Consider the following 55997-nt stretch of genomic DNA (forward strand, 5'->3'; position numbering starts at 1 on the left):
AGGCGGCTGAGCGGGAGTTCAACGCGCTGTTCATCGGCGTCGTCCAGGGCGAGCTGGTCCCCTATGCCTCCTACTACCGCACCGGCTTCCTGACCGACCGGCCGCTGTCGGCCCTGCGCGCCGACCTCCAGGCCCTGGGGCTGGAGCGGGCACCCGACGTGTCGGAGCCGGAGGACCACATCGCCGCGCTCTGCGACGTAATGGCCGTGCTGATCCGCGAGGGGGCCGACCCGGCGGTGCAGCGCCACATGCTGGACAGCCACCTGACGCCCTGGGCCGGGCGCTTCTTCCAGGATCTGGAGGCGGCGGAGGCGGCCGGCCTCTACCGCCCGGTCGGCACCATCGGCCGCCTGTTCCTGGAAATCGAGCAGGAGGCCCTGAGCAGACAGATCGACGAATTGGAAGGGGCCGACGCATGAAGACGCCGCAAGATCCGTCGTGCAATTCCGCCGCACGCAATCCCCTGCAACGCCGCGACATCCTGAAGACGCTGGGCCTGGGGGCCGCCGGCGCCGCAGCGGCTGCCGTGCTGCCGGTCGGCGACGAGGCGCAGGCAATGGAATCGCCGCAGGAGCAGGTGAAGTCCCGCTACCGCGAAACCGAACACGTCAAGCGCTTCTACGCGCTGAACCGCCTCTAAGGGCGATCCGGAGGGTGTCCATGCTGGTCAAACGCAGCTCGGCGAAAGCGGCAGGCGCAAAGCGGTCCGGTCTGGTCGCGGCCTTGGCCGACAGTCTGGAATCGGGCGTCAGCCGCCGTGGCTTCCTGCGCCGGTCCGGCCTTGCCGCGGGCGGCATCGCCGCCGTCGGCGCGCTGCCGGGTGCCATGATCCGCAAGGCGGAGGCGGGCCCCATCCTGCCGAATGTCGAGGTGGTGACGCGCAAGAATGTCTGCACCCACTGCTCGGTCGGCTGCACGGTGATCGCCGAGGTGCAGAACGGCGTCTGGGTCGGTCAGGAGCCGGGCTGGGAAAGCCCGATCAACCAGGGCACCCACTGTGCCAAGGGCGCTTCGGTGCGCGAGCTGACCAAGGGCACCCGCCGCGTCAAATACCCGCTCAAGCTGGTCGACGGCGTCTGGCAGCGCATCGGCTGGGACCAGGCGATCGAGGAGATCGGCAACCAGCTGATGGACATCCGCAAGGCATCCGGGCCGGACGCGGTGTTCTGGCTGGGCTCGGCCAAATTCTCCAACGAGGGCGCCTATCTCTACCGCAAGCTGGCGGCCTTCTGGGGCACCAACAACGTCGATCACCAGGCGCGCATCTGCCACTCCACCACGGTCGCCGGCGTGGCGAACACGTGGGGCTACGGCGCCATGACCAACAGCTACAACGACATCCAGAACTCCAAGGCGCTGCTGATCGTCGGCGGCAACCCGGCCGAGGCGCACCCAGTGTCGATGCAGCACATGCTGCGCGGCAAGGAGCACAACCGCGCCCCCTTCATCGTCATCGACCCGCGTTTCACCCGCACCGCCGCCCATGCCACCGAGTATGTGCGCATTCGTCCCGGCACCGACATCCCGGTCGCCTGGGGCCTGCTGTGGCACATCTTCGAGAATGGCTGGGAGGACAAGGAGTACATCCGCCAGCGCGTTTACGGCATGGACGAGATCCGCGCCGAGGTGAAGAAGTGGACTCCGGAAGAGGTGGAGCGGGTGACCGGCGCCCCCGGGTCGCAGCTTCGCCGGGTGGCGGAGGCGCTGGCCAAGAACAAGCCCAGCACGGTGATCTGGTGCATGGGCGTCACCCAGCACACGGTCGGCACCGCCAACGTCCGCGCCCTGTCGATTTTGCAGCTGGCGCTGGGCAACATCGGCGTGGCCGGCGGCGGCGCCAACATCTACCGCGGCCACTGCAACGTGCAGGGCGCCACCGACTTCGGCCTCGATGTCAGCACGCTGCCCGCCTATTACGGGCTGGCGGAAGGGGCGTGGAAGCATTTCGCCCGCGCCTGGGACGTCGAGTACGACTATCTGAAGGGTCGCTTCGCCACCAAGGACCTGATGGAGGCCAAGGGCATCCCGACCACCCGCTGGTTCGATGCCGTGCTGGCGAAGCCCGGCGAGATCGACCAGCCGAGCCCGCTCCGCGCCATGATGTGCTTCGGCCATGGCGGCAACACCGTCACCCGCATGCCGGAGATGGTGAAGGGGCTGGAGAAGCTGAGCCTGTTGGTCATCGCCGACCCGCACCCGACCACCTTCGCCGCCATCAAAGAGCGGCGCAACGGCACCTACATCCTGCCGGCCTGCACCCAGTTCGAGACCGACGGTTCGCGCACCTGCTCCAACCGCTCGATGCAGTGGGGCGAGAAGGTGGTGGAGCCGATCTTCGAGTCGAAGGACGACTACGCCATCATCTATCTGCTGGCGCGCAAGCTCGGCTTCGCCGACGAGATGTTCAAGCACATCACGGTGGAGAAGGACCGGCCGGTGCCGGAGGACATCCTGCGCGAGATGAACCGAAGCTGCCTGTCCATCGGCGCCACCGGCCAGTCGCCGGAACGGTTGAAGATGCACATGAAGCATCAGGCCGACTTCGACAAGATCACCATGCGGGCCGCCTCCGGCCCCTGCGCCGGCGATTACTACGGCCTGCCCTGGCCGAGCTGGGGCCATCCGGAGATCAGGCATCCGGGATCGGCCGTGCTCTACGACACCTCCAAGCATGTGATGGACGGCGGCGGCGTCTTCCGCGCCCGCTTCGGGGTGGAGCGCAACGGCGTCTCGCTGCTGGCCGACGGCTCCTATTCCAAGGGGTCGGAGATCGAGGACGGCTATCCCGAATTCACCATGGCCGTGCTGAAGAAGCTGGGCTGGGACAAGGACCTGACGCCCGACGAGATGCGCGTCATCCAGGCCATCGGCGGCGGCGGGGCCGAGGTGGACAATGTCAGCTGGCAGACCGACCTGTCGATGGGCATCATCCGCGTCGCGCTGAAGCATGGCTGCGTGCCGCACGGCAACGCCAAGGCGCGCGCCGTCGCCTGGAACCTGCCCGACCCGGTGCCGGTCCACCGCGAGCCGATCTATTCCCCGCGCCCCGATCTGGTGAAGGCTTTCCCGGCCATCGAGGACCGGCGCGACTTCCGTCTGGTCCAGCTTGCCCGCTCGTTGCAGTTCAAGGTGGCGGACAGCGACCTGCGCCAGCGCTTCCCCATGGTGCTGACCTCCGGCCGGCTGGTCGAATATGAGGGCGGCGGCGAGGAGACCCGGTCCAACCCGTGGCTGGCCGAGTTGCAGCAGTCGATGTTCGCGGAGATCAACACCAAGGACGCCGAGCGGCTGGGCATCAGGGACGGCGCCTGGGTCTGGGTCTATGGGCCGGAGGACGGCAGCAAGGCCAAGGTCAAGGCGCTGGTGACCGACCGCGTCGGCGGCGGCACGGTGTTCATGCCCTTCCACTTCTCCGGCTACTGGCAGGGCGACAGCTTGCGCGGCAACTACCCGCCCGACACCGACCCCATCGTGCTGGGCGAGCCGGTGAACGGGGTGACGACCTACGGCTACGACCCCGTCACCTTCATGCAGGAAACCAAGGTCACCCTCTGCCGGGTCGAGCCGGCGTGACGTACGGGAGCTGAACAGAACAATGGCCCGGATGAAGTTCCTGTGCGACGCCGAACGCTGCATCGAATGCAACGCCTGCGTCACCGCCTGCAAGAACGAGCATGAGGTGCCGTGGGGCATCAACCGCCGCCGGCTGGTCACGCTGAACGACGGCAAGCCGGGCGAGCGGTCGATCTCCATGGCCTGCATGCACTGCAACGACCCGCCCTGCGCCGCGGTCTGTCCGGTCGACTGCTTCCTGCAAACCGCCGACGGGGTGGTGCTGCACAGCAAGGATCTCTGCATCGGCTGCGGCTACTGCTTCTACGCCTGCCCGTTCGGCGCCCCGCAATACCCGCGCACCACCGATTTCGGCAGCCGCGGCAAGATGGACAAGTGCACCTTCTGCGCCGGCGGCCCCGAACCGGACGGCAGCGTCGAGGAATACCAGAAATACGGCGCCAACCGGCTGGCCGAGGGCAAGCTGCCGCTCTGCGCCGAGATGTGCTCCACCCGCGCGCTGATGGGCGGCGACGGGGCGGTGCTGGCCGACATCTATCAGGAGCGCTCGCTGCGCCGCGGCTACGGCTCGGGCGCGCCGGGCTGGTCGACCGCCTATGGCCGCAACGACCGCGGCTCTCCCTTCGCACCGGGCGGGCCTGGCACGGGAGGGGCGTGAGCGCCTCCGCAAGTAAAGTCCATTCCGGGAGACCATCATGCGCCCCACCAGACTCCCCCTGCACGCCCTGCTGCTGATCGCCCTGCTGGCCGTTCAGAGTCTGGCCGCTTCGACTTTCGCACAAGCGCAGCTCACCCAGGTGCCCGGCCAGAACTCGCCGACCACCAAGGAGCAGGTGCCGCTCTACGTCCCGCAGGACGACAAGCTGATCGGCCGCGTCAGCATCCCGGACGAAAAGCTGGCGGTGCTGGTCCAGCCGGAAGGGCGGGAATGGCGGGAGTGGCGCACCCACACGCTGCGGCTGGCGATCGCCGGGCTCGCCATCGGCATGACGGCGGTCCTGGCGATCTTCTTCCTCTATCGCGGCACCATCCGCATCCATGGCGGCAAGTCGGGGCGGCTGGTCCTGCGCTTCAACGGGTTGGACCGCTTCGCCCATTGGACGACGGCGGTCAGCTTTCTGCTCATGGCGTTGACCGGGGTGATCCTGACCTTCGGCCGGCCGCTGCTGATCCCACTGATCGGCCATCAGGCCTTCACGCCGCTGGCGGAATACGCCAAGTCGATCCACAACTTCGTCAGCGTGCCCTTCGTCGTCGGGCTGCTGATGATCATGGGCCTGTGGCTGCGCGACAACATTCCGGAAAAGGCCGACTGGACCTGGATCAGGACGGCAGGCGGGCTCTTCTCCAAGGCCGGTGGGCAGCATCCGGAGGCCGGGCGCTTCAACGCCGGACAGAAGCTGGTGTTCTGGAGCATCGTGCTGGGCGGCATCGGCATGGCGGCCACCGGCTATCTGATGATGGTGCCCTTCGCCGTTTCCGGGATCGGCGGCATGCAGATCATGCACGTCATCCACGGCCTGCTGGCGGCGGGCCTGATCGCCGCGGTGATCGGCCACATCTACATCGGCACCATCGGCATGGAGGGCGCCTTCGACGCCATGGGCTGCGGCGAGGTGGACGAGAACTGGGCGATGGAGCACCACCGCCGCTGGTATCAGGAGCAGTTGCGCAAGGGCTATGTCGAGGGGCGCCAGCCGGCGGAGTGAAGCGACACACCGATGCGTTCATAGGGTGGGACACGAACAATCCCACCCGCCGACCGTCTCCTTCCATAGTACAATTTACCCCCTCCCTCTCAGAGTGGCTGAATGGCCCTCGACAAACGCGCTGGACCGGAGACCTGACCGGTTCACCACACTGAGAGGAACGGCCCAAATGCTCCACCAGGCTCTCGACACGCTCCAGAAGCAGATCGCGCTCCGCCCCCGCTACGACAACTATATCGGTGGTCAGTGGGTTGCGCCGGTGGATGGCCAATACTTCACCAATCTCACCCCGATCACCGGCAAGCCGCTGTGCGAGATCGCCCGTTCCCAGGCCGCCGATGTGGAGCTGGCGCTCGACGCCGCCCACGCCGCCAAGGATGCCTGGGGCCGCACCTCGCCGACCGAGCGCTCGAACATCCTGCTGAAGATCGCCGACCGCATGGAAGAGCGGCTGGAGGTCATCGCGCTGGCCGAGACGCTGGACAACGGCAAGCCGATCCGCGAGACCCGCGCTGCCGACGTTCCGCTGGCCATCGACCATTTCCGCTACTACGCCGGCTGCATCCGCGCCCAGGAAGGTTCGATCGCCGAGATCGACCACACCACCTACGCCTACCATTTCCATGAGCCGCTGGGCGTCGTCGGCCAGATCATTCCCTGGAACTTCCCGCTGCTGATGGCCGCCTGGAAGCTGGCCCCGGCGTTGGCCGCCGGCAACTGCATCGTGCTGAAGCCGGCCGAGCAGACCCCGATGGCGATCATGGTGCTGGCCGAGATCATCGGCGACCTGCTGCCGCCCGGCGTGCTGAACATCGTCAACGGCTTCGGCATCGAGGCCGGCAAGCCGCTCGCCACCAACAAGCGCATCTCGAAGATCGCCTTCACCGGCGAGACCTCGACCGGCCGCCTGATCCTGCAATACGCGTCGGAGAACATCATCCCGTCGACCGTCGAGCTGGGCGGCAAGTCGCCGAACATCTTCTTCGAAGACGTGATGGCCGCCGACGACGAGTTCCTCGACAAGGCGCTGGAAGGCTTCGCGATGTTCGCGCTGAACCAGGGCGAGGTCTGCACCTGCCCCAGCCGCGTCCTGATCCAGAAGTCGATCTACGACCGTTTCATCAAGCTGGCGGTCGAGCGCGTCGCCAAGATCGCCCAAGGCCACCCGCTGGACGGCGGCACCATGATCGGCGCCCAGGCGTCGCAGGAGCAGCTTGAGAAGATCCTCTCCTACATCGAGATCGGCAAGGCCGAGGGCGCCAAGGTCCTGATCGGCGGCGAGCGCGCCCATCTGGGCGGCGAGCTGGAGGGCGGCTACTACGTGCAGCCGACCATCCTCGAAGGCCACAACAAGATGCGCATCTTCCAGGAGGAGATCTTCGGCCCGGTCGTCGCCGTGACGACCTTCGAGACCGAGGAAGAGGCACTGGCCATCGCCAACGACAGCGAGTTCGGCCTGGGCGCCGGCGTGTGGAGCCGTGACGGCAACCGCGCCTTCCGCATGGGCCGCGGCATCCAGGCCGGCCGCGTCTGGACCAACTGCTACCACCTGTACCCGGCGCACGCCGCCTTCGGTGGCTACAAGAAGTCCGGCATCGGCCGCGAGACGCACAAGATGATGCTCGACCACTACCAGCAGACCAAGAACCTGCTGGTCAGCTACAGCCCGAAAGCGCTCGGCTTCTTCTGAGCCCTGCTCCTCCCTATCGGGCAAACCTGGGCCGGGGGCGTGTCCCCCGGCCTTTTTTCTTTCTCCGTGTGGTTTCGTGATAAAGGACCACCATGACCGCCCCAACCCCGACTGACCGCGTGACCGCCACGCCCGAGGCCGTCGCCCTGCTGGACCGGCTTGCCGCGAAGCACGGGCCGCTGATGCTGCACCTGTCGGGCGGCTGCTGCGACGGTACGGCGCCGCTCTGCCTGCCGAAGGGGGAGTTCAGGATGGGCGGTCGCGACCTGTGCCTCGGCACGGTCGCCGGTGCGCCCTTCTGCATGTCCGACGACACCTTCCAATGGTGGCGCAACACCCAGGTCATCCTGGACGTTATCCAGGCACGCGGCGGCGGCTTCTCGATCGAGGCTCCGGACGGCGTCCGCTTCATCGCCAGGGCCCGCCTGTTCACCGACGGGGAGCTGGCCGGCCTGCCCGATCCGCAACCGGCCGAGACTGTTTAGGAGCCGCCCCGCATCATGTCCTCCTTCACCGGTCCGCGGATTGGTCTTGCCCGCCGCCATCCCTGGAGTACCCTTGCCGGATCGCATCCGCGGACGGAGCGAGGGGTGCAGGGGGAAGCCATGTCCGCAGGAGAGACTTCCGTGACGGGGCCGGTACGGCCGACCTCCGGCGACGGCATGCCGCGCGCCGTCACCCATGCCGAACGCCCGGACGAGGCGGCGCGGGAACTGCGCGCCGGGCTGGGCGAGGTGGCTTTGGAACTGGTGGTCGTCTTCTGCGCCCCAAGCTATGACCGCGAGGCGCTGGCAGACGCGCTGGCGGGGCAGTTCGGCATGGTGCCGGTGATCGGCTGCACCACGGCGGGGGAGATCGGCCCCGGCGGCTACACCACCAACGCCCTGGTGGCGGTGGGCTTCCCGACCGAGGATTTCTGCATCGTCACCGCGCTGGTCGACCATGTCGACCGCTTCGAGATCGCCGACAGCACCGCCATCGCGCGGTCGCTGCTGTCGCGCCGCGACCGCGCGATGGGGACCCGCCCGGTGCCGCTGGGCGAGGAGGCCCGCAGCTTCGCCATGCTGCTGATCGACGGGCTGTCGATGAGCGAGGAGACGGTGGTCAGCGCACTGCACAACGCGCTGATCGACATCCCGCTGTTCGGCGCCTCGGCCGGCGACGACCTGCATTTCGAACGCACTTTCGTCCTGCATGAGGGCGCCTTCCACGCAGACGCCGCGGTGGTGGCGCTGTTCACCACGACGCGGCCCTTCACCGTCTTCCGCACCCAGCATTTCGTCAGCTCCGACCGCAAGATGGTGGTCACCGGCGCCGATCCGCAGCACCGCATCGTCCATGAGATCAATGCCGAGCCGGCAGGCCGCGAATATGCCCGTCTGGTCGGGCTGGAGGGGGAGCCGCTGACCCCGATGATCTTCGCCTCCCACCCGGTCGTGGTGCGGGTCGGCGGCCAGTATCATGTCCGCTCGATCCAGAAGGTGAACGACGACGAGAGCCTGACCTTCTTCTGCGCCATCGACGAGGGCATCGTCCTGACGGTGGCGGAGGGGGTCGATCCGGTCGCCAATTTCGACGGGCTGATCGAGGGCATCGAGGCGGAGGTCGGCGCCCCCGACCTGATCCTCGGCTGCGACTGCATCCTGCGCCGGCTGGAGATGGAGCAGCGGCAGCTGAACGCCGTGATGTCCGACCGGCTGGCCCGTCACCGCGTCGTCGGGTTCTGCGCCTATGGCGAGCAGGTCAACGGCATGCACGTCAACCAGACCTTCACGGGCGTCGCCATCGGAGGGCGCTAAGCCATGGCCGGCATGCAGACCCGCAACTGGACACTCGACCCCGCCGACCGCATCGCCGAGCTGGAGCGGGAGAATGCCAAGCTCCAGCGCATCAACAAGGTGCTGATGGACCGCGTCGAGCGGTCGATGGATTTCCAGGGCGGCGCCTTCTCGCTGTTCCAGACCGCCATCGTGCTGGAACAGAAGATCCGCGAGCGCACGCTGGAGCTGGAACGCGCCCTGCACAAGCTGGAGGACAGCAACCGCGACCTCGCCCGCGCCAAGGAGCTGGCGGACACCATGCGCACCCGCCTGTTCGAGGCGATCGAGTCGGTGAACGAGGGGTTCGCCCTGTTCGATTCCGCTGACCGGCTGGTGCTGTGCAATCGCAAATACCTGTCCTACTGGCCGTCGGTGGCGGGCCGCATCCAGGCCGGCATCCGCTTCAACGATCTGGTGGCGATGGTCGCCGCCGCCGGTGCCGTCGCCGAGCCGCCGCCCGACGTCTGGCTGCGCGAACGGATGGAGCACCGCCACGACCTGAAGGGCGTCTTCCTGAACCGGCTGTCCGACGGCCGCTGGATCCAGGTGAACGAGCGGCGCACACGGGACGGCGGCATCGTCGGCGTCTACACCGACATCACCGTCATCAAGCGCGAGGAGGAGCGGCGGCGCGAATCCGAACAGGCGGAGAAGTCCGCGCTGATGATGCTGAACGACCAGTTGCAGCAGGCCAAGTCCCAGGCCGATCAGGCCAATTTGTCCAAGACACGCTTCATCGCCGCCGCCAGCCACGACCTGTTGCAGCCGCTGAACGCCGCCCGCCTGTTCGTCTCGGCGCTCGCCGACCTGGAACAGCCCGACGCCAATGCGGAGCTGGTGGAGAACGTCGACGCGGCGCTGACGTCGGTGGAGGATCTGCTGTCGGCTTTGCTCGACATCTCCAAGCTCGATGCCGGGGCGGTGACGCCGGAGGTGACCGACTTTCCGCTGCGCGGCATCCTGGCGCCGCTCGCCACCGAATATGCCGCGGTGGCGGCGGAGCGCGGCATCGATTTGAAGGTGGTGGGGTCGGGGGCGGTGGTGCGCAGCGACATGCGGCTGTTGCGCCGGATCGTGCAGAATTTCCTGTCCAACGCGCTGCGCTACGTCCAGGGAGGCCGGGTGGTGGTCGGTTGCCGCCGCACCGGTGACGGCGGCATCCGCATCGAGGTGTGGGACAACGGCCCCGGCATCCCGCGCGACAAGATCACCGAGATTTTCCAGGAATTCCGCCGTCTCGACACCCCCGTCACCAAGGGGCGCGACCGCGGCATGGGGCTGGGGCTCGCCATCGTCGACCGCGTCGCCCGCATGCTGGACCACCCGATCACCGTGCGGTCTGAGCCGGGCCGGGGCTCCGTCTTCGCCGTCACCGTGCCGCGCGGGACCGAGCGCCGCGCCGTCCGCCCGGCCAGCATCGCCGCCCGGCCGATGACCAACCGGCTGGCCGGCACCTCGGTGCTGGTGCTGGACAACGAACCGGCGGTGGTGGCGGGGATGGAGGCGCTGCTGCGCGGCTGGGCCTGCGACGTGGTGTCGGCCACCAACGGCGACGAGGCTCTGGCGCTGCTGTCCGGCATGCCGCAGCCGCCTGATCTGCTGATCGCCGACTATCACCTCGACGACGGCGTGCTGGGGGTGGACGAGGTGGCGCGGCTGCGCGCCGCCTGCGGCCGCATCCTGCCTGCCGTGATCGTCACCGCCAACCGCACGCCGGAACTGGCGGACGAGGCCAAGGCGGCCGGCTGCCTGGTGCTGAACAAGCCGGTGAAGCCGGCGCAGCTGCGCGCGGTGATGTCGGGGCTGGTGGGGTAGGGGCGGGCGGCGAAGAGAGCCTGATGATTTACCGGTAACGCCTTGCCGGTTCGGCTGTTGTCGGTTTTCATGACCGACCCCGCTGCGTTGCGCGACAAGGCGCTCGAAATCCACCGGCTGCTGTGCACCGTCTACGGCTGCCCGGTCGCCTATTTCCACAGCCTCGACCCGCTCAGCGAGCTGGTGTCGTCGCTGCTGTCGCACCGCACCCGCAATGCGGCCTCGGGCGCCGCCTTCAAGGCGCTGCGGCGGCGCTGGCCGGATTGGCAGTCGGTGCGCGACGCGCCGGTTGCCGAAGTGGAGGCGACCATCGCCGGCGTCACCTGGCCGGAGCAGAAGGCGCCGCGCATCCAGGCCATCCTGCGCCGCATCACCGAGCGGGTCGGCAGCCTGTCGCTCGACCTGTTGTCCGGCATGCCGGTGCCCGAGGCCCGGGCGTGGCTGGAGGAGTTGCCAGGTGTCGGGCCGAAGACCAGTGCGGCGGTGCTCAGCTTCTCCACCCTGCGGCAGGCGGCGCTGCCGGTGGACAGCCACCATCACCGCGTTGCCGTGCGCACCGGCCTGATCCCCGCCACTCTCGCCGTCGGCCCGTCCCACGCCGTGCTGTCGGCGCAACTGCCGGAGGGGTGGGACGCCCAGCAGGTCTATGACAACCATGAGGTCATGATGCTGCACGGCCAGCGCTGCTGCTACCATCAGGCACCGGCCTGCGACCGCTGTGTGCTGCTGCGGCTCTGCCCGACCGGTCAGGCTCTGCGGCCATCGGAGGATGAGCGGGAGAGGGCGTGAAGCCATTCGTTTTGTGCATTGCAACACGCAGCCATTCCCAGAATGCAGGGCCGTTCGCCGGATGCAGAGCGCATATAGGATCGTGAGGGCGACGAAGACGCCGCTCGGATCTCCATAAGACGAGGCCTGAGGTGATTCACAAGATTTTGGACGCGATCGATGCCATCGTCGCGGAAAAACGGCAGAACGGCCAGCTTGAGGACTGGATCAAGAGTGGAGCCGCCCGCCGTTTCTGCGAGAAGATTTCGTCCGAACGCAAGCACTACTATCCCGCCCTGCTCCTCTACTTGGAGCGCCGCGGCGGGCAGCACGTCTGACAGCATGCCTGTAACGGGAACGGGCCGCGGCATTCCGCGGCCCGCCCGTTTTTGAGGGAGCCTATTCGGCCGCCAGCGGCGCCGGGATCATGCTGCCGGTCTGCTGGAAGCGGCTGTGCCAGGCGAAGGCTTCCTCCAGCAGGTGCGGGGTGTGGCCACCGCGCTGAAGCGCCCGGCGGTGATAGTCGGCCGCCAGTTCTCGGTAGCTGGGATGGACGCAGTTGCGGATGATGGTCTCCGCCCGCTCGCGCGGCGCCAGACCGCGCAGGTCGGCCAGCCCGACCTCCGTCACCAGCACATCGACGTCATGCTCATTGTGGTCGACATGGGTGACCATCGGCACGATGCTGGAGATGGCGCCGCCCTTGGCCAGCGACTTGGTGACGAAGATGGCGAGGTGGCTGTTGCGGGCGAAGTCGCCGGAGCCGCCGATGCCGTTCATCATCTGCGTGCCGTTGACGTGTGTCGAGTTGACGTTGCCGTAGATGTCGCACTCCAGCGCCGTGTTGATGCCGATGACGCCCAGGCGGCGGATCACCTCGGGATGGTTGGAGATCTCCTGCGGGCGCAGCAGCAGTCGGCCCTTGTAGGAACTAATTCTCGGCAGCACCTCGGCATATTTGCCGGCGCTGAGCGTGATCGATGAGCCGGACGCGAAATTCAACTTGCCGGCGTCGAACAGCTCGAAGGTGCTGTCTTGCAGCACTTCGCTGTACATGGTCAGATCGTGGAACGGCCCGTCGATCAGCCCGTGCAGCACCGCGTTGGCGATGGTGCCGATGCCGGCCTGGAGCGGCGCCAGCGACCGGCCGAGCCGGCCCTGCTTCACCTCGCGGCCGAAGAACTCGATGAGGTGGCCGGCGATGGCGTTGGTCTCGTCATCGGGCGGCAGGATGCTGGCCGAGCTGTCCTGCTTGCGCGTCACCACGATGGCGGCGATCTTCGACGGATCGATGGGTATGTAGGGCAGGCCGGCCCGGCTTTCCGCCGTCACCACCGGGATCGGTTCGCGGAAGGGGCGGCGCGTCGGGATATAGACGTCGTGCATCCCCTCCAGATCCAGCGGCTGGGTCAGGTTCAGCTCGATGATGATCTTTTTGGCCAGGATGGCAAAGGTCGCCGAATTGCCGATGGAGGTGGTCGGCACGATCCCGCCGGTGTCGGTGATGGCACAGGCCTCGATCACCGCGACATCGACCGGCCCCATCTGGCGCGAGCGCAGCAGTTCCACCGTTTCCGACAGATGCTGGTCGACGAACATCACCTCGCCGCGGTTGATCGCCTTGCGCAGCACCGGGTCGGCCTGGAAGGGCAGGCGGCGCGACAGCACCCCCGCCTCCGTCAGGATCCGGTCCACGTCGTTGCCCAGCGAGGCGCCGGTCATCAGCGTGATCTTCAGCTTCTCCGACGCGGCGCGCTCGGCCAGCGCCAGCGGCACCGCCTTGGCGTCGCCGGCACGGGTGAAGCCGCTCATGCCCACGGTCATGCCGTCCTTGATAAGGAAAGCGGCTTCCTCCGCCGGCACCACCTTGCCCCACAAGGATTTCAGGCGGATGCGATCTCGGTACATCGGGCGTTCCTTTTATGAGTGTTTTTTGTCGAATGACGAACGATCCGTGCCTTGGTGTTCGTTTTTCTTATTTGAAAATACTCATAAGGACGGGCTGTCCGATACCGCAACCGTTCGTCCGGAATATCAGGTCACGGAGAAGTGAATGGGTGGGCGAATATCGCCATATCCGTTCGGAATGCGACCAGAGACTTCGTTCGATTGTATGGATATTTGCCGAAACACAGTTTCGCAAATCGGTATTTGGCAAGCATCGTCCGGCAACGGGGCGGTTGCCGGCGGAATGGTCGAGGGCGTACCATCGGTCTCTCGAACCGATTCCAGGAGTCCGCCGGCGTGGCGTCCCCGCATCGGCCGACCGTCAGCACCCGCAGTTACGACGGGCATGAACGGCGGCACGCGCATGACCATCACCAGATCGTGCTGCCCATCGCCGGCACCCTCGACATGGAAGTCGGCGGCGCCTGCGGCCGGGTGGGAGACGGGCGCGGGGTGCTGGTGGCCGACGGCGTGCCGCACAGCTTCCGCAGCGGCGGTGCCAACCGCTTTGTCGTGCTGGATGTACCGGCCGCTGGGCTGGTGCCGGAGGCGGCGGTGCGCGCCTGCAATGCCTTCTTCGCCATCGACGGGGCGCTGGATGGGCTCGTGCGCTATCTCGCGGCGGAGGCGGCCGACCGGCCGCTCGACCCGGTGCTGGCCCATCACTCGGCGGGACTGCTGCTGCGCGCCCTGGAGGCGCGCCAACCGCCACCCGTATCGCCCGCCGTATCAACAAAGGATCCCATCGACCGCGCCCTGGCCCTGATGGCGGAGCGCTGCGGCGAAGCGCTGACGGTGGCGGAGCTGGCCGAGGCGGCCGGTCTGGCGCCCAGCCGGTTCCATGAACGCTTCCGCGCCCGCACCGGCAGCACACCGGCCCGCCTGCTGGCCGAATTGCGGCTGGACCGGGCGGAGGCGCTGCTGCGGGACGGTCGCCTGCCGCTGGCGGAGGTGGCGTTGGCGGTGGGATTCTCCGACCAGAGCGCCCTGACCCGCAGCCTGCGGCGGCGGCGCGGCACCACGCCAGGGGCGGTGCGACGGTCTAGATAGCGCGGGCCGCTTCGACGATCACCGCGGCCACCGCATCGGGACGCGACAGGTGGGGGGCATGGCCGCTTTCGATTTCGACCGTCCGGGCGCCGATGCGCGAGGCGGTGGCGCGCAGGAAGTCCGGCGGCAGCATGCGGTCCTGGCTGGCGACGACATACCAGGCGGGTTTGGTCTTCCAGGCGGCGGCGCTGACCTTGCTGGCGAAGCAGGCCGCCGCGACCGGCCCCTGGGTGGCGGCCAGCAGGGCGACCTCCTCCGCCGGCAGGTCCTGGGCGAAATTGCGGGCCATGCCCTCCGGCGTCAGGGTCAGGAAGCGGCCCTTGTCCACCGACACGCCCGACAGGCCGGCCGACGGCGGGAAGGGCTTCAGCGTGTCGTTCGGCGATTGCCCGACGTCGGGAGCGAAGGCGGCGACATAGACGAGGGACTTCACCCGCTCCTGCTCGCCGATCTGGGTGATGACCGCCCCGCCCCAGGAATGGCCGACCAGCACCACCGGCCCCCTGGTCCGGTCGATGGCGCGCTGGACATGGGCGACATCGTCGTCGAGCGAAACCAGCGGGTTCTGCACCGCGACCGCCGCGAAGCCTTCCGCTTGCAAGCGGGCGATCACCCGGCCCCAGGAGGAACCGTCGGCGAAGGCGCCATGGACGAGGATGATGGTCGGATTGGAACTCATGGAAAGGCTCCCACAGGCGGTCGGACCCGCCAGTCAGAGCATGGCGGAAGCCGGGCCGTCCAGAGCGGGCGAGGCGCTTTTCCTCAATGCGGAAAAGGGCTTGGCCGTTATTCCGCCGGCTGGCGGGCCGACCGCCGGCCGAAGGTGGCGACGCGGTAGACGTACCAGAGGGCGATCCCGGCGGCGACGATGTTGGACACCGGGTTCACCCAGTTGGCTATCTGCTGGTAGCGGTCCTCCAGCAGATAGCCGGCGCTTGCCAGGAAGGTCGTCCAGATCGCGGTGCCCAGCGTGGTGTAGAGCAGGAACGGCACCAGCGCCATGTTCGACACCCCGGCGGGGATGGAGATCAGCGTGCGCACCGCCGGGATCATCCGGCCGATCAGCACCGCCCGGCCGCCATGCTCGCGGAAATGGGCGGCGGCCTCGTCCACCTCCTCCGGTGCGATGGTCAGCCAGCGGCCATGGCGTGCCGCCCACTGTTTCAGCCGGCGGCTGCCGACCCAGCGGCCGATCCCGTACCAGAACAGCGCCCCCAGCACCGCACCCACGGTGCCCGAAACGATGATCATCGGCAGACCAAGGTCGCCCCTTGCGGCGGTGAAGCCGGCCAGCGGCAGGATCAGCTCCGATGGAATGGGGGGAAACAGGTTCTCCGCGAACATCAGCAGAGCGACGCCGAGATAGCCCGTCTGCTCCACCATACCGACAATCCAATCGAACACGGTCTTCTCCTCGCGCCTGCCGACCCGCCACCCACCGCCGGAGCAACACCGCGACGGGGCGATTGGTTGCATGGAAGGGCTCGCACCGGCTGCCGGCCCTGCTTATGTTTGCAGATGCAACGATTGGATGGACGGAGAAAGTGCCAATGGCGGCGATCAAGCTCGACCGGCATGAGAAGGGGATCCTGGCGGCCCTGCAGGAGAATGCCCGCCTGACCATGCAGGAACTGGGCGACACGGTCGGGCTGTCGGCCTCCCCCTGCTGGCGCCGGGTGCGGTCGATGGAGGAGATCGGCGTCATCCGCCGCTACACGGTGCAGCTCGACCCGCGCAAGCTGGGGCTCGGCGAATGCGTCTTCGCCCATGTCACGCTGGAGCGCCACAAGGAGAATGCGGTCGACCAGTTCGAGACCGCCATCGCCGGCATGCCGGAGGTGCTGGAATGTTTCGCGGTCACCGGCGACGCCGACTATCTGCTGCGCATCGTCGTGCCGACCACTGAGGATTACGGCCGCTTCCTCAGCGAGCGCATCTTCTCCATCCCCGCGGTGTCGCACGTCAAATCGAGCGTCACCCTGAAGGAGGTGAAGTTCGAGACCCGGCTGCCGCTGGACCATCTGGAGTGAGCAGCCAACTTTCTTGAACGGCATCAATGAAAAAGCCCCCGCTCCGGTGGAGCGGGGGCTTTTTCACATCACAACGACCGATGAGAGATCAGGCCATCTCGACGCGCTGAGCCTCGGGACCCTTGGCGCCCTGGCGGATGGTGACGCGGACCTGCGCACCGTCGTCCAGGCCGTTGATGCCCGACCGCTCCAGCGCACGGATGTGCACGAAGATGTCCTTGCCGCCGGTCGACGGGGCGATGAAGCCGAAGCCCTTCGACACGTTGAACCACTTCACCGTGCCGTCGACGACTTCGCCGCCGTCCGAATCGCCGTAGCTGTCGTAACCGCCGCGGCTGCCGCCGCCGTAGCTGTTGCCGCCGCCGTAGCCGCCGTCGTTGCCCCAGCTGTCACGCTCGCGCGGGGCGCGCGACGGACGGCTCGGAGCGGCGGTCGAGGTGTCGACCGCGTGGATGGTGGCGACCTGCGGGCCCTTCGGGCCGCGCGACAGGTCACAGGTGATGGTGGCGCCTTCGGGCAGGCTGTCGTGTCCGCAGAACTGCAGAACCGTGGAGTGCAGGAAAGCGTCGGGCGACCCATCGTCGGGGGTGACGAAGCCGAAGCCCTTGGTGGCGTTGAACCACTTGACGGTGGCGCGGATGTCGCGCTGGGTGATTTCAGGAGCGCGGAAGGAAGAGCGCTGCGGACGGTCGAACATCAGTTATCGTCTCATCTGTCGTGTTAAACCCCATCCCGGCAAAAACCAAAGAAGGGACACCCGGAACAGGGCAGGCGAAGGATGATCGGTTCCGACCCATAATTCAATCGGGATTGCGCATTTTCACCATCCGCGCACAACAAAAACTCCGCCGCCGCCTGACGGGCAGGCGGGGCGGGGCGCTTCGGCGGTTTTTTGTGCAGATGCAGCGTGACGATTCAGCCGCGACTCAAGAGCCGAACCGGTCAGGCGCCGTGGCACTTCTTGTATTTCTTGCCGCTGCCGCAGGGGCAGGGGTCGTTGCGGCCGACCTTGGGGCCGCTGCGCGGACGGGCGCCAAGCTGGCCGTCCACATAGTACCAGCGGCCGTCCGTATGGGTGAAGCGGCTGGTCTCGTGGTGGGTCATCGGCTTGCCGTTCATGCTGAAACGGGCGACGAACTCGACGATCCCCTCGCTGTCGCCGGGCTGGCCGTCCTCGGTCGAACGGATCTCCACACCGGTCCACACGCTGTTCTTAGCCCAGGTCTCGATCTCTTCACGGTTGAAGTCGTCGCGGGTGCTGGGCAGCAGCGTGTCGTGCAGATAGTCGATGTTGCCGGTGGCGAAGGCGGAATAGCGCGAGCGCATCAGCGCCTCGGCCGTCGGGGCGGGCATGCCGGCCAGATAGGGTCCGCAGCAGGCGTCCAGCGGCTTGCCGGAACGGCAGGGGCATTCGGCGGCGGTCTGGGTCGTGTCGGTCATGGCCTGCTCTCGGGTGATGGCGGGGCGGGTGATGGATGCTGTCCGGCTTCGCGGGGCGCATCCATAGCGCAGCCGTGCGCCGCTTCTCAAGAGGCTGGTTGGCGCAAAAGGCCGCAATCTGCGGCACGATCGGCGGTGGCCTTGCGCGCGGACTCCGCCGCCGCTATCAAGCGGCCCCATTCCAACCGACGTTCCACTGCTGCCCGGAAGGCTGCCCGCTCCCATGCCTGCCAAAGCGCCCCGCAAAGCCGCCATCCCCCGGCAACGCCCGGACCTGTCGCTGGAGGCCGGCTTCGGTCCCGGACGCCGCGTCTGCGGCATCGACGAGGTCGGGCGCGGCCCGCTCTGCGGCCCGGTGGTCGCCGCCGCCGTGGTGCTGCCGCCCGAAGGGCTGCCGCCGGAGATCGCCGCCCTGATCGACGACAGCAAGGCGGTCAACCGGCGCCTGCGCGAGGAGATCGAACCGGCGATCCGCGCGCATGCGCTGGCCTTCGCCATCGCCGAGGCGTCGGCCGCCGAGATCGACGAACTGAACATCCACAAGGCGACGCTGCTGGCGATGAAGCGGGCCTATCTGGCGCTGCCCGGCCCGGCCCCCGACGCGGCGCTGGTGGACGGCAAATTCACCCCCGACATCGCGTGCGAGCGGGTGGCGGTCGTCAAGGGCGACAGCCGCAGCCAGTCCATCGCCGCCGCGTCTATTCTCGCCAAAGTGGCGCGCGACAGCGAGATGTTGCGGTTGTCGGTCCAGTATCCACACTATGGATGGGACCGAAACGCCGGCTATCCGACACCGGAGCATCTGGATGCGCTGACCCGCCACGGTGTCACGCCGCATCACCGAGTCAGTTTTGCACCAGTGAAACGCCAAAGGGCACTGAGCGGCTGAGCCGTCGTCACTTGGCAAAGAAAGCTGTTGACGGCGACTCGGTCGAGACTCATTGTCCGGCCGAGTCCCAGTTCTTTGCCGGTCGTGAAATGCTCCCTGAAAACCGTATCCTGGTCGGCGATTGCATCGCTCTCATGAACGATCTGCCGCCCGCTTCGGTCGATCTCATCTTCGCCGATCCGCCCTACAACTTGCAGTTGGGGGGTGAGTTGCTGCGGCCGAACCACACCCGCGTCGCCGGGGTGGATGACGAGTGGGACAAGTTCGACGATTTCGAAGCCTATGACCGCTTCACCCAGGACTGGATGGCGGCCGCCCGCCGCATCCTGAAGCCGGAAGGCTCGCTGTGGGTGATCGGCAGCTATCACAACATCTTCCGGGTCGGCGCCACGCTGCAGAATCTGGGATTCTGGATTCTGAACGACATCGTCTGGCGCAAGACCAATCCGATGCCGAACTTCCGGGGAACCCGTTTCGCCAACGCCCATGAGACGATGATCTGGGCGGCCCGCGACAAGGATGCGCGCTACCGCTTCAATTACGACGCGATGAAGAGCCTCAACGAGGATCTTCAGATGCGCAGCGACTGGCTGCTGCCGATCTGCAACGGCGGCGAACGGCTGCGCGACGAGGACGGCAAGAAGACCCACCCGACGCAGAAGCCGGAATCGCTGCTGTACCGGGTGATCCTGTCCTCCTCCCGCCCCGGCGACGTGGTGCTGGATCCCTTCTTCGGCACCGGCACCACCGGGGCTGTCGCCAAGCGGTTGGGCCGCAAGTGGATCGGGCTGGAGCGCGACGACACCTATGTCAAGGCGGCCCAGGCCCGGATCGACGCGGTGGAGGAGGCGCCGGAGGCGGCGATCCTCGACACCCCGCCGAAGCGCGCCGCACCGCGCATTCCCTTCGGCTGGGTGGTGGAGCGCGGGCTGCTGCGCCCCGGCTCGACCCTGTTCGACCACCGCCGCCGCGTCGCCGCCCGCGTGCGCGCCGACGGCACACTGATCGGCTCCGGCCCGCGCGGCGACCATCGCGGCTCGATCCATCAGGTGGGGGCGGCGATGGCCGGCCTGCCGGCCTGCAACGGCTGGACCTTCTGGCATTACGAGGAGGGCGAGGATCTGCGCCCGATCGACGTGCTGCGCGAGCGCATCCGCTCGGAAATGCACTGAGTCCATCCCAGACCTGTCCGTCCGGCATAGGCGCCGGCCGGGACGGTTGCTTGGCAGCGGTGGCGTTGCCGTGTTAGGGCTGTCGGCCATGAACAAGCTCTTCGCCACCGTCACCGCCCCGGTGCCGCGTTCGGCCCCGGCGACGCTGTCCACCCGTTGTTTCGTGCGCGATCTGGTGATGGACGCGTTGATCGGCGTCTATGCCCATGAACGGCTGAAACCCCAGCGCATCCGCCTGAACCTGGATCTCGACGTGATCGCCCCCGGCGTCACCGGCGAGGACATGGCGACCATCGTCAAGGGCGTGGTCACCCAGGGCCACGTCACGCTGGTGGAAACGCTGGCCGAACGCATCGCCGAGCGCTGCCTCGCCGACGCGCGGGTGACGGTGGCCAAGGTCCGGGTGGAAAAGCTGGACGTGTTCCCCGACGCCGCCAGCGTCGGCGTCGAGATCGAGCGCGCCCGCGGATAACGGGGCGTGGGGGTGAGGGCAGGGTGAGCCCTCACCGAATTCTTCTTACCGCCAGACTTTTCTTACCGCCGCAACGGCACCGCCCGCTTGACCAGCCGGCGGTCCATGTCGGCTGCCGCCACCGTCGGCTCGCCCAGGCTGCGCATGACGAAGGCGAAGGTGTCCATCACCCGGTCCAGCACGATCTCGTTGTCGTCCGGGCGGCGGCTGACCGACACCACGGCATAGCCGGCGGCACGCGCCACCGCCGGTTCGCCGCGCAGGCCGCGCACGCCCCAGCCGGCCAGCGCGTCCTTGCAGCGGAACAGTTCCGCGGCGAAACCGCCGGCGGACTGGGTGCGGCCGACCACATAGGCGGCGGCGACCGCCAGCGGCGCCAGCAGCCCGTCCCAGTCCAGGCAATCCTCCCGCCCGACCCACACCCCGCCGACCGAGCAGGCGGCGGCGCCGACCGCCTCGCCCAGCCCGGCGCGGAAGGCGCGCAGCGACTCCACCGCGTCGGCCGCCGGCATCGGCTCCACCCGGCGCCCCTCCGGCATGAGCATCAGCCGGCCCGCCCATTCCGACGAGGGCGGCAGCTGTTCGGTCAGGCGCGCGAGCAGCGCCTCGCGGGCGGCGGCGAAGGGGACGACCTCGGACATCGGGGCCTGCGGCAATGGTGGGGAGAGGAGGCGAGAAAAAGCCTGAGATGCTCCGGACTGTCAAGAGCGAGCCTGTGCGCCGGCAACCCATGGCTGCGGCGCGGCTGGAATGTCACAGGCGACGGGCGTGGAAACCGCCTTTTTCCGGAAAAATGAAGAGCTTTGCATTTTTCCGCTTGCCAGCTTTCGCCAGCGGCCATATAAGGCGGGCCTCCGTTCCCGGTTAGCTCAGTTGGTAGAGCAGCGGACTGTTAATCCGCTTGTCGCTGGTTCGAGTCCAGCACCGGGAGCCATAGCGCGGGTGTAGCTCAGTTGGTTAGAGCGCCGGCCTGTCACGCCGGAGGCCGCGGGTTCAAGTCCCGTCACTCGCGCCACTTTCTTTTTCAAATTCGGCGTCAATCGCCAGTATGCTCCAAGGACTCGCAAATTGCGGGTCCTTTTTCGCATGCATATTGTCTTTCCTTTCCCCTATTTTAAAAACGTGGTATTACCAGGGTCTAACGCGGGGGCTGGCTTGTCCTTCCGCGTGGTGAAAAGCGATTCAAAGCGCTTTCCTTGCCCACGGTCTCGGCATATATTCCGGCCCGTCTGATGGGCTAATCCAAGGCATGGCTGCCACGGCTTTGCGCTTCCGCCGATTTCCCGGCCGGAACGGCGCCCGTGGTCGTGGGCTTATGGGAGGAACGCGGTGTCGACTCCGCTGATCATTGAGTATCTTCCGATCCTGGTGTTTCTGCTGATCGGCATCGCGCTGGCCGCGGTGATGGTTGGGGCATCCTACGTCATCAGCCCGAAGAACCCGGACGCCGAGAAGGTCTCCCCCTACGAATGCGGCTTCGAGCCGTTCGAGGACGCGCGCACCAAGTTCGACGTGCGGTTCTACCTGGTCTCGATCCTGTTCATCATCTTCGACCTTGAAGTCGCCTTCCTGTTCCCGTGGGCGGTCGCCCTCGGTGACATCGGGCTGTTCGGCTTCTGGTCGATGATGCTGTTCCTGGGCATCCTGACCATCGGCTTCATTTATGAGTGGAAGAAAGGAGCTCTGGAATGGGAGTAGAGGTCGCCAAGCCGCTGGCGCCGATTCCGCCCGGACCGGAACAGGACGCCTACATCCGCGCGGTCTCCGACGAGATCCAGGACAAGGGCTTCGTGCTGGCGAAGTACGAGGATCTGCTGGCCTGGGCCCGGACCGGTTCGCTGTGGCCGATGACCTTCGGCCTGGCCTGCTGCGCGGTGGAGATGATCCACGCCTATATGAGCCGGTACGACCTGGATCGCTTCGGCGTCATTCCGCGTCCCAGCCCGCGCCAGTCCGACTGCATGATCGTCGCCGGCACCCTGACCAACAAGATGGCCCCGGCGCTCCGCAAGGTCTACGACCAGATGCCGGAGCCGCGCTGGGTCATCTCGATGGGGTCCTGCGCCAACGGCGGCGGCTACTACCACTATTCCTACGCGGTGGTGCGTGGCTGCGACCGGATCGTGCCGGTGGACATCTATGTGCCCGGCTGCCCGCCGACGGCGGAGGCGCTGATTTACGGCATCCTCCAGCTCCAGAAGAAGATCAAGCGCGGCAATCGCATCGCCCGCTGACCACGGCGTACCGTCCCGCCTCCGGCCTCCGGAGGCGGGACGAACGACAAGCGCGCTGAAGACAAGTAGGAAGGCAGGGTCCCACCCATGTCCGAACAGGCGTTGAAGGAACTCGGGGACGTCATCGCCGCCAAGATCGGCGGCGACGTCCTCAAGGTCGAGGTGAAGCTCGGCGAACTGATGGTGACGGTCGAGCGGCCGGCCATCCTGGCGGTGCTGACCGCGCTGCGCGACGACCCGGACACCCGGTTCGAGCAGCTGACCGATATCACCGCGGTCGATTACCCCGACCGCGCGGAGCGGTTCGAGGTCGTCTACCAGCTGCTCAGCTATACCCACAACCGGCGCATGCGCGTGAAGCTGGCCACCGACGAGGACACTCCGGTCCCGTCGGCCGTTTCCGTCTTCAGCGCCGCGAACTGGTTCGAGCGCGAGGCGTGGGATCTGTTCGGCGTCTTCTTCGAGAACCATCCGGACCTGCGCCGCATCCTCACCGACTACGGGTTCGAGGGGCACCCCTTCCGCAAGGACTTCCCGCTGACCGGCTACGTCGAAGCCCGCTACGACGAGGACCAGAAGCGCGTGATCTATGAGCCGGTCCGTCTGACCCAGGATTTCCGCGCCTTCGACTTCCTCAGCCCGTGGGAAGGCATGACCAACGTCATGCTGCCCGGCGATGAAAAGGCGGCCCTCCAGGACGGGAGCAAGAAGCCGTGAGCATGACCGTTTCGACCGACTCGGCGACCGGCGTCGTCTCGACGGGTCCGAACGGGGCGATCAGCGCCTCCGGTCCGGAGACCAAGACGCAGATCAAGCCCTACACGATGAATTTCGGGCCGCAGCATCCGGCCGCCCACGGCGTGCTCCGTCTGGTGATGGAGCTGAACGGCGAGGTGGTGGAGCGTTGCGATCCGCACATCGGCCTGCTGCATCGCGGCACCGAGAAGCTGATCGAGTACAAGACCTACATCCAGGCCGTGCCGTATTTCGACCGCCTGGACTATGTCAGCCCGATGTGCATGGAGCACGCCTATGTGCTCGGCATCGAGAACCTGCTGCAGATCAAGGCGCCGCTGCGCGCCCAGTACATCCGCGTGCTGTTCTCGGAAATCACGCGCATCCTGAACCACATCCTGTCGATCACGACGGGTGCGCTCGACGTCGGCGCGATCACCCCGGCGCTGTGGGGCTTCGAGGAACGCGAAATCCTCATGGAGTTCTACGAGCGTGTGTCGGGTGCCCGCCTGCACGCCAACTATTTCCGGCCGGGCGGCGTCGCCTGGGACATTCCGGACGGGCTGCTGGACGACATCTGGGCCTTCACCGAGCGTTTTCCGAAGTTCATGGACGACCTCGAGAGCCTGCTGACCGAGAACCGCATCTTCAAGCAGCGCACGGTCGACATCGGCATCGTCACCAAGGAGCAGGCGCTCGACTGGGCCTTCACCGGTCCGATGCTGCGCGGCTCCGGCGTCGCCTGGGATCTGCGCAAGTCGCAGCCCTACGAGGTCTATGACCGCATGGAGTTCGACGTCCCGGTCGGCCTGACCGGTGACTGCTGGGCGCGTTATCTGGTCCGCATGGAGGAGATGAAGCAGTCGCTGCGCATCATCCGCCAGTGCTGCAAGGAGATGCCGGCCGGTCCGTACAAGATCGAGGACCGCAAGGTGTCCCCGCCGCCGCGCGGCGAGATGAAGCGCTCGATGGAAGCGCTGATCCACCACTTCAAGCTCTTCACCGAGGGCTTCCACGTTCCCGCCGGCGAGACCTACACCGCCATCGAGGCGCCCAAGGGCGAGTTCGGCGTGTATCTGGTGTCCGACGGCACCAACAAGCCCTACCGCTGCAAGATCCGCGCGCCGGGCTTCGCCCATCTTCAGGGCCTGGACTTCATGTCGAAGGGTCACATGCTGGCCGACGCCGTCGCCAACATCGCCTCGATGGACATCGTTTTCGGAGAAATCGATCGATGAGCGCGCCCGCTTCCGATCACGGCCACGCCGAGCCGACCAGCTTCACCTTCAGCCAGGAAAACCTGGAGCTGGCGAAGCGCATCATCGCCAAGTACCCGCAGGGCAAGCAGGCCAGTGCCTGCATGCCGTTGCTGGACGTGGCACAGCGCCAGAACGGCGGCTGGCTGCCGCGCGTCGCCATGGACGCCGTGGCCGACCTGCTGGGCATGCCGCGCATCCGCGTGTACGAGGTCGCGACCTTCTACACGATGTACAACAAGAACCCGGTCGGCCGGCACCACATCCAGGTCTGCACCACCACCCCCTGCTGGCTGCGCGGGTCGGACGACATCGTCCACACCTGCAAGAAGAAGCTCGGCATCGAGGTGGGCGAGACCACGGCCGACGGCCAGTTCACGCTGGGCGAGGTCGAGTGCTCGGGCGCCTGCGTCAACGCGCCGGTTGTGCAGATCGGTGACGATTACTACGAAGACGTGGCCCCGGAGCATATGGAGCGCATCCTCGACGCGCTGGCGCGCGGCGAGACGCCGAAGCCCGGCTCGCAGACCGGTCGTCAGTCCTCGGAGCCGGTCGGCGGCCCGACGACGCTGAAGGCCTTTACCACCGCGCAAGCGGACGCCACCACCGCGCAAGCGGACGATTGAGGGGGAGGGGACAGCGATGCTTCGCGATGAGGACCGCATCTTCACCAACCTCTACGGCTACCAGGACTTCGGTCTTGACGGAGCCCGCAAGCGCGGTGACTGGGACAACACGGCATCCTTCCTGGCCAATGGCCGGGACTGGATCATCGAGCAGGTGAAGGAATCGGGGCTGCGCGGCCGTGGCGGCGCCGGCTTCTCGACCGGCATGAAGTGGTCCTTCATGCCGAAGAACGTGACCGACAAGCCCGTCTATCTCGTCATCAACGCCGACGAGGGCGAGCCCGGCACCTGCAAGGACCGCGACATCCTGCGCCACGATCCGCACAAGCTGATCGAAGGCTGCCTGATCGCCGGTTTCGCCATCGGTGCCAGCGCCTGCTACATCTACATCCGCGGCGAGTTCTACAACGAGGGCTCCAACGTCCAGCGCGCCATCGACGAGGCGTATGCGGCGGGGCTGATCGGCAAGAACGCCTGCGGCACCGGCTACGATTACGACGTCTACATCCACCGCGGTGCCGGCGCCTACATCTGCGGCGAGGAAACCGCGCTCATCGAGTCGATCGAGGGCAAGAAGGGGCAGCCGCGCAACAAGCCGCCGTTCCCCGCCCAGGCCGGACTCTATTCCTGCCCGACCACGGTGAACAACGTCGAATCCATCGCCGTCGTTCCGACCATCCTGCGGCGCGGCGCCTCCTGGTTCGCCGGCCTCGGCCGTCCGAAGAACTCGGGCACCAAGCTCTTCTGCATCTCCGGGCACGTCAACAAGCCGTGCAACGTGGAAGAGGAGATGGGCATCCCGCTGAAGGAGCTGATCGAGAAGCATGCCGGCGGCGTGCGCGGCGGCTGGGACAACCTGCTGGGCATCATCCCAGGCGGCTCTTCGGTCCCGGTCCTGCCCAAGTCGATCTGCGACACCGTCCTGATGGACTTCGACTCCTTGCGCGAAGTTCAGTCGGGCCTCGGCACCGCCGCGGTGATCGTGATGGACAAGTCCACCGACATCGTGAAGGCCATCGCCCGCCTGTCGTCCTTCTATGCGCATGAGTCCTGCGGCCAGTGCACGCCCTGCCGCGAAGGCACCGGCTGGATGAGCCGCGTCATGCAGCGCATGGTCACCGGCAACGCGCGCATGGAAGAGATCGACATGCTGCTGCAGGTCACCAAGCAGGTCGAAGGCCACACCATCTGCGCGCTCGGCGACGCTGCCGCCTGGCCGATCCAGGGCCTGTTCCGCCACTTCCGTCCGGAAGTGGAGCGGCGCATCCAGGCCTACCGCAACAGCGCCCCGCTGGCGGCCGAGTAAGGAGTTCCCGTTCCCATGCCGAAACTGACCATCGACGGGATCGAGATCGAGGTCGAGCCGGGCACCTCGATCCTCCAGGCTTGCGAGCAGCTGGGGATCGAGATTCCGCGCTTCTGCTACCACGAGCGCCTCAGCGTGCCGGCCAACTGCCGCATGTGCCTGGTGGAGATGGAGCGCGCGCCCAAGCCGGTCGCGTCCTGCGCCATGCCCTGCGGCGACGGAATGGTCGTCCGCACCAACAGCGAAACCGTCCTGAAGGCCCGCAAGGGCGTCATGGAGTTCCTGCTGATCAACCACCCGCTGGATTGCCCGATCTGCGATCAGGGCGGCGAGTGCGATCTGCAGGACCAGGCCATGGCCTACGGCTTCGACCGCGGCCGCTACGGCGAGAACAAGCGGGCGGTCAAGGACAAGTATATGGGTCCGGTCATCAAGACCATCATGACCCGTTGCATCCATTGCACCCGCTGCATCCGCTTCATCAACGAAGTGGCCGGTGTTCCCGATGTCGGTGCCGTCTATCGCGGCGAGCACATGGAGATCACCACCTTCGTCGAGAAGGCCATCGGCTCGGAGCTGTCGGGCAACCTCGCCGATGTCTGCCCGGTGGGTGCCCTGACCCACAAGCCCTACGCCTTCACGGCACGCCCGTGGGAACTGCGCAAGACAGAGACCATCGACGTCCTCGACGCCGTCGGCTCGAACATCCGCGTCGACGCCCGCGGGCCCGAGGTGATGCGCGTCCTGCCGCGCGTCAACGACGACATCAACGAGGAGTGGCTGAACGACAAGAGCCGCTACTCCTATGACGGTCTGAAGCGCCAGCGGCTGGACCGCCCCTACATCCGCCAGAACGGCAAGCTGGTCCCGGCCAGCTGGGCCGAAGCCTTCACCGCCATCGCGGCGCGTCTGAAGGGCCTGTCCGGCAACCGCATCGCCGCCATTGCCGGCGATCTGGTCGATGTCGAGGCGCAGTTCGCGCTCAAGGAGCTGCTGTCGCGGCTCGGCTCGGCCAACCTGGATTGCCGCCAGGACGGTGCCCGGTTCGACACCTCGGTGCGTGCGGGCTACCTGTTCAACTCGGGCATCGCCGGCATCGAAAAGGCCGACGTCATCCTGCTGGTCGGCACCAACCCGCGCTGGGAAGGCACGCTGGTCAACGCCCGCATCCGCAAGCGCTACATGGCCGGCGGCGTTACCATCGCCTCCATCGGCGAGCAGCGCGACCTGACCTACCCCTACAGCGTGATCGGCACCGGTCCGGACGCGCTGCAGCAGCTGGTCGACGGCAGCCACCCGTTCTCCGAGACGCTGCGCGCCGCCAAGAACCCGATGATCATCGTCGGCATGGGCGCCTTCCAGCGCGCCGACGGTCTCGCGGTCCAGGCCGCCGCCCGTCTGGTCGGCGAGGCCTACGGCATGTTCCGCGACGATTGGAACGGCTTCAACGTGCTGCACACCGCCGCCGCGCGGGTCGGCGGCATCGAAGCCGGCTTCCTCCCGGGCGAGGGCGGCCGCGACGTTCACGGCATCCTCGACGGTGCGTCGAAGGGCGAGATCGACTTCGTCTACCTGCTGGGTGCCGACGAGATCGATATGGCGAAGCTCGGCAATGCCTTCGTGGTCTATCAGGGCCACCATGGCGATGCCGGCGCCCACCGCGCCGACGTCATCCTGCCGGGTGCCGCCTACACCGAGAAGAACGCGGTTTACGTCAACACCGAGGGCCGTCCGCAGCTCGCCCGCCTTGCGGTCTTCCCGCCGGGCGAAGCGCGCGAGGACTGGAAGATCGTCCGCGCGCTGTCGGAAGTCCTGGGCACCACGCTGCCCTTCGACACCCACGGCCAGCTGCGTCAGCGGCTGATGGCGGCGAACCCGATCTTCGGCGCGGTCGGCGAGACGACCCCGGCCAGCTGGGCGCCGTTCGGCGCGCAGGGTCCGGTGGACGCGGCCCCCTTCGTGACGCCGATCACCAACTTCTACATGACCGACCCGATCAGCCGGGCGTCGGTGACGATGGCCAACTGCACGGAAGCGCTGGTGGGCCCTGCTCAGGAGAGGACTGGCACCCATGGCTGAGTTCTGGAGCGGCTTTCTCCTGCCGCTGATCATTATGGTCCTGCAGATCCTGGCGATCACCGTGCCGCTGCTGGTCGCCGTCGCCTTCATGACCTATGCCGAGCGCAAGATCATGGGCGCGATGCAGATGCGCCAGGGCCCAAGCATCGTCGGCCCCTTCGGCCTGATGCAGCCCTTCGCCGACGGCCTGAAGCTGTTCGCCAAGGAACAGATCCTGCCGGAAGGCGCCAACCGCATCGTGTTCTACGTCGCGCCGATGCTGACCTTCTTCCTGGCGCTGATCGCCTGGGCGGTCATCCCGTTCGACTACGGGGTGGTGCTGTCCAACATCAACGTCGGCGTGCTGTACCTGTTCGCGATCTCCTCGCTGGGCGTCTACGGCATCGTGATGGCCGGCTGGGCGTCGAACTCGCGCTACGCCTTCCTCGGCGCGCTGCGCTCCGCGGCACAGATGGTGTCCTATGAGGTCTCGATGGGCCTCATCATCATCTCCGTGCTGCTGTGCGTCGGCTCGCTGAACCTGACCGACATCGTTCGGGCCCAGGAGAAGGTCTGGTTCTGCATCCCGCTGCTGCCGATGTTCGTGATGTTCTTCATCTCGGCGCTCGCTGAAACCAACCGCGCTCCCTTCGACCTGCCGGAAGGCGAGTCGGAGCTGGTGGCCGGCTTCATGGTGGAATACAGCTCCGCTCCCTTCGCGCTCTTCTTCCTTGGCGAATACGCCAACATGATCCTGATGAGCGCGATGACGAGCATCCTGTTCCTCGGCGGCTGGCTGCCCCCGCTGCCCTTCGCGCCCTTCACCTGGGTGCCGGGCATCGTGTGGTTCGCGCTGAAGATCGCGTTCTGCCTGTTCACCTACGTCTGGGTTCGCGCCACCGTGCCGCGCTATCGCTACGACCAGCTGATGCGCCTGGGTTGGAAGGTCTTCCTGCCCCTGTCGCTGTTCTGGGTCGTGCTGACCGCCGGCGTCCTGGTGACCTTCGGCTGGCTGCCGAAGTAAGCGGCATCGCCGCAAAGCCAGCCTGCACCGAACCCACCATTGACGTGTCGATTTGAGTGCCGGCGAGCCAACCCATCGAACGGGAGCGGCCGCCGGCGAGGAAGGAGACGAAGAGGCCATGGCGTTCCTCGACCGCGCGGCGCGCAGCCTGTTCCTGACCGAGCTGCTGGGCGGCATGGCGCTGACCTTGCGCTACATGTTCAAGCCCAAGGTCACGCTGAACTACCCCTATGAGAAGGGCCCCATCAGTTCGCGCTTCCGCGGCGAGCATGTGCTCCGCCGCTATGCGAGCGGCGAAGAGCGCTGCATCGCGTGCAAGCTGTGCGAAGCGGTGTGCCCGGCTCTCGCCATCACCATCGAGGCCGAACCGCGTGACGACGGCAGCCGCCGCACCACGCGCTACGACATCGACATGACCAAGTGCATCTACTGCGGCCTGTGCCAGGAAGCCTGCCCGGTCGACGCGGTGGTCATGGGGCCGAACTTCGAGTTCTCCACCGAATCCCGGGAAGAGCTCTTCTACAACAAGCAGAAGCTGCTGGCGAACGGCGACCGCTGGGAGGCGGAAATCGCCCAGAACCTCGCGGCCGAGGCTCCTTACCGGTAAGCGGAAGCGAGAAAAACGATGATACTCCAAGGCATCGCCTTCTACGTGTTCGCCGCGCTGCTGGTGGCCTCCGGTGTGATGGTCATCTCGGCGCGGAACCCCGTTCACTCCGTCCTTTTCCTGATCCTCGCCTTCTTCCAGGCGGCTGGTCTCTGCCTTCTGATGGGGGCGGAGTTCATCGCGATGATCCTGATCATCGTCTATGTCGGCGCCGTGGCCGTGCTGTTCCTGTTCGTGGTGATGATGCTCGACATCAATTTCCGCGAGCTGCGCAAGGGTGCTATGGAAGCGCTGCCGCTGGGCGCGCTGGTCGGGCTGATCCTGCTGGCCGAACTGGCTGCGGTGCTCGGCGGCTGGATCGTGGCTCCGAACGTCGCCGCCATCGCCGGCGCGCCGACCCCGGCCTTCGATCAGGTGTCGAACACCCAGGCGCTGGGACGGCTGATGTACACGCAGTACGTCTACCTGTTCCAGGCATCGGGCATCGTCCTGCTGATCGCCATGATCGGTGCGATCGTACTGACGCTGCGGCACCGTCCTGGCGTGCGCAAACAGAATGTCGGCGCCCAGATCGCCCGTCGCCGGGAAGACGTGGTCGCCATCCGCAAGGTTTCGACCGGGGAGGGCGTGTGATCATGGAGATCGGTCTCGGACATTACCTGACGGTCTCGGCCATCATCTTCACGCTGGGTGTGCTGGGCATCTTCCTGAACCGGAAGAACGTCATCATCATCCTGATGTCGATCGAGATGATGCTGCTGGCGGTGAACCTCAACCTCGTCGCCTTCTCGACCTTCCTGCACGATCTGGTTGGCCAGATCTTCGCCATGATCATCCTGACCGTCGCCGCCGCCGAGGCGGCCATCGGCCTCGCCATCCTGGTGGTCTACTTCCGCAACCGCGGCTCGATCCGAGTCGAAGACATCAACATGATGAAGGGCTGAGGCGGCGCCATGGAAGTGCTAGTCGTATTCCTTCCGCTCCTGGCGTTCCTCGTCGCCGGATCGATCGCGCTGTTCGGCGGGCCGAAGGCCGAGCCGGCTGCTGCGGGTCACGGAAGCCACGGTCATGGCCATGACGATCACGGGCACGCCCAGATCGCCCATGCCCATGACGATCATGCCCACCACATCTCGCACGACGAGCTGAACCACGCGCACGACGATGCCCACGACGACCACCATGTCGTCGCCGGCCCGCCGACCGTGGGCGACCGCGTCGCGCAGTTCGTGACCGCGGGCTCCGTCATCGTCTCGGCGATCCTGTCCTGGACCCTGTTCTTCGACGTCGCCGTGCACGGCCATCCGCGCACGATCGAGCTGATGACCTGGATCCAGAGCGGCACGCTCGACGTGAAGTGGGCGCTGCGCGTCGACCAGCTCACCGCGGTGATGCTGATCGTCGTCAACACCGTCTCGGCCTGCGTGCACGTCTATTCCATCGGCTACATGGCCGAGGACCCGCAGAAGCCGCGCTTCATGGGTTACCTGTCGCTGTTCACCTTCGCCATGCTGATGCTGGTGACGGCGGACAACCTGGTCCAGCTGTTCTTCGGCTGGGAGGGTGTCGGTCTGGCCTCCTACCTGCTGATCAACTTCTGGTACGAGAAGCCGTCTGCCAACGCCGCCGCCATGAAGGCCTTCCTGGTCAACCGCGTCGGCGACTTCGGCTTCGCGCTCGGCATCTTCGCGATCTTCGTGCTGACCGGCTCCGTCCAGTTCGACACGATCTTCGCCAAGGCCCCGACGCTGACCGGCCAGACGCTGCATTTCCTCAGCTGGGACTTCAACGGCCTGACCATCGCCTGCCTGCTACTGTTCATGGGCGCGATGGGCAAGTCGGCGCAGCTCGGCCTGCACACCTGGCTGCCGGACGCGATGGAAGGCCCGACCCCGGTGTCGGCGCTCATCCATGCCGCCACCATGGTCACCGCCGGCGTCTTCATGGTCTGCCGCCTGTCCCCGGTCTTCGAATACGCCCCGACGGCGCTCGAAGTGGTGACGGTGGTCGGTGGCCTGACCGCCTTCGTCGCGGCGACCATCGGCTTCACCCAGTTCGACATCAAGCGGGTCATCGCCTATTCGACGATGTCCCAGCTCGGCTACATGTTCTTCGCCGCTGGCGTTTCCGCCTACGGTGCGGCCATGTTCCACCTGTTCACGCACGCCTTCTTCAAGGCCCTGCTGTTCCTTGGCGCCGGCTCGGTCATCCATGCCCTGCACCATGAGCAGGACATGCGCAAGATGGGTGGCGTCTGGCGCAAGATCCCCTTCACCTACGCGGTGATGTGGATCGGCAACTTGGCACTTGCCGGTCTGCCCTTCTTCGCCGGCTATTATTCCAAGGACATGATCCTGGAGGCGGCCTTCGCCTCCGGCAGTGGCGTTGGGCGCTTTGCCTTCGCGCTCGGCATCGCCGCAGCTCTGCTGACTGCCTTCTACTCCTGGCGCCTGCTGTTCATGACCTTCCACGGCACGCCGCGGATGGACAAGGAAGTCTACGACCACGCCCATGAGTCGCCGGTCGTCATGCTGGTCCCGCTGGCGGTCCTGACGCTGGGCGCCCTGTTCGCCGGTGTCGGCTTCCACGAGTATTTCATCGGTCACGACCGTGCGGAGTTCTGGGGCAAGGCGATCATGACCTTGCACGGCCACGACGCCATCGAGGCTGCGCACCACCACACCCCGGGCTGGGTCGCGATCGCTCCGCTGGTCGTCGGCCTGATCGGCATCGCCATGGCCTACATCGGCTATGTGATGATGCCGCGCCTGCCGGGCCGGATCGCCAGCACCTTCAGCGGCATCCACAAGTTCCTCTACAACAAGTGGTATTTCGACGAGCTGTACGATGCGCTGTTCACCCGTCCGGCCAAGGCCCTGGGCTACGGCCTGTGGAAGTCGGGCGACGGGGCGGTGATCGACGGTGTGGGTCCGGACGGCATCGCCGCCGCCACCCGCGACATCGCGGCACGCACCAGCCGGCTGCAGTCGGGGTACGTCTATCACTACGCCTTTGCCATGGTGATCGGGGTCGTCCTGTTCGTCGCCTGGCTGTCGGTCTTCGGCTGAGCGGTTTCGAAGGAGAACAACAACAATGGCTAGCTGGCCGATCCTGTCGTTCGCGACCTTCCTGCCGCTCGTGGGCGTCGCGCTGATCCTGCTGTTCTGCCGGGGCAACACCCCGGACGTGCTGCGGAACGTGCGGTACATCTCGCTGTGGACGACCCTCGTCACCTTCGTCCTGACCCTGCTGGTCTGGGCCAACTTCGATCCGCGCAATCCCGGCTACCAGATGGTCGAGAAGGCGGGCTGGATCCCTGAGTTCGGCATCAACTACCACATGGGCGTCGACGGCATTTCGGTGCTGTTCGTCGTCCTGGCCGGCTTCCTGATGCCGCTGTGCATCCTGGCGAGCTGGGAGTCGGTGCAGGTCCGCCTGAAAGAATACATGATCGCCTTCCTTGCGCTGGAAACCCTGATGATCGGGATGTTCTGCGCTCTGGATTTCGTTCTGTTCTACATGTTCTTCGAAGGCGTCCTGATCCCGATGTTCCTGATCATCGGCATCTGGGGTGGCCCGCGTCGCGTCTATGCCGCCTTCAAGTTCTTCCTCTACACGCTGCTCGGCTCGGTGCTGATGCTGCTGGCGATCCTGGCCATGTATTACGTGGCCGGCACCACCGACATCCCGACCATCACCGCCACCCAGTTCCCGCGCAACATGCAGCTGTGGCTGTGGCTGGCCTTCTTCGCCTCCTTCGCGGTGAAGGTGCCGATGTGGCCGGTCCACACCTGGCTGCCGGACGCCCACGTCGAGGCGCCGACCGCCGGTTCGGTCATCCTGGCCGGCGTGCTGCTGAAGATGGGCGGGTACGGCTTCCTGCGCTTCAACATTCCGATCCTGCCGGAAGCGACCGAGTATTTCGCGCCGCTGATCTACACCCTGTCGGTCGTCGCCGTGATCTACACCTCGCTGGTCGCTCTCGCCCAGGAGGACATGAAGAAGTTGATCGCCTACTCGTCGGTCGCTCACATGGGCTTCGTCACCATCGGCATGTTCGCGCTGAACCAGCAGGGCATCGAAGGCTCGGTGTTCCAGATGCTGTCGCACGGCGTGGTGTCGGGTGCGCTGTTCCTGTGCGTCGGCGTCGTCTATGACCGGCTGCACACCCGCGAGATCGCCCGCTACGGCGGCCTCGTGAAGAACATGCCGAAATATGCGGTGGTCTTCCTGTTCATGACCATGGCCTCGGTCGGCCTGCCGGGCACTGCCGGCTTCGTCGGCGAGTTCCTGGTGCTGATGGGCGTCTTCCGCGACAACACCTGGGTTGCCGCCCTCGCCGCCACCGGCATGGTTCTCGGTGCCGCCTATGCGCTGTGGCTGTACCGCCGCGTCGTCTACGGCAAGCTGACCAAGCCGGACGTCAAGGCGATGTTCGACATGACGCCGCGTGAGATCGCAGTGTTCGTGCCGCTGATCGCCGTCGTCCTGTGGATGGGCATCTATCCCAGCAGCTTCCTGAACGTCACCTCGGCATCGGTCGAGCAGCTGATCCAGACCTACCAGACCAAGCTGGCCGCGTCGCACGCCGCGTCCGGTGTCTCGGTCGCCGCTCGGTAAGGGGTTCTTCGACATGACCGCAGTGTTTCCCGACATCTGGCCGGCCCTGCCGGAGATCTTCCTGGCTCTCTCGGGCGTTGCCCTGCTGATGCTGGGCGTGTTCCGCGGTGACGGCTTCACCCGTCCCGTCTCCTACCTGTCGATCGTCTGCATGCTGCTCGCCGCCATCCTGGCGATGGGCTATGGCAGCGGCCGCGTCGTCACCTTCAACGGCATGTTCGTGATGGATGCCTTCGGCGTCTTCATGAAGGTGCTGGTGCTGGTCTCCGCGGCCTTCGCGGTGATCCTCGGGCTGGGCTTCAACGAGCGGGAGCAGATGGCCCGCTTCGAGTTCCCGGTGCTGATGATCTTCGCCACGCTCGGCATGCTGATGATGATCTCGGCCAACGACTTCATCTCGCTGTATGTCGGGCTGGAGACGCAGAGCCTGGCGCTCTACGTCATCGCCGCCTTCCGCCGCGACAGCGCCAAGTCGTCGGAGGCCGGCCTGAAGTACTTCGTCCTCGGCTCGCTCTCCTCGGGCATGCTGCTGTACGGCGCTTCGCTGGTCTACGGCTTCGCCGGCACGACCTCCTTCGACAAGGTGGCCGCCCTGTTCGCCGGCGGCGCCCATGTTTCGCCGGGCCTGGTGATCGGTCTGGTGTTCGTGATGGCCGGTCTGGCCTTCAAGGTCTCGGCCGCTCCGTTCCACATGTGGACGCCGGACGTGTATGAGGGTGCGCCGACCCCGGTGACCGCCTTCTTCGCGGCGGCGCCGAAGGTTGCGGCCATCGCCCTGCTGACCCGCGTGGTGATGGAGCCGTTCGGCCATCTCGCCGCCCAATGGCATCAGGTTCTGGTGGCGACCGCCATCCTGTCGATGGTGATCGGCTCCTTCGTCGCCATCATGCAGACCAACATCAAGCGCCTGATGGCCTACAGCTCCATCGGCCATGTCGGCTACGCGCTGGTCGGCCTGACCACCGGCACGCAGGACGGCGTGCGCGGCGTGCTGATCTATATGGCGCTCTACATCGCCATGAACATCGGTGCCTTCGCCGTCATCCTCAGCATGAAGGCCAAGGGCCAGATGCTGGAGGAGATCAAGGACTTCTCCGGCCTGTCCAAGACCAACCCGATGCTGGCCGCCACCATGGCGATCTTCATGTTCTCCATGGCCGGCATCCCGCCGATGGCCGGTTTCTTCGGTAAGCTCTACGTCTTCCTGGCGGCCGTGGCCGCCCAGGAATACACGCTGGCCGTGGTCGGTGTGCTGACCAGCGTCGTCGGTGCCTTCTACTATCTGCGCATCATCAAGATCATGTATTTCGATGAGCCCGCGGTGGTGGTCGACAAGGTCGATGACGACGGCATGACCGGCGTCCTGGTGCTGACCAGCCTGTTCACCCTGCTGTTCTTCGTCGCTCCGGCGCCGATCCTGAACGGTGCGGCGGCTGCCGCGGCGGCCCTGTTCGCCGGGTAATATCCGACCGATGACGGTATCGCTCGAAGCGGAGGCGGCGCGTCTGCGCCTGCCTCCGGGCTTCCAGATCAAGGCCTTCGACTCCGTCGGCAGCACGAACGACGAGGCGAAGGCCTTGTCGCGTTCCGGGGCACCGGAAGGCACAATCGTCTGGGCCCGCCGGCAGGAGAGCGGTCGAGGCCGCCGGGGCCGGGCCTGGACCTCCCCGGAAGGCAACCTCTACAGCACGACCATCCTGCGTCCCGGCCTGCCTCCCGCGGAAGCCGCCCAGGTTTCCTTCGTCGCCGCGCTCGCCATTGCCGAAACCGCCGAAGCGGTGCTGCCCGATCCCGGCGGCGTCCGCTGCAAATGGCCGAACGACGTGCTGGTGCATGACCGCAAGCTGTCCGGCATCCTTCTCGAGTCGGAGCCGGCGCCGGACGGCAAGGTCGCCTGGGTGGTGCTGGGTGTTGGCATCAACCTGCGGCATTTTCCCCCCACAGCCGATTACGGTGCGACCTCCCTGATAGCCGAAGGCGCCCCGCCGATGGGCCCCGGCGCGCTGCTGGAGGTCTATGCGGAGCATCTGGCGGCTTGGTACGGCCGCTGGCGTGTCCATGGTTTCGGTCCCGTGCGCGATGCATGGATGTCGCGGGGCAAGGGGTTGGGCGGGCCGATCCTGGTCAGGCTGGCCGATCGGACGATCCCCGGCACCTTCGCCGATCTGGACAGCGACGGCGTTCTGTTGCTTGATCCAACGGACGGCGGACCGCGCCAGCGGATCGCTGCCGGCGACGTGTTCTTTGCGCCGCCACACACCGACCCTTGATCGTTCATCACCGATTTCAAACGCTCACCGCCTTCAGGACTTTGCCATGCTGCTCGCGATTGACGCCGGAAACACGAATGTGGTGTTCGCCATCTATGACGGCGACCGCCAGCGCGGCATCTGGCGCACGGCGACGGATCCCAAGCGCACTTCCGACGAATACATGGTGTGGCTGACCCACCTGATGGCGCTGAAGGGGCTGAAGCCGGTCGACATCCATGGCGCGATCATCGCCAGCGTGGTGCCCGGCGCCACCTTTAATCTGAAGCGGCTGTGCAAGGACCATTTCGGCTGCGAGCCGGTGATCGTCGGCCAACCCGGCGTCGATCTGGGGGCCAAGGCCTTGGTCGACCGGCCGGAGGAGGTCGGTGCCGACCGGCTCGTGAACACGGTGGCGGCTGCCGCGACCTACAAGACGCCGCTGATCGTCATCGATTTCGGCACGGCGACCACCTTCGACGTGGTGGATGCGGAGGGCAATTACCGCGGCGGCGTGATCGCGCCGGGGCTGAACCTGTCGCTGGAGGCGCTGCAGATGGCGGCCTCCAAGCTGCCGCGCGTCGAAATCCAGCCGCCGGCCCAGGTGATCGGCAGGAACACCATCGCCTGCATGCAGTCCGGCATCTTCTGGGGCTATGTCGGCCTGATCGAAGGGCTGGTCTCCCGCATCCGGGCGGAGTACGGCGAGCCGATGCGGGTGGTCGCCACCGGCGGATTGGCTGTTCTTTTCGCCAAGGCCACCCATGTCATCGAACACACCGACAACGAGCTGACGCTCCGCGGTCTCCTCCTGATCCACAAGCGCAACACGGTCCAATGACACAATCCTCCAAGACCGCCGCCGGAACGTCCGAAGCCCCGGCGGACACCTTCGTTCCGGAGGATGGCGCATTGTATTTCCTCCCGCTCGGCGGTTCCGGCGAGATCGGGATGAACCTCAACCTCTACTGCCATCAGGGTAAATGGCTGATGGTGGATCTCGGCATCTCCTTCGCCGACGACACCATGCCCGGGCTCGACGTCATCATGCCCGATCCGGCCTTCATCGCGGCGCGGCGCAACGATCTGGTTGGGCTCGTGCTGACCCACGCGCATGAGGATCATCTGGGCGCCGTCCAGTATCTGTGGCCGGAGTTGCGCTGCCCCGTCTATTGCACGCCCTTCACCGCGGCCTTCCTGCGCGCCAAGCTGCATGAGAAGGGCCTGAGCAGCACGGTGCCGATCCACGAGATCCCGCTGGGCGGTACGGTGGGGGTCGGTCCCTTCTCCGTCGAATTTGTCACCATGACGCATTCGATCCCGGAGCCGAACGCGCTCGCCATCCGCACGTCCGCCGGGACCATCCTGCACACCGGCGACTGGAAGCTCGATCCCGATCCGCTGGTCGGCGAGACGGCGGATGAGGAACGGCTGCGCGCCATCGGCGACGAGGGGGTGCTGGCGCTGGTCGGCGACAGCACCAACGCGCTGGTGCCCGGCGCGTCCGGTTCGGAGGCGACCGTCCGTGCCGCGCTGATGGAGCTGTTCGGCCGCTACCGCGACCGCCGCATCGCCGTCAGCTGCTTCGCCACCAACGTGGCGCGGCTGGAGAGCATCGCCGCCGCCGCCGCCGCGCATGACCGCCATGTTGCGCTGGTCGGCCGGTCGCTGTGGCGCATCAACGAAGCGGCGCGGGCCACCGGCTATCTGGCGGACGTCCCGAAATTCCTGTCGGAGCATGACGCCAGCTATCTGCCGCGGGAAAAGCTGGTGCTGATCTGCACCGGCAGCCAGGGCGAGCCGCGCTCCGCCCTTGCCCGCATCGCCGCCAACGACCATCCGCAGGTGACGCTGTCGCGCGGCGACGTGGTGATCTTCTCCTCGCGCGAGATTCCGGGCAACGAGCGCGCCATCGGCCGCATGCAGAACCAGCTCGTCACCCAGGGCGTGGAGCTGGTGACGGCGGACGAGGCGCCGGTCCATGTGTCCGGCCACCCGGCGCGGGACGAGCTGGTGCGCATGTACCAGTGGGTGCGCCCGAGCATCGCCGTGCCGGTCCATGGCGAGCAGCGCCACCAGCAGGCGCACGCCGCCTTGGCGGAGGATTGCCAGGTCGCCCACAACATCGTGCCTGCCAATGGCGAGATCCTCCGCCTGGACGGGCCGGAGGGCGCTCGTGTGGTGGCCCATGTCCGGGCCGGTCGCATGGCGGTCGACGGCAAGCGTCTGGTGCCGCTCGACACCGGCATGATGCGGGCGCGCAACCGGATGGTGAACAACGGTGCCGCCGTGGTGACGCTGGTGATGAGCGCGACGGGCGAACTGATGACCGCGCCGCAGGTGGCGGTGATGGGGCTGATCGACGAGGCGACCGACCGCGACCTGCTGCTGGACGTGGTCGATGCGGTGCGCGAGTCGGTGGCGCTGCTGCCCAAATCGGCGCGGGCCGACGACGCCCAGGTGAAGGAGGCGGCACGGATTGCCGTGCGCCGCTGCTTCAATGCGTCCCACGGCAAGAAGCCGGTGACGGAGGTCCACCTGGTCCGCGTCTGAGTGAAACACGGTATAACAGGCTTATCAGAGCCCGCTAACGGGCCAGGGACAGCCATCGAGAGGACACGCATGATCGGGAAGCTCAACCACGTCGCCATCGTCGTTCCGGACCTGCCGGCGGCGACCGCGCTCTACCGCGATACGCTGGGCGCCGCGGTGTCTCAGCCGGTGGACCTGCCACCGCACGGCGTCACCGTCGTCTTCGTCACTCTGCCCAACACCAAGATCGAGCTGCTGCATCCCTTCGGGGAGAAATCGCCGATTGCCGGATTCCTGGAAAAGAATCCGTCCGGCGGCATCCACCACATCTGCTACGAGGTGGAGGACATCCTGGCCGCCCGCGACCGGATGAAGGAGCAGGGAGCCCGCGTGCTGGGTGACGGCGAGCCGAAGATCGGCGCCCATGACAAGCCGGTGCTGTTCCTGCATCCGAAGGATTTCTGCGGGACGCTGGTGGAGTTGGAACAGGCCTGATCCTGGCCGGCCAGGGGCCAGCTGCGGGCTTGATCGACTGAAATGCGGAGAGGGCGATGGACAACTGGGTGACTGCGGCCTTCGTCTACATCGTCGTGTGGTGGGTGGTGCTGTTCGCGGTGCTGCCCTGGGGCGTCAGGACCCCGGAGACGCCGGAACCCGGCATGGCCTCCTCCGCACCGGTCGAGCCGCGCATACTGCGCAAATTCATCATCACGTCGCTGGTCGCTCTGCTGGTGTGGCTGGTGATCTTCGGCGTCGAGCGATCCGGCATCGTTTCCTTCCGCGACATGGCGCGGGACATGTTCTGACGACACAGAGGAGCAGGGCGGGTGAGCCTGACCTATTGCGCGGCCGCACCCGGCCATCCCCACCACGGTCCCTACCACGACGGCGAATACGGCTTTCCCAGCAGCGATGACCGGGTGCTGTTCGAGCGTCTGGTGCTGGAGATCAACCAGGCCGGCCTGTCCTGGCTGACCATCCTGAAGAAGCGGGACGCTTTCCGTGCCGCCTTCGACGGGTTCGACATCGACCGGGTCGCCGCCTATGGCGAGGCGGAGCGGGTGCGGCTGCTGGCCGATGCCGGGATCATCCGCAACCGCCTGAAGGTGGATGCGGTGATCGACAATGCCCGGCGCATCGTCGCACTGCGGGAAACCCACGGATCCTTCGACGGCTGGCTGCGTGCCCATCATCCGCTGTCCAAGGCGGAATGGGTGAAGTTGTTCGGCCGCACTTTCCGCTTCACCGGCGGCGAGATCGTCGGGGAGTTCCTGATGAGCCTGGGGTACCTGCCGGGTGCCCATCAGGCCGACTGTCCGGTGCAAACTGTGGTGCTCGGGCTAAATCCACCATGGAAAGCCGCAGTGGACGCCGGTTACAGTGGTTATCAGCCCAAGGAATAAGCAAATGTACGCACAGAACCTCGGCAAACGCTGAAAGGCTGGGCAAAAATGCAAGTATTTTGTGCAGGAGGGGGTTCTGCCTCTGTTTTAGGCTTGCCATGATCGCGGCTCGGGTCCACTCTTTTATGGTGACGAGGGGGATATTCCCCCCTTTCCGACGCCTGGTGGCGATTCCTCCCTAAACTCGATAGGCCGCGCCGCATTCGCCGCGCGGCCTTTTCTTTTCCATTCGATGCGGGTTGGAACCGGGCGGTGCGGCGGGGACAGAAAATTTCCGCCGATGGTCCAGAAAACGTTAACGGTTTACTTGGTAGCGTTGCTCGGCTTAGTTCCTGTGGCGGGGGTTCCCCAGTGCGGGCGCTCAGCCGGGTTTTCAGATCGCCACCGGGGGGCTGTGCCGTCCGGGGGCTTTCCGCTTTGCTCGCTTATCCAGCTGGACCTTTGCCCGCTCCGGCGGGCGGCAGGAAAGGGACGACAGTCGAGGCGCCGATGGCCGCGAATGAAAACGAACGGTTCAATCAGTTCGCGGCGGTTGTGGCAGCCGAACTGTTGGAGCGCACCAAGAAAAGCATGGAGCTGCTGGCGCCTGAGCAACAGCCATGCTCGGTCTTGCCCTTCATCCAGACTCCGTCCTTTGTCGAATTCTATCAGGAACTGGTGCGCGTCGGGATTCTGCCGGTCGTGCTCAGCCGCCGTCCGGTGCGCGCCATCGTCGGCGACGTCGACTGGGCGCGGGAAGGGCGGGAGTATCTGCTGACCGTTCTCGACGACCGCTCCAACGCCATCTTCACGGCCTGGGAATTTGCCTGGGACTCGCTGTGGGACGAGCGCAAGATCGGGCAGGATGGCGGCAACAGCAGCCAGTCAAAGCCGAAGAAGGGCTTTTTCAGCGCCCTGTTCGGCCGAAGGCGGGAGGAAAAGACGGGCAGCGACGGCGGCGGCGGCGGTGCGGAGGGCGGCGTGATGGCCGGTCTTCACACGATGCTGACCGAACTGGCGGAAAAGCGCGGCTTCCTGCCCCTGTTCCATGACGATGTCCGCATCCTGAAGGCGCTGCCGCGCCTGAAGCCGGGCCGTGTGGCGCAGGCGTGGAAGGAAATCTCGCAATACCACCACCAGGAGTTTTATCTGCCCGAGCCCGAACAGGCGAAGCCGGGTGTGACCTCCGACTGTTTGCAGAAATGGCATTACAATCTGCCGGACAAGATCGGCGAGTTCCTGGTGCTGAAGGCGGCGATCGATCTGGAACATGTGAACAAGCCGTTCATCGGCAAATACATCCGCCAGTCGGCACGAACCCAGGAGGAGGCGGAAAAAGGAATGCCCTACCTGTCGATCTACTGGAAGGCCATGCGCAATCCGGCCCCGGTGGCCGAACGGCACACGCTGTGATCCCGCGCGGAGCCCTTATATGCCGGCCGTTGCGCGCCGGGCTGGCGGCCCTGCTGCTGTCCCTGGCCCCGGTTCCAGCCCCGGCGCAGTCGCCGCAACCGCTTCCCGGTCCGATTCCGCTGACGCCCGATGCGGCCCGCAACAGGCCGGCTGGCGACCGGCCGGTGATCGACCTGTCGCTGTGCCAGCGTCTGACCCGCCATGTGCCGGCCGCTGACGTCGAATATCGGCCGGGCGTCGATGTCAATGGCCGGGCGGTGGCGCCGGCCGATCTGCCGGGGAGTGCCGGTGCGCAACCGCAGATTCCCATCGATCTGCCGCTGTCGGTCGATCTTGCCCGGCGGATGGGGATCGCCCTGCCGTCGGTGCCCCATCTGCCCAACGACATCACCGCGGTCTGGCTCAGCGTCGTCGGCGACCGGCTCTATCTGAACGGCCAGCCGATCGATCCGGGTGCCGAGGAACGCCTCTACGCCTATTGCCGCACCCGGTAGGGAGAGAGGCAGGCGGGACTGCCGGCGGGGGGCTTACAGTGGACAAGTGAGGGCGACCTTCCTAAAGTCGCTCACCCGCCGTCCGTGTCCGCTCTTTCGTTGCGAAGCAGCGGGCGCGTCGGCCTTGTCGAACACCTCGCACACGAGAGCAGAGCCATGCGGCTGTCCAGCTTCTTCATGCCGACCCTCAAGGAGACCCCGACCGAGGCGCAGATCGTCTCGCACCGCCTGATGCTGCGGGCCGGGATGATCCGCCAGACCAGCGCCGGCATCTATGCCTGGCTGCCGCTGGGCTATCGGGTGCTGCGCAAGATCGAGCAGATCGTCCGCGAGGAGCAGGACGCCGCCGGTGCGCAGGAACTGCTGATGCCGACCATTCAGTCGGCCGACCTGTGGCGCGAAAGCGGCCGCTACGACGATTACGGCAAGGAGATGCTGCGCATCACCGACCGCCACGACCGCGAGATGCTGTTCGGTCCGACGAACGAGGAGATGATCACCGACATCTTCCGCTCCTTCGTCAAGAGCTACCGCCAGTTGCCGCTGAACCTCTACCACATCCAGTGGAAGTTCCGTGACGAGATCCGCCCGCGCTTCGGCGTGATGCGCGGACGCGAATTCCTGATGAAGGATGCCTATTCCTTCGACATCGACGCGGCCGGCGCCCGCCGCTCCTACCAGAAGATGTTTCTGGCTTACCTGCGCACCTTCGCCCGCATCGGGTTGAAGGCCATCCCGATGCGCGCAGACACCGGCCCCATCGGCGGCGACCTGAGCCATGAGTTCATCATCCTGGCCGAGACCGGCGAGAGCGGCGTCTTCTGCCACAAGGACTGGATGAACCTGGACGTGCTGCAGGACGCCCCCGGCATGGAGGACGACCTGCAGCCCTTCTTCGACCGCATCACCTCGATCTATGCGGCGACCGACGAGAAGCACGACCCGGCCAACAGCCCGGTCCCGGAGGCCGATCTGGTGTCGGCCCGCGGCATCGAGGTCGGCCACATCTTCAACTTCGGCACCAAATATTCCAAGCCGATGAACGCGGTGGTCGCTGGTCCGAACGGCGAGTCGATCCCGGTGGAGATGGGCAGCTACGGTATCGGCGTGTCGCGCCTGATGGGGGCGATCATCGAGGCCAGCCACGACGACAACGGCATCATCTGGCCGGACGCCGTCGCCCCATTCAACGTCGGCCTGATCAACCTGAAGTCCGGCGACGCCGAGACCGACCGTGTCTGCGCCGAGCTGTATGCGAAGCTGGAAGCGGCCGGTCTGGAGGTCGCCTATGACGACCGCGACGAGCGTCCCGGCGCCAAGTTCGCCGACATGGATCTGATCGGCGTTCCCTGGCAACTGGTCGTCGGGCCGCGCGGCCTGAAGAACGGTGTCGTCGAGCTGAAGCGCCGCGCCACCGGCGAGAAGGAAGAACTGCCGGTCGAGGCGGCGCTGGCAAAGCTGCTGGGCTGATTGGCTTAACCCGAAGAGGAAGCCCGGACCGACAAAGTCGGCGGTCCGGGCTTTGCCCTTTTCCCGCCACGCTCACGTTCTTATGTAGGGCATCGCTTCCGCCTGTTTCAGGCCCCGCCACAGGACCCCCGCCTCATGATCTTCAATGCCTTCGAACGCATGGTCGCGATGCGTTACCTTCGGGCGCGCCGCCAGGAAGGGTTCATCTCGGTCATCGCGGGGTTCTCGCTGCTGGGCATCGCGCTCGGCGTGGCGACGCTCATCATCGTGATGGCGGTGATGAACGGCTTCCGGGCGGAGCTGCTGGGCCGGGTGCTCGGCCTCAACGGGCATTTGAACGTCTACAGCTCGCGGGGCGGGCCGCTGCCGGACTTCGACATCCTGGCCGGCAAGCTGCGCAACACGCCGGGCGTGGTCAACGTCACCCCGACGGTCGAGGGGCAGGCGCTGGTGTCGGTGCGCGGCGTCGCATCCGGCGCCGTCATCCGCGGCGTGCGGGCGGAAGACTTCAAGGTGCGGCCGACGCTTGCCAACAACGTCATCCGCGGCTCGGTCGACGAGTTCGGCGAGGATCGCGTCGCCATCGGCGTGCGCATGGCACAGCGGCTGGGCCTGTCGGTCGGTGACCAGATCACGCTGATCGCACCGCAGGGAAACGTCACCGCCTTTGGCACCGTGCCGAGGATGCGCAGCTATCCCATCGGCGCGATCTTCGACGTCGGCATGTTCGAATACGACAACAGCTTCATCTTCCTGCCGCTGGAGGAGGCGCAGGCCTTCTTCCGCACCGGCGACGCCGTGACCTCGCTGGAGGTCTTCGTCAGCGACCCGATGCAGATCGCCGCGGCCCGGTCCGCCGTCCAGTCGGTGGTGGCAGGAGAGGGCAGGGTGGTCGACTGGCAGCAGTCGAACGCCAGCTTCTTCACCGCACTCCAGGTTGAGCGCAACGTGATGTTCCTGATCCTGTCGCTGATCATCATGGTGGCGGCCTTCAACATCATCTCCAGTCTGATCATGCTGGTTAAGGACAAGGGGCGCGACATCGCGATCCTGCGTACGATGGGGGCGACGCGCGGCATGATCATGCGCATCTTCTTCCTGTCGGGCGCCAGCGTCGGCGTCACGGGGACGCTGCTGGGGCTGGCACTGGGCGTGTCCTTCGCGCTGAACATCGAGAGCATCCGGCAGGTCATCCAGGGGCTGACCGGCACCAACCTGTTCAATGCCGAAATCTATTTCCTGTCCCATCTGCCGGCCAAGATCGACTGGAGCGAGGTGACCCAGGTGACGTTGATGGCTTTGGGGCTGTCCTTCGCCGCCACCATCTACCCGTCCTGGCGCGCCGCCCGGCTCGACCCGGTGGAGGCCCTGCGCTATGAGTGACGCCGTCATGCAGCCGATGCTGGAACTGAAGGGAATCGTCCGCCGCTTTGAACAGGCGGGCGAGACGCTGGAGGTGCTGCGCGGGGTCGACCTGACCGTCGGCGCCGGGGAACTGGTGGCGCTGGTCGGCCCGTCGGGGGCCGGCAAATCGACGCTGCTGCACATCGCCGGCCTGCTGGAACGGCCCACCGGCGGCACGGTGCGGATCGCAGGCACCGATGTGTCCAATCTGGACGACGGCAAGCGGACCGAGGTGCGCCGCCGCTCCATCGGCTTCGTCTACCAGTTCCACCATCTGCTGCCGGAATTCTCGGCTCGGGAGAACATCGTCCTGCCGCAGATGATCGCCGGCGTGTCGAAGTCGGTCGCCCGGCAGCGTGCCGACGAGCTTCTGCGCATGGTCGGGCTGGAGCAGCGCGGCACCCACCGTCCGGCCCGCCTGTCGGGCGGCGAGCAGCAGCGCGTCGCCATCGCCCGCGCGCTGGCCAACGCCCCGTCGCTGCTGATCGCCGACGAGCCGACCGGCAACCTCGACCCGCACACGGCGGAGCATGTCTTCACCATGCTGTCGGCCATCGTCAGGCAGGCCAAGGTCGGTGCCCTGGTCGCCACCCACAATCTGGACCTTGCCCGCCGCATGGACCGGGTGCTGGAGATGCGCGACGGCCTTCTGGTGGAATACCAGCCGTCGGAGCTGGTGCCGCTGACCGAGGTGGCATCGGAAGCCTCGTAACCGGCGTCATAGGCCGAAAGCGGATCCGTCTCCCGGTTGCCAAGCCGGTGCGTCGCCACCACTCTCATGCGCGACCGCACCGGCTGAGCTGCGGCACGAGGCAAAACAGGGGCATCGGGGATGGACCAGCGGATCATCGACCTTTACGACGAATACACCCACGCGCCGCTGCCGCGCCGGGTGTTCCTGGAACGGCTTGCGGCGCTGGCCGGCAGTGCGGCGGCCATTCCGGCCATCCTGTCGGCCATCGAGCCAAACTATGCTCGTGCCGCCGTGGTCGGCGAGGACGACACCCGTCTGGCGGCGGAAAAGGTGTCCTTCCAGGGGGCGACCGGCGACGTGTCCGGCTATATCGCCCGGCCGAAGCTGGCGGACAAGGCTCCGGCGGTGGTCGTCATCCATGAGAACCGCGGCCTGAACGCCTATGTCGAGGACGTCACCCGCCGCCTCGCCACCGAAGGCTTCGTGGCGTTTGCCCCGGACCTGCTGTCGCCGCTGGGCGGCACGCCGCAGGATGCCGACAAGGCGCGCGACATGATCGGCCAGCTCGACACCGACAAGACGGTCAACAACCTGATTGCGGCGATGAGCTACCTGATGGCCTATCGCTATTCCTCGGCCAAGGTCGGGGCGGTCGGCTTCTGCTGGGGCGGCGGCATGGTCAACCGGCTGGCGATCAAGGCGCCTGACCTGAAGGCCGGCGTCGCCTTCTACGGCCCGACCCCCGACCCGGCGCTGGTCACCACGGTCAAGTCGCCGCTGCTGCTGCACTATGCCGGGCTGGACGAACGCATCAACGCCGGCATTCCCGCGTACGACGAGGCGCTGAAGAAGGCGCATGTCGAACACCAGATCTACGTCTATGACGGCGTCAACCACGCCTTCCACAACGACACGTCGGCCGAGCGCTACAACAAGGACGCCGCCGAGCTGGCCTGGAAGCGGACGGTGGAATTCCTCAAGGCGAAGCTGGCGTAAGGCGGCCGTCAGCCCAAGACCGCCGCCGTATCCACGACCGTCGCATATTCGCCGTCCATGTTGGCGAGCGACAGGTCGTGGACCTCGTCGGCGGTCCGCAGCCTCCCCGACCTGTCCTTCCTGGCGAAGGTGAAGCAGGCGTCGGCCACCAAGCGCACGTCGTAGCCGAGGTTGCCGGCCATCCGCACCGTCGCCTCGACGCTGTTGTTGGTGATGACGCCGGTCACCACCAGCGTGGCGATGCCGCAGCCGCGCAGCCACTCATCGAGCCCGGTGCCGATGAAGGCGCTGTTCACCCGCTTGCCGATCACGGTCTCGCCGGGCAATGGCCGCGCCTCTTCCTTGAAGTCATGGCCGGGACCGCCGGGGCGGTAGCCGGAGTCCGGCTCCACCGAATCGTGGCGGATATGGACGATGGGCCGTCCGTCCCGCCGCCACGCGGCCAGCAATGCCGCGACGTTGGCCTCCGCCTGCGGGTTGTTGCGTGGACCGGTCAGGGCCCAGCGCGGATCGTCGATGGCCTTTTGCAGGTCGATGACCAGCAATGCGGCGTTGGAGGGAAGCTTTTCCATGCCTGCGATCCTGCCGCGATTGTCCATCGCGTGACAAGTCCGCCGGTTTCTGGCTCTAATCCGGCGCTCCACTCCCGTTTCCCTTTCCCAGCGCTCAGCCGGAGGCGCCGTGCTCGCATCCCCCCTGTCCTTGCTCGCCGTCGCCGTCGGCGGTGCCGCCGGTTCGGTGGCGCGTTACCTGATGCTGCTCACGATTGCGCAATGGATCGGAACCCGCTTTCCGGTGGGGACGATCATCGTCAACGTGATCGGCTGTACGGTGATGGGGGTGCTGTCGGAACTTGCGGCGCTGACATGGTCGCCGTCGCCAGAACTGCGCGCCTTCCTTCTGGTGGGCGTGCTGGGCGGCTTCACCACATTCTCCTCCTTCACGCTGGACATCGGTGTCCTCGTCGCCCGTGACGAGCTTGCCGCGGCGGCGGGATACTTCCTCGCCTCGACGCTGTTCAGCGTGGTGGGCTTCTTTGCCGGCCTGTGGGCCGTGCGTTCTCTTGTTTCGGTGTCCCTCTGATGACTGACTCTCCCAAGCCCACTGCCGATAACGCCGATACCGCGTCGACCGAAGCCAAGGGCGACAGCAAGGTCGAAACCCGCATCGTGACGGCCGACGAGGCCGACATGCGGCTCGACCGCTGGTTCAAGCGCCATTTCCCCGACGTGAACCACAGCTATCTGCAGAAGTTGCTGCGCACCGGTCAGGTCCGCGTTGACGGCAAGCGGGCGGAGACGTCGACACGGCTGGCGGCTAAGCAGGGCGTGCGCATCCCGCCGCTGGCCGCCTGGGCCGCACCGGTCAGGGGGCCGGGTCAGGGAAGCAGCAAGCCCAAGGGCATGTCGGACAAGCAGATCGCCGAGTTGCAGGCGCTGGTGCTCTACCGCGACGCCGACGTGATCGCCATCAACAAGCCGCCCGGTCTGGCGGTGCAGGGCGGCACCGGCACCTCCAAACATCTCGACGCCATGCTCGACGCCCTGCGCTTCGACGGCAACGAGCGGCCGAAACTGGTCCACCGGCTGGACAAGGACACCTCCGGCGTCCTGCTGCTGGCCCGCACCACCTTCGCCGCCAGCAAGCTGACCGAGCTGTTCCGCGGCAGTGCTGTGCGCAAGATTTACTGGGCCGTCACCGTCGGCGTGCCGACGCCCTACCAGGGCAAGATCGATCTGGCGCTGGCCAAGGAAGGCGGCCCGCATGGCGAGCGGGTGGCGGAGAACAAGGAAGAGGGCAAGCGCGCCCTTACCGTCTATTCGGTGCAGGAGAATGTCGGCAAGCAGGCGGCCTTCGTCGCCATGTGGCCGCTGACCGGCCGCACCCACCAGCTGCGCGTCCACATGGCCGCCGTCGGCACGCCGATCCTGGGCGACGGCAAATATGCCGGGCAGGGCGCCTTCCTGGCCGGCGGAGCCGAGGTGGCGAAGAAGCTGCACCTGCATGCCCGCCGGCTGATCCTGCCGCATCCGCGCGGCGGCAAGACCATCGACGTGACGGCGCCGTTGCCCGACCACATGCTGGCGACCTGGAAGTATTTCGGCTTCAGCCCCAACCTGCGCGACGACCCGTTCGAGGATTTCGAGTGATGGCTCCGCAGGGGAAGCCGCCGCTGCGCCTCGCCCTCTTCGATTGCGACGGCACGCTGGTCGACAGCCAGTTCGCGATCATCGACGCCATGACCCGCGCCTGGGCCGAGCATGGGCTGGGCGAGCCCGAGCCGGCGGATGTCCGCCGCATGGTCGGGCTGTCGCTGGTGGAGGCGGTGGCCCTGCTGCTGCCGCAGCGGGATGCCGACCTGCATGTCGCGGTGGCGGAAAGCTACAAGCGCGCCTTTTCCAGCGCCCGCAGCCGCGGCGAGGTGGACGAGCCGCTATTCCCTGGCATCGTCGACACGCTGGCGGCGCTGGAGGAGGCCGGGGTGCTGCTGGGGGTGGCAACCGGCAAGTCACGGCGCGGGCTGGATGCGGTGTTGAAGGGCCATGGGCTGACCGGGCGCTTTGTCACCTTGCAGACCGCCGATGTCGGTCCCGGCAAGCCCAACCCGCACATGGTGCAGCGGGCGCTGGCGGAGACCGGTGCGGAGGAAGCGGCGACGGTTGTGATCGGCGACACTACCTACGACATTCAGATGGCCCGCAACGCGCGGGTGCGGTCGGTCGGCGTCTCCTGGGGCTATCACGCGGTGCCGGAACTGGAGCGGGCCGGGGCCGACCGTATTGTCCACCGCGGGCGCGACGTCGCCACCGCAGTGCTGGAGCTTTTGGAAGGGTAAGCGATGAAGCGTTTCTACAAGGCGGCGGGCGTCGGCAAGGTTGGGGGCGAGACCGAGGGCGGTTTCCGGGTCGAGCTGGACGGCCGCCCCGTGCGCAGCCCCGCCAAGGCGCCGCTGGTCTTCCCGAGCCTGCCGCTGGCCCAGGGCGTGGCTGACGAATGGGCGGCGCAGGGCGACCAGATCGACGCCCATTCCATGCCGCTGATGCAGCTGTCGAGCACCGCCGTTGATCTGATCCCGGTGAAGCGGCCGGAGATTGTTCCCGCCATCAGCGCCTATGCCGAAACCGACCTGTTGTGCTATCGCGCCGAACATCCCCAGCCGCTGGTGGAGCGGCAGGCCCGGCTCTGGCAGCCTCTGCTGGATTGGGCAGCGCTGACTTATGACGCGCCGCTTCATGTCTGCGCCGGGCTGATGCCCAAGCCGCAGCCGGACGAGGCTCTGGCCGCCCTGCGCCGGGTGGTGGAGCAGACGGACGACTGGTATCTGTCGGCGCTTCAGACCGCGACCGGCGTCTGCGGATCGATCATCGTCGCGCTTGCTCTGCTGGAAGGCCGTCTCAGCGCCGAGGAAGCGTTCGATGTCTCGCAGCTGGACGAAACCTACCAGATCGAGCAGTGGGGTGAAGACGCAGAGGCCACGAAACGCCGCACGAACGTTCGCGCGGAGATCGTGGCCTGTCGGCGCTTCGTGGATTTGCTGCGGGGCTGAAGGGCGGGGGCGGATGCCCCCACCTCGAATCGCAAGCAGCCCTTACTTCGCCGTGGTGGTGCCGGTCGTCGGGGCGGCGCCCGGGGCGACCGTTTCCTTCTCCGCCGGCTTGCGGTTCTTGTTCAGCGACGTCATGGTGTCGTCGTACTTGAAGTCCGGCATCGCCTTGACGTCGTCTCGGCTCATGCCGGCGAGGTTCAGGCGGTTGTTCTGAGAATCCCAGTTGGCGGCGCTGTAATCGACCGCGACCTGCTTCTCGCCGATGCCGAGGAAGCCGCCCGAGCTGATCACCAGCTGCTTGGCCTGACCGGTGCCGTCGAGGATGACGTCGTCAACCTCGCCGATCTTGTTGTTGTCGCGGCCATAGACGTTCTTGCCGATCAGTTCGTCGGCGCTGGCGAGCTGGCCGCCCGTCGGGCCGGACTTGGTCATGCTGCTGTTGGTGGTGCTGTCCGGCGTTGCGGTGTTCGACATGCTGGACGTGGACGAGGACGGATTGCCCACGGTCGGCGACGAGGTCTGCGCGACGGCGACGCCCGTCATGAGAGCCAGCGAGGCGGCGGTGACGATCAGGGTGCGACGCATGAGGGTGGCTCCTTATGTCGTTGTGTCTGAAGACATCACAACAACAGGAGCGAAGCCCGTTTGATCACTCCTTCCGGGAACTCTTTCGGTGTGTGACTAACCCTTCGTGGTATGGTCCCACCCAGGTTCGCGCGGCGTCAGAACCGCCGGCCCTGCCTGAAAGCTCAGTCCGCTCTCGGCCGCGCGCTGCACATCCTCCAGCCGCAGCAAAGCGAGCGCGGCGCCGTCGCGGCCACTGCGCATTTCGCCGACGTCCTTGCCGTCCAGCGTCACCGGAGTGCCGGCGTCCGGCATCGGGCCGTCGACGGTGACCGGAAACAGCTTCTTCTTGATCAGGGCGCGGTATTTGGTGCGGGCGGTCAGCTCCTGCCCCATGTAGCAGCCCTTGTCCCAGGAAATGGCGTTCAGCGCGTCCATCCGGCTTTCCAGCGGGATCGATTTCTCCGGGATCAGGTCCAGCGTGCCGTCGGGGATGCCGAACGACAGGCGATGCCGGTCGTAGTCTGTGGCCTCGCGCGGCGCCAGACCGGCTGCCTCCAATGCCGCAAGCCCGTCCGCCGGCAGAAATAGGCGGGCCCCCAGCGCCGGCAGCCGCGGGTCGGTGAAGGCGACGCCGCCAGCGAAAGCCCGTGCCGCACCCGGTTCGTCCGGCAGGCCCAGCGCCTCCAGCGCGCCGGCCCCGAAGGCGACGACCACGCGAAGCTGCTCCGTCCGGTCCTCCAGCGCGATTTTCGAGCGCAGCTTGTACATCTTCAGCCGGCGCAACAGGTCGGCGCGGCGCTCCGTCTCCGGGTCCAGCAGCAGCACGGCGTCCGATTCTGCTCCCGACTCGATCAAGTTGAAATCATGAAGGAACTTGCCCTGCGGCGTCAGGAACAGGGCATAGGCGGCACGGTCCGGCGTGACCCGCAGCACGTCGTTGGACACCAGCCCTTGCAGGAACGCCTTGCGGTCCTCGCCCGTAACCGCCACCACGCTCCGCTGGTCCAAAACTGCGTAACCCGCCGACATCCTCGCCTCCACATCATCCAATCGACTGAAGTGTTGGGCGGAACGGCCCGGCTGGCAAGGGCTTGCCGCACTGCAATGCCCTGGCAATGAGCTGGGCGAAGGGCTGGGTTGCGGGAGCCGACTGTGGCATGATGACCAAAGCGGCAGATGCATCACCGTTGGGCAGAGGATCGGTTGTTGACGGCCGGTGGTGCCGCCGGATTACTCTGTTGGTAGCGGTGGCACGGCTTTGGCAATGCCATACAGGTTTGACCTTTTTCCGGATTGCTCCTCCTTGCCTTCGCACGCCGAGACCTACCCCCCGGACGCTCCGCCGCCCCGTTTGGAGCTGCGCGGCATCACCAAGCGATTCCCCGGCTGTCTGGCCAACGACCATGTCGATCTCGTCCTGCAACCGGGCGAGATCCATGCGCTTCTGGGTGAGAACGGGGCCGGCAAGTCGACCCTGGTCAAGATGATCTACGGGGTGCTGCACCCGGATGCCGGAACCATGTTGTGGCAGGGGGCGGAAACGGTTGTTCCCGACCCGGCCGGTGCGCGCCGTCTCGGCATCGGCATGGTGTTCCAGCATTTCTCGCTGTTCGACACGCTGACGGTGACCGAGAACATCGCGCTCGGCCTCGACAATGCCGGACCGATGGATCAGCTCGCCGGCCGTATCCGCGAGGTGTCGGAACGCTACGGTCTGGCGCTGGACCCCGGCCGCCATGTCTTCCACCTGTCGGTGGGCGAGCGCCAGCGGGTGGAGATCGTGCGCTGCCTGCTGCAGGATCCGAAGCTGCTGATCATGGACGAGCCGACCTCCGTCCTGACGCCGCAGGAGGCGGCCAAGCTGTTCGAGACGCTGCGCGTCCTGGCGGCGGAGGGCTGCACGATCCTCTACATCTCGCACAAGCTGGAGGAAATCCGCGCCCTGTGCAGCCGCGCCACCGTGCTGCGCGCCGGCAAGGTTGTGGGTGCCGCCGACCCGCGGCAGGAGACCGCGCGCAGCCTTGCCGAGATGATGATGGGGGCGGAACTGTCCACCCCCGAGCGACCGCCGCAGGGTGTGGCCGGCGTTGCCCGCCTGACGGTGCGCCACCTGTCCACCACCTCCGACAACCCCTTCGCCACCAATCTGAAGGACGTCAATTTCGAGGTGCGGGGGGGCGAGATTCTCGGCATCGCCGGTGTGGCCGGAAACGGGCAGGCGGAACTGATGGCGGCCTTGAGCGGCGAGGTTCTGCTCGCCGACGCCGACGCCGTGGTGATCGAGGGAACCTCGGCCGGGCATTTGGGACCGCGGGCCCGCCGGACGCTCGGCCTCGCCTTCGTGCCGGAGGAGCGGCTGGGCCGCGGTGCGGTGCCGGAACTGAGCCTGTCGGAGAACGCGCTGCTGTCCGGCTATGCCCGCGAGCCGCTGGTGCGCGGCGGCATGGTCCATTTCGCCCGCGCCCGCGCCTACGCCGAGACGATCATCCGCGGCTTCAACGTCGTGGCGCACGGTCATCGGGCGGAAGCGCGGTCGCTGTCGGGCGGCAATCTGCAGAAATTCATCATCGGCCGCGAAATCCTGCAGAAGCCCAAGCTTCTGGTGGTCGGCCAACCGACCTGGGGTGTCGATGCAGGTGCTGCCGCGGCGATCCACAAGGCGCTGATCGATCTGGCGCGGTCGGGTGCGGCGGTGCTGGTCATCAGCCAGGATCTGGATGAGCTGTTCGTGCTGAGCGACCGGATTTCCGTGCTGTTCCATGGCCGCCTGTCCGACAGCCGGCCGACGCACGAGACGACGGTGGAGCGCATCGGCCTGCTGATGGGCGGCCTGTTCGGCACGCCGCCGGACGAAGACGGGGAGATCACGCGTGCGGTCTGATGGTTTTTTGAGCACCGGAGACGCCGCATGAGCTTCATCCGTCTTGAACCGCGCGGGCAGGCGTCGAAGACCATGGTCTACGTCACGCCGCTTCTGGCGGTGGCGCTGACCCTGCTCAGCGGCTTCATCCTGTTCCTGGCGATGGGCTTCGACCCGTTGAAGGCGCTTTATTCCTTTTTCGTCGCGCCCGTGACCTCGGTCCGCGGTATCGGCGAACTGGTGGTGAAGGCGACGCCGCTGGTGCTGTGCGCCGTCGGGCTCGCCATCGGCTTCCGCGCCAATGTCTGGAACATCGGCGCCGAAGGGCAGCTGACGCTGGGCGCCATCACCGGCGGCGGGCTGGCGCTTGCCTTCTATGGCGAGGGCGGTTGGTGGCTGTTGCCGATGATGGTGATCGGCGGAGCCGTCGGCGGGGCGGTCTGGGCGGCGGTACCGGCCTTTCTGCGGCTGCGCTTCAACGCCAGTGAGATCCTGACCAGCCTGATGCTGAATTACGTGGCGCTGCTGCTGCTGAACTATCTGGTCCATGGCCCATTCCGCGATCCCGACGGCTTCGCCTTCCCCGAATCGCGGCTGTTCGAGGCCGAGGCCACGCTGCCGATCCTGTGGGCCGGGACCCGCGTCCATTTCGGCGCGCTGCTTGCCCTGCTGGCGGTGGCGGGCGGCTGGCTGTTGATCGCCCGGACCTTCATCGGCTTCCAGATCAAGGTGATCGGGCTGACCCCGGCCGCCGCCGGCTATGCCGGTTTCGACCAGAAGCGAATCGTCTGGCTGACGCTGCTGCTGTCGGGGGCGCTGGCCGGCATTGCCGGCATGGGCGAGGTCGCCGGGCCCATCGGCCAGATCACCGCCAGCATCTCGCCCGGCTACGGTTATACCGCCATCATCGTCGCCTTCCTCGGCCGGCTGCATCCGGTCGGCATCCTGCTGGCGGCCTTGCTGATGGCGCTGTCCTTCATCGGCGGCGAGGCGGCGCAGATCGCCATGGGCCTGCCCAAGGCCATCACCGGAGTGTTCCAGGGCATGCTTCTGTTCTTCCTGCTGGCGAGCGACGTGCTGATCCGCTATCGGGTCCGCTTCGGTGCGCGGAGGGCCGCGGCATGAGCGACCTTGCCTTGATCGGCCCGATCCTGGCCGCAATGTTCGCGGCGGCGACGCCGCTGCTGTTCGCCGCCTTGGGCGAGCTGGTGGTCGAGAAGTCGGGTGTCCTCAACCTGGGTGTCGAGGGCATGATGCTGGTCGGCGCCGTCTGCGGCTTCGCCGTCACGGTTCAGACCGGCAGCCCCGTCACCGGTTTCCTCGTCGCGGCCTTCGCCGGCGCCGCCACCGCCTCGCTGTTTGCCGTGCTGACCCTGTTCCTGCTCGCCAACCAGGTGGCGACCGGGCTCGCGCTGACCCTGTTCGGCGTCGGCCTGTCGGCGCTGATCGGGCAGGGCTTCGTCGGCATTCCGCTGGAGGGCCTGCCCAAGCTCCACATCCCCGGCCTGACCGACCTGCCGGTGGTGGGGCAGGCGCTGTTCGGCCAGG

58 protein-coding genes and 2 tRNA genes (2 of these 60 cut by a window edge) are annotated in these 55997 nt (G+C 66.7%); 51 read left to right on the forward strand and 9 right to left on the reverse strand.

Going from position 1 to position 55997, the window contains the following annotated elements:
* The 11 genes from TSH64_RS09135 to TSH64_RS09185 form a co-directional block, all read left to right on the forward strand.
* Nucleotides 1–419: the 3' portion of a molecular chaperone TorD family protein gene (locus tag TSH64_RS09135; protein ID WP_109096477.1), read on the forward strand. It extends 190 nt beyond the left edge of the window; the window shows 419 of its 609 coding nt (coding positions 191–609); the start codon falls outside the window, past its left edge; the stop codon is at nt 417–419.
* Nucleotides 416–640, forward strand: coding sequence for a twin-arginine translocation signal domain-containing protein (locus tag TSH64_RS09140; protein ID WP_109096478.1), 225 nt, complete (start codon nt 416–418; stop codon nt 638–640). The genes TSH64_RS09135 and TSH64_RS09140 overlap by 4 nt, the downstream gene beginning before the upstream one ends.
* A gap of 20 nt (nt 641–660) precedes the next feature.
* Nucleotides 661–3573 (forward strand): formate dehydrogenase subunit alpha, encoded by a 2913-nt coding sequence (locus tag TSH64_RS09145; protein ID WP_109096479.1) that lies wholly within the window; start codon nt 661–663, stop codon nt 3571–3573.
* A gap of 22 nt (nt 3574–3595) precedes the next feature.
* Nucleotides 3596–4231 (forward strand): formate dehydrogenase FDH3 subunit beta, encoded by a 636-nt coding sequence (gene fdh3B / locus TSH64_RS09150; RefSeq protein WP_098736175.1) that lies wholly within the window; start codon nt 3596–3598, stop codon nt 4229–4231.
* A gap of 37 nt (nt 4232–4268) precedes the next feature.
* The gene (locus tag TSH64_RS09155) at nt 4269–5282 is read left to right on the forward strand and encodes a formate dehydrogenase subunit gamma (protein ID WP_109096480.1); all 1014 of its coding nucleotides are present in this window, start codon (nt 4269–4271) and stop codon (nt 5280–5282) included.
* A gap of 169 nt (nt 5283–5451) precedes the next feature.
* The gene (gene adh, locus TSH64_RS09160) at nt 5452–6972 is read left to right on the forward strand and encodes an aldehyde dehydrogenase (protein ID WP_109096481.1); all 1521 of its coding nucleotides are present in this window, start codon (nt 5452–5454) and stop codon (nt 6970–6972) included.
* 92 nt (nt 6973–7064) lie between these two features.
* On the forward strand, nt 7065–7457 hold the full coding sequence (locus TSH64_RS09165) for a DUF779 domain-containing protein (protein ID WP_109096482.1): 393 nt from the start codon (nt 7065–7067) through the stop codon (nt 7455–7457).
* 141 nt (nt 7458–7598) lie between these two features.
* Entirely contained in the window at nt 7599–8771 is a 1173-nt protein-coding gene (nosP, locus tag TSH64_RS09170; protein WP_247872827.1) for a nitric oxide-sensing protein NosP, read from the forward strand.
* A 3-nt stretch (nt 8772–8774) separates the two neighbouring features.
* On the forward strand, nt 8775–10607 hold the full coding sequence (locus tag TSH64_RS09175) for a NahK/ErcS family hybrid sensor histidine kinase/response regulator (RefSeq protein WP_109096484.1): 1833 nt from the start codon (nt 8775–8777) through the stop codon (nt 10605–10607).
* 69 nt (nt 10608–10676) lie between these two features.
* The gene (locus TSH64_RS09180; RefSeq protein ID WP_109452446.1) at nt 10677–11396 is read left to right on the forward strand and encodes a Fe-S cluster assembly protein HesB; all 720 of its coding nucleotides are present in this window, start codon (nt 10677–10679) and stop codon (nt 11394–11396) included.
* A gap of 131 nt (nt 11397–11527) precedes the next feature.
* Complete coding sequence (locus TSH64_RS09185) at nt 11528–11713, forward strand: hypothetical protein (protein WP_109096485.1); 186 nt, start codon at nt 11528–11530, stop codon at nt 11711–11713.
* A gap of 61 nt (nt 11714–11774) precedes the next feature.
* On the opposite strand, the gene TSH64_RS09190 is transcribed toward TSH64_RS09185, so the two are convergent.
* Nucleotides 11775–13283 carry an acetyl-CoA hydrolase/transferase family protein gene (locus tag TSH64_RS09190; RefSeq protein WP_109096486.1) on the reverse strand — a complete coding sequence of 503 codons (1509 nt, stop codon included), beginning with the start codon at nt 13281–13283 and terminating at the stop codon, nt 11775–11777.
* A 336-nt stretch (nt 13284–13619) separates the two neighbouring features.
* Between TSH64_RS09190 and TSH64_RS09195 the strand changes: the two genes are divergently transcribed.
* Nucleotides 13620–14372 carry an AraC family transcriptional regulator gene (locus tag TSH64_RS09195; RefSeq protein WP_109096487.1) on the forward strand — a complete coding sequence of 251 codons (753 nt, stop codon included), beginning with the start codon at nt 13620–13622 and terminating at the stop codon, nt 14370–14372.
* On the opposite strand, the gene TSH64_RS09200 is transcribed toward TSH64_RS09195, so the two are convergent.
* Nucleotides 14365–15051, reverse strand: a complete 687-nt coding sequence (locus TSH64_RS09200; protein ID WP_109096488.1) for an alpha/beta hydrolase — start codon at nt 15049–15051, stop codon at nt 14365–14367. The two genes, TSH64_RS09195 and TSH64_RS09200, sit on opposite strands and share 8 nt — an antisense overlap.
* 107 nt (nt 15052–15158) lie before the next feature.
* Nucleotides 15159–15776: a DedA family protein gene (locus tag TSH64_RS09205; protein WP_247872828.1), complete on the reverse strand. Its 618-nt coding sequence runs from the start codon at nt 15774–15776 to the stop codon at nt 15159–15161.
* Between the two features lie 146 nt (nt 15777–15922).
* Here TSH64_RS09205 and TSH64_RS09210 point away from each other — a divergent pair, with 146 nt between their 5' ends.
* Nucleotides 15923–16402, forward strand: a complete 480-nt coding sequence (locus tag TSH64_RS09210; RefSeq protein ID WP_109048989.1) for an Lrp/AsnC family transcriptional regulator — start codon at nt 15923–15925, stop codon at nt 16400–16402.
* An 88-nt stretch (nt 16403–16490) separates the two neighbouring features.
* Here the strand turns inward: TSH64_RS09210 and TSH64_RS36590 are convergent, their stop codons facing one another.
* Complete coding sequence (locus tag TSH64_RS36590; protein WP_109096490.1) at nt 16491–17099, reverse strand: cold shock domain-containing protein; 609 nt, start codon at nt 17097–17099, stop codon at nt 16491–16493.
* Nucleotides 17100–17344: 245 nt separating this feature from the next.
* Nucleotides 17345–17842 carry a YchJ family protein gene (locus tag TSH64_RS09220; RefSeq protein ID WP_109096491.1) on the reverse strand — a complete coding sequence of 166 codons (498 nt, stop codon included), beginning with the start codon at nt 17840–17842 and terminating at the stop codon, nt 17345–17347.
* A gap of 223 nt (nt 17843–18065) precedes the next feature.
* On the opposite strand from TSH64_RS09220, the gene TSH64_RS09225 reads away from it, so the two are divergent.
* The 3 genes from TSH64_RS09225 (at nt 18066) to TSH64_RS09235 (ending at nt 20375) form a co-directional block, all read left to right on the forward strand.
* Nucleotides 18066–18731 (forward strand): ribonuclease HII, encoded by a 666-nt coding sequence (locus TSH64_RS09225; RefSeq protein WP_109096492.1) that lies wholly within the window; start codon nt 18066–18068, stop codon nt 18729–18731.
* A gap of 89 nt (nt 18732–18820) precedes the next feature.
* Entirely contained in the window at nt 18821–19903 is a 1083-nt protein-coding gene (locus TSH64_RS09230) for a DNA methyltransferase (RefSeq protein WP_098736160.1), read from the forward strand.
* Nucleotides 19904–19991: 88 nt separating this feature from the next.
* Entirely contained in the window at nt 19992–20375 is a 384-nt protein-coding gene (locus TSH64_RS09235; RefSeq protein ID WP_109048991.1) for a dihydroneopterin aldolase, read from the forward strand.
* A gap of 62 nt (nt 20376–20437) precedes the next feature.
* On the opposite strand, the gene TSH64_RS09240 is transcribed toward TSH64_RS09235, so the two are convergent.
* A complete protein-coding gene (locus tag TSH64_RS09240) occupies nt 20438–21016 on the reverse strand; it encodes a hypothetical protein (RefSeq protein ID WP_098736158.1) in 579 nt (192 codons plus the stop codon).
* Between the two features lie 217 nt (nt 21017–21233).
* Here TSH64_RS09240 and TSH64_RS09245 point away from each other — a divergent pair.
* From TSH64_RS09245 to TSH64_RS09380, 28 genes are all read left to right on the forward strand, one after another.
* Nucleotides 21234–21309: transfer RNA gene (locus tag TSH64_RS09245), tRNA-Asn, on the forward strand.
* 4 nt (nt 21310–21313) lie between these two features.
* A tRNA-Asp gene (locus TSH64_RS09250) sits at nt 21314–21390 on the forward strand.
* Nucleotides 21391–21704: 314 nt separating this feature from the next.
* Nucleotides 21705–22073, forward strand: coding sequence for an NADH-quinone oxidoreductase subunit A (locus TSH64_RS09255; RefSeq protein WP_045580751.1), 369 nt, complete (start codon nt 21705–21707; stop codon nt 22071–22073).
* Nucleotides 22064–22609 carry an NADH-quinone oxidoreductase subunit B gene (locus TSH64_RS09260; RefSeq protein ID WP_174470176.1) on the forward strand — a complete coding sequence of 182 codons (546 nt, stop codon included), beginning with the start codon at nt 22064–22066 and terminating at the stop codon, nt 22607–22609. Before TSH64_RS09255 ends, TSH64_RS09260 begins: the two co-directional genes overlap by 10 nt.
* A gap of 87 nt (nt 22610–22696) precedes the next feature.
* Nucleotides 22697–23326, forward strand: a complete 630-nt coding sequence (locus TSH64_RS09265) for an NADH-quinone oxidoreductase subunit C (RefSeq protein ID WP_109096493.1) — start codon at nt 22697–22699, stop codon at nt 23324–23326.
* A gap of 107 nt (nt 23327–23433) precedes the next feature.
* Nucleotides 23434–24582: an NADH-quinone oxidoreductase subunit D gene (locus TSH64_RS09270; protein ID WP_244560922.1), complete on the forward strand. Its 1149-nt coding sequence runs from the start codon at nt 23434–23436 to the stop codon at nt 24580–24582.
* Nucleotides 24579–25226, forward strand: a complete 648-nt coding sequence (gene nuoE / locus TSH64_RS09275) for an NADH-quinone oxidoreductase subunit NuoE (protein WP_109096494.1) — start codon at nt 24579–24581, stop codon at nt 25224–25226. Before TSH64_RS09270 ends, nuoE begins: the two co-directional genes overlap by 4 nt.
* Nucleotides 25227–25242: 16 nt before the next feature.
* Nucleotides 25243–26532 carry an NADH-quinone oxidoreductase subunit NuoF gene (gene nuoF, locus TSH64_RS09280; RefSeq protein WP_109052068.1) on the forward strand — a complete coding sequence of 430 codons (1290 nt, stop codon included), beginning with the start codon at nt 25243–25245 and terminating at the stop codon, nt 26530–26532.
* A gap of 15 nt (nt 26533–26547) precedes the next feature.
* Nucleotides 26548–28611 (forward strand): NADH-quinone oxidoreductase subunit NuoG, encoded by a 2064-nt coding sequence (gene nuoG, locus TSH64_RS09285; RefSeq protein ID WP_109096495.1) that lies wholly within the window; start codon nt 26548–26550, stop codon nt 28609–28611.
* The gene (gene nuoH / locus TSH64_RS09290) at nt 28604–29614 is read left to right on the forward strand and encodes an NADH-quinone oxidoreductase subunit NuoH (protein WP_109096496.1); all 1011 of its coding nucleotides are present in this window, start codon (nt 28604–28606) and stop codon (nt 29612–29614) included. The genes nuoG and nuoH overlap by 8 nt, the downstream gene beginning before the upstream one ends.
* 118 nt (nt 29615–29732) lie before the next feature.
* Entirely contained in the window at nt 29733–30221 is a 489-nt protein-coding gene (gene nuoI, locus TSH64_RS09295) for an NADH-quinone oxidoreductase subunit NuoI (protein WP_042693501.1), read from the forward strand.
* 18 nt (nt 30222–30239) lie between these two features.
* The gene (locus TSH64_RS09300) at nt 30240–30854 is read left to right on the forward strand and encodes an NADH-quinone oxidoreductase subunit J (RefSeq protein WP_109052070.1); all 615 of its coding nucleotides are present in this window, start codon (nt 30240–30242) and stop codon (nt 30852–30854) included.
* A gap of 2 nt (nt 30855–30856) precedes the next feature.
* Complete coding sequence (gene nuoK / locus TSH64_RS09305; RefSeq protein WP_014248409.1) at nt 30857–31165, forward strand: NADH-quinone oxidoreductase subunit NuoK; 309 nt, start codon at nt 30857–30859, stop codon at nt 31163–31165.
* Between the two features lie 9 nt (nt 31166–31174).
* Nucleotides 31175–33289, forward strand: coding sequence for an NADH-quinone oxidoreductase subunit L (gene nuoL / locus TSH64_RS09310; RefSeq protein WP_109096497.1), 2115 nt, complete (start codon nt 31175–31177; stop codon nt 33287–33289).
* Between the two features lie 25 nt (nt 33290–33314).
* Complete coding sequence (locus tag TSH64_RS09315) at nt 33315–34841, forward strand: NADH-quinone oxidoreductase subunit M (protein ID WP_109096498.1); 1527 nt, start codon at nt 33315–33317, stop codon at nt 34839–34841.
* Nucleotides 34842–34854: 13 nt separating this feature from the next.
* Nucleotides 34855–36303 (forward strand): NADH-quinone oxidoreductase subunit NuoN, encoded by a 1449-nt coding sequence (nuoN, locus tag TSH64_RS09320; RefSeq protein ID WP_109096499.1) that lies wholly within the window; start codon nt 34855–34857, stop codon nt 36301–36303.
* Between the two features lie 10 nt (nt 36304–36313).
* Nucleotides 36314–37111, forward strand: coding sequence for a biotin--[acetyl-CoA-carboxylase] ligase (locus TSH64_RS09325; RefSeq protein ID WP_109096500.1), 798 nt, complete (start codon nt 36314–36316; stop codon nt 37109–37111).
* 46 nt (nt 37112–37157) lie between these two features.
* Nucleotides 37158–37931, forward strand: a complete 774-nt coding sequence (locus TSH64_RS09330; RefSeq protein ID WP_109096501.1) for a type III pantothenate kinase — start codon at nt 37158–37160, stop codon at nt 37929–37931.
* Nucleotides 37928–39643 carry a ribonuclease J gene (locus tag TSH64_RS09335; RefSeq protein ID WP_109096502.1) on the forward strand — a complete coding sequence of 572 codons (1716 nt, stop codon included), beginning with the start codon at nt 37928–37930 and terminating at the stop codon, nt 39641–39643. Before TSH64_RS09330 ends, TSH64_RS09335 begins: the two co-directional genes overlap by 4 nt.
* A 69-nt stretch (nt 39644–39712) precedes the next feature.
* Nucleotides 39713–40117: a methylmalonyl-CoA epimerase gene (mce, locus tag TSH64_RS09340; RefSeq protein WP_098739376.1), complete on the forward strand. Its 405-nt coding sequence runs from the start codon at nt 39713–39715 to the stop codon at nt 40115–40117.
* A gap of 56 nt (nt 40118–40173) precedes the next feature.
* Nucleotides 40174–40428 (forward strand): DUF1467 family protein, encoded by a 255-nt coding sequence (locus TSH64_RS09345; RefSeq protein ID WP_109096503.1) that lies wholly within the window; start codon nt 40174–40176, stop codon nt 40426–40428.
* Between the two features lie 21 nt (nt 40429–40449).
* Nucleotides 40450–41025: a DNA-3-methyladenine glycosylase I gene (locus TSH64_RS09350; protein WP_109096504.1), complete on the forward strand. Its 576-nt coding sequence runs from the start codon at nt 40450–40452 to the stop codon at nt 41023–41025.
* 489 nt (nt 41026–41514) lie between these two features.
* Nucleotides 41515–42417, forward strand: a complete 903-nt coding sequence (locus TSH64_RS09355) for a hypothetical protein (protein ID WP_109096505.1) — start codon at nt 41515–41517, stop codon at nt 42415–42417.
* A 29-nt stretch (nt 42418–42446) separates the two neighbouring features.
* The gene (locus tag TSH64_RS09360; RefSeq protein WP_247872829.1) at nt 42447–42911 is read left to right on the forward strand and encodes a hypothetical protein; all 465 of its coding nucleotides are present in this window, start codon (nt 42447–42449) and stop codon (nt 42909–42911) included.
* Between the two features lie 156 nt (nt 42912–43067).
* On the forward strand, nt 43068–44381 hold the full coding sequence (gene proS, locus TSH64_RS09365; RefSeq protein WP_109096507.1) for a proline--tRNA ligase: 1314 nt from the start codon (nt 43068–43070) through the stop codon (nt 44379–44381).
* Nucleotides 44382–44516: 135 nt separating this feature from the next.
* A complete protein-coding gene (locus TSH64_RS09370; RefSeq protein ID WP_109096508.1) occupies nt 44517–45764 on the forward strand; it encodes a lipoprotein-releasing ABC transporter permease subunit in 1248 nt (415 codons plus the stop codon).
* Nucleotides 45757–46497, forward strand: coding sequence for an ABC transporter ATP-binding protein (locus TSH64_RS09375; RefSeq protein WP_109096509.1), 741 nt, complete (start codon nt 45757–45759; stop codon nt 46495–46497). Before TSH64_RS09370 ends, TSH64_RS09375 begins: the two co-directional genes overlap by 8 nt.
* A gap of 120 nt (nt 46498–46617) precedes the next feature.
* The gene (locus tag TSH64_RS09380) at nt 46618–47475 is read left to right on the forward strand and encodes a dienelactone hydrolase family protein (RefSeq protein WP_109096510.1); all 858 of its coding nucleotides are present in this window, start codon (nt 46618–46620) and stop codon (nt 47473–47475) included.
* Nucleotides 47476–47483: 8 nt separating this feature from the next.
* On the opposite strand, the gene TSH64_RS09385 is transcribed toward TSH64_RS09380, so the two are convergent.
* A complete protein-coding gene (locus TSH64_RS09385) occupies nt 47484–48047 on the reverse strand; it encodes a cysteine hydrolase family protein (RefSeq protein ID WP_109096511.1) in 564 nt (187 codons plus the stop codon).
* Nucleotides 48048–48156: 109 nt separating this feature from the next.
* Between TSH64_RS09385 and crcB the strand changes: the two genes are divergently transcribed.
* Genes crcB through TSH64_RS09405 form a run of 4 tightly spaced genes read left to right on the forward strand, consistent with a single transcriptional unit; the run spans nt 48157 to nt 51022 of the window.
* A complete protein-coding gene (crcB, locus tag TSH64_RS09390) occupies nt 48157–48558 on the forward strand; it encodes a fluoride efflux transporter CrcB (RefSeq protein ID WP_109096512.1) in 402 nt (133 codons plus the stop codon).
* Entirely contained in the window at nt 48558–49625 is a 1068-nt protein-coding gene (locus TSH64_RS09395) for an RluA family pseudouridine synthase (protein WP_109096513.1), read from the forward strand. Before crcB ends, TSH64_RS09395 begins: the two co-directional genes overlap by 1 nt.
* Complete coding sequence (locus TSH64_RS09400) at nt 49625–50311, forward strand: HAD-IA family hydrolase (RefSeq protein WP_109096514.1); 687 nt, start codon at nt 49625–49627, stop codon at nt 50309–50311. The genes TSH64_RS09395 and TSH64_RS09400 overlap by 1 nt, the downstream gene beginning before the upstream one ends.
* Nucleotides 50312–50314: 3 nt before the next feature.
* On the forward strand, nt 50315–51022 hold the full coding sequence (locus TSH64_RS09405; RefSeq protein ID WP_109096515.1) for an ATP12 family protein: 708 nt from the start codon (nt 50315–50317) through the stop codon (nt 51020–51022).
* A 42-nt stretch (nt 51023–51064) separates the two neighbouring features.
* Here the strand turns inward: TSH64_RS09405 and TSH64_RS09410 are convergent, their stop codons facing one another.
* Nucleotides 51065–51607 carry a PRC-barrel domain-containing protein gene (locus tag TSH64_RS09410; protein WP_109096516.1) on the reverse strand — a complete coding sequence of 181 codons (543 nt, stop codon included), beginning with the start codon at nt 51605–51607 and terminating at the stop codon, nt 51065–51067.
* A 96-nt stretch (nt 51608–51703) separates the two neighbouring features.
* Nucleotides 51704–52597: a folate-binding protein gene (locus TSH64_RS09415; protein WP_247872830.1), complete on the reverse strand. Its 894-nt coding sequence runs from the start codon at nt 52595–52597 to the stop codon at nt 51704–51706.
* 295 nt (nt 52598–52892) lie between these two features.
* On the opposite strand from TSH64_RS09415, the gene TSH64_RS09420 reads away from it, so the two are divergent.
* The 3 genes in view from TSH64_RS09420 to TSH64_RS09430 are tightly spaced (at most 27 nt apart) and all read left to right on the forward strand, a layout consistent with a single transcriptional unit that may run on beyond the window.
* A complete protein-coding gene (locus tag TSH64_RS09420; protein ID WP_109096518.1) occupies nt 52893–54470 on the forward strand; it encodes an ABC transporter ATP-binding protein in 1578 nt (525 codons plus the stop codon).
* A 27-nt stretch (nt 54471–54497) separates the two neighbouring features.
* Nucleotides 54498–55574, forward strand: a complete 1077-nt coding sequence (locus TSH64_RS09425) for an ABC transporter permease (RefSeq protein ID WP_109096519.1) — start codon at nt 54498–54500, stop codon at nt 55572–55574.
* On the forward strand, nt 55571–55997 hold the start of the coding sequence (locus TSH64_RS09430; RefSeq protein WP_109052092.1) for an ABC transporter permease. It continues 503 nt past the right edge of the window; 427 of the gene's 930 nt are visible here — the first part of the coding sequence; it begins with the start codon at nt 55571–55573; its stop codon lies off the right edge, out of view. The genes TSH64_RS09425 and TSH64_RS09430 overlap by 4 nt, the downstream gene beginning before the upstream one ends.

The organism is Azospirillum sp. TSH64 (assembly GCF_003116035.1).
Taxonomy (GTDB): domain Bacteria; phylum Pseudomonadota; class Alphaproteobacteria; order Azospirillales; family Azospirillaceae; genus Azospirillum.

Coding starts and splice junctions, on each gene's coding strand:
- TSH64_RS09260 (WP_174470176.1), top strand. CDS start 22,064: ATGGGAGTAGAGGTCGCCAAGCCGCTGGCGCCGATTCCGCCCGGACCG.
- fdh3B (WP_098736175.1), top strand. CDS start 3,596: ATGGCCCGGATGAAGTTCCTGTGCGACGCCGAACGCTGCATCGAATGC.
- TSH64_RS09210 (WP_109048989.1), top strand. CDS start 15,923: ATGGCGGCGATCAAGCTCGACCGGCATGAGAAGGGGATCCTGGCGGCC.
- TSH64_RS09370 (WP_109096508.1), top strand. CDS start 44,517: ATGATCTTCAATGCCTTCGAACGCATGGTCGCGATGCGTTACCTTCGG.
- TSH64_RS09145 (WP_109096479.1), top strand. CDS start 661: ATGCTGGTCAAACGCAGCTCGGCGAAAGCGGCAGGCGCAAAGCGGTCC.
- TSH64_RS09345 (WP_109096503.1), top strand. CDS start 40,174: ATGGACAACTGGGTGACTGCGGCCTTCGTCTACATCGTCGTGTGGTGG.
- TSH64_RS09300 (WP_109052070.1), top strand. CDS start 30,240: ATGATACTCCAAGGCATCGCCTTCTACGTGTTCGCCGCGCTGCTGGTG.
- TSH64_RS09325 (WP_109096500.1), top strand. CDS start 36,314: ATGACGGTATCGCTCGAAGCGGAGGCGGCGCGTCTGCGCCTGCCTCCG.
- TSH64_RS09230 (WP_098736160.1), top strand. CDS start 18,821: ATGCTCCCTGAAAACCGTATCCTGGTCGGCGATTGCATCGCTCTCATG.
- TSH64_RS09330 (WP_109096501.1), top strand. CDS start 37,158: ATGCTGCTCGCGATTGACGCCGGAAACACGAATGTGGTGTTCGCCATC.
- TSH64_RS09240 (WP_098736158.1), bottom strand. CDS start 21,016: ATGTCCGAGGTCGTCCCCTTCGCCGCCGCCCGCGAGGCGCTGCTCGCG.
- TSH64_RS09265 (WP_109096493.1), top strand. CDS start 22,697: ATGTCCGAACAGGCGTTGAAGGAACTCGGGGACGTCATCGCCGCCAAG.
- nuoG (WP_109096495.1), top strand. CDS start 26,548: ATGCCGAAACTGACCATCGACGGGATCGAGATCGAGGTCGAGCCGGGC.
- TSH64_RS09405 (WP_109096515.1), top strand. CDS start 50,315: ATGAAGCGTTTCTACAAGGCGGCGGGCGTCGGCAAGGTTGGGGGCGAG.
- nuoK (WP_014248409.1), top strand. CDS start 30,857: ATGGAGATCGGTCTCGGACATTACCTGACGGTCTCGGCCATCATCTTC.
- TSH64_RS09380 (WP_109096510.1), top strand. CDS start 46,618: ATGGACCAGCGGATCATCGACCTTTACGACGAATACACCCACGCGCCG.
- TSH64_RS09410 (WP_109096516.1), bottom strand. CDS start 51,607: ATGCGTCGCACCCTGATCGTCACCGCCGCCTCGCTGGCTCTCATGACG.
- TSH64_RS09385 (WP_109096511.1), bottom strand. CDS start 48,047: ATGGAAAAGCTTCCCTCCAACGCCGCATTGCTGGTCATCGACCTGCAA.
- TSH64_RS09220 (WP_109096491.1), bottom strand. CDS start 17,842: ATGACCGACACGACCCAGACCGCCGCCGAATGCCCCTGCCGTTCCGGC.
- TSH64_RS09155 (WP_109096480.1), top strand. CDS start 4,269: ATGCGCCCCACCAGACTCCCCCTGCACGCCCTGCTGCTGATCGCCCTG.
- nuoE (WP_109096494.1), top strand. CDS start 24,579: ATGAGCGCGCCCGCTTCCGATCACGGCCACGCCGAGCCGACCAGCTTC.
- TSH64_RS36590 (WP_109096490.1), bottom strand. CDS start 17,099: ATGTTCGACCGTCCGCAGCGCTCTTCCTTCCGCGCTCCTGAAATCACC.
- nuoF (WP_109052068.1), top strand. CDS start 25,243: ATGCTTCGCGATGAGGACCGCATCTTCACCAACCTCTACGGCTACCAG.
- TSH64_RS09235 (WP_109048991.1), top strand. CDS start 19,992: ATGAACAAGCTCTTCGCCACCGTCACCGCCCCGGTGCCGCGTTCGGCC.
- mce (WP_098739376.1), top strand. CDS start 39,713: ATGATCGGGAAGCTCAACCACGTCGCCATCGTCGTTCCGGACCTGCCG.
- nuoL (WP_109096497.1), top strand. CDS start 31,175: ATGGAAGTGCTAGTCGTATTCCTTCCGCTCCTGGCGTTCCTCGTCGCC.
- TSH64_RS09165 (WP_109096482.1), top strand. CDS start 7,065: ATGACCGCCCCAACCCCGACTGACCGCGTGACCGCCACGCCCGAGGCC.
- TSH64_RS09395 (WP_109096513.1), top strand. CDS start 48,558: ATGACTGACTCTCCCAAGCCCACTGCCGATAACGCCGATACCGCGTCG.
- TSH64_RS09375 (WP_109096509.1), top strand. CDS start 45,757: ATGAGTGACGCCGTCATGCAGCCGATGCTGGAACTGAAGGGAATCGTC.
- TSH64_RS09270 (WP_244560922.1), top strand. CDS start 23,434: ATGAATTTCGGGCCGCAGCATCCGGCCGCCCACGGCGTGCTCCGTCTG.
- TSH64_RS09355 (WP_109096505.1), top strand. CDS start 41,515: ATGGCCGCGAATGAAAACGAACGGTTCAATCAGTTCGCGGCGGTTGTG.
- TSH64_RS09180 (WP_109452446.1), top strand. CDS start 10,677: ATGACCGACCCCGCTGCGTTGCGCGACAAGGCGCTCGAAATCCACCGG.
- proS (WP_109096507.1), top strand. CDS start 43,068: ATGCGGCTGTCCAGCTTCTTCATGCCGACCCTCAAGGAGACCCCGACC.
- TSH64_RS09425 (WP_109096519.1), top strand. CDS start 54,498: ATGAGCTTCATCCGTCTTGAACCGCGCGGGCAGGCGTCGAAGACCATG.
- TSH64_RS09400 (WP_109096514.1), top strand. CDS start 49,625: ATGGCTCCGCAGGGGAAGCCGCCGCTGCGCCTCGCCCTCTTCGATTGC.
- adh (WP_109096481.1), top strand. CDS start 5,452: ATGCTCCACCAGGCTCTCGACACGCTCCAGAAGCAGATCGCGCTCCGC.
- TSH64_RS09200 (WP_109096488.1), bottom strand. CDS start 15,051: ATGAGTTCCAATCCGACCATCATCCTCGTCCATGGCGCCTTCGCCGAC.
- TSH64_RS09140 (WP_109096478.1), top strand. CDS start 416: ATGAAGACGCCGCAAGATCCGTCGTGCAATTCCGCCGCACGCAATCCC.
- TSH64_RS09335 (WP_109096502.1), top strand. CDS start 37,928: ATGACACAATCCTCCAAGACCGCCGCCGGAACGTCCGAAGCCCCGGCG.
- nuoN (WP_109096499.1), top strand. CDS start 34,855: ATGACCGCAGTGTTTCCCGACATCTGGCCGGCCCTGCCGGAGATCTTC.
- TSH64_RS09190 (WP_109096486.1), bottom strand. CDS start 13,283: ATGTACCGAGATCGCATCCGCCTGAAATCCTTGTGGGGCAAGGTGGTG.
- TSH64_RS09225 (WP_109096492.1), top strand. CDS start 18,066: ATGCCTGCCAAAGCGCCCCGCAAAGCCGCCATCCCCCGGCAACGCCCG.
- nuoH (WP_109096496.1), top strand. CDS start 28,604: ATGGCTGAGTTCTGGAGCGGCTTTCTCCTGCCGCTGATCATTATGGTC.
- TSH64_RS09175 (WP_109096484.1), top strand. CDS start 8,775: ATGGCCGGCATGCAGACCCGCAACTGGACACTCGACCCCGCCGACCGC.
- nuoI (WP_042693501.1), top strand. CDS start 29,733: ATGGCGTTCCTCGACCGCGCGGCGCGCAGCCTGTTCCTGACCGAGCTG.
- TSH64_RS09315 (WP_109096498.1), top strand. CDS start 33,315: ATGGCTAGCTGGCCGATCCTGTCGTTCGCGACCTTCCTGCCGCTCGTG.